This window comes from Streptomyces sp. NPDC085944, assembly GCF_040686295.1.
Lineage (GTDB): Bacteria > Actinomycetota > Actinomycetes > Streptomycetales > Streptomycetaceae > Streptomyces > Streptomyces salinarius.
The window spans coordinates 151482-207159 of the sequence record NZ_JBFBJX010000005.1 but is presented as its reverse complement, the minus strand read 5'-3'; the positions used below and the strand labels follow the sequence as shown (position 1 = coordinate 207159).

Here is a 55678-nt window from a genome sequence, read left to right as displayed (position 1 = left end):
CCGGCAGGCGTGCGATGCGGGTCGCGCCTGCCGGGGGCACAACCCGCATGACCCGCCAGACCAGGAGCAGCACGTGAGCAGCAACGGCAAGGCCAAGAACGCAGGACGCGAGGTCATCTCTCTCGACGCTCAGGTGAAGCAGAAGCGCGACGCTTTGCCGGAGCCGACGACCTACGAGCTGTTCGGCGTCGAGTTCACCCTCCCGCCGATGAAGGCCCTCCCTTGGGAGCTGCAGGAGCAGGTCGGCGACCTCAACGACACCATCGGCGTCCTCCAGGAGATCCTCGGCAAGGACAAGGTCCGCGAGCTGTACGGGGTGGGTATCCAGCTCGGTGACCTTGAGGTCATCGCCCTCGACTGGCAGAAGCGGTCCGGCCTCGAAGCGGGGGAATCGCAGGCCTCCGCCGGTTCCTGAAGGAGCACGGGGAGGCCGTTGAATGGGACGTGGCCCGGTACTGGCCGGGCCGGTCCCTGCTCGAGCTGTACCGCGGCGAGATGTCCTGGCGGGAGCTCCGCGTCTTCCTGGACCACCTGCCGTGGGACTCCGCGACCTCGAGGTCCGTGCGTAAGAGCACGGCGGAGGAGGACTACTGGAACCCGGACCGGCAGCTGGACGCCGGGATCCTCGACGCGATCCGTGAGCTCACCTACGTCACGGTGAAATTGCACGGCGACCCGAAGAAGACCCGCAGGCTGCGGCCGCCGGAGCCGATCCCCCGGCCCGGCGTCGAGAAACGCCGGCGCAACTCCCGTGTGATCCGGTTCGGCGGCAAGCACGGCAGCGGCGCCGACCAACTGGCACAGGTCTTCGGAGGCCGCGCCACAACCCCCTGATCGGAGGTGGGTGGTGGCGGGTCCCGGTGGTGTCCTCGTCGGACGCGGCTACGTCAGCATCCGGCCGGAGTTCCAGGGCGACTGGTCCCGGTCGGTCAACGCCCGCGCCTCGTCCGCCGGCAAGTCCGGCGCCGGAGCCTTCTCCAAGGCGTTCGGCGTCGGCCTCAAGGGCATCGGCGCCCTCGCCGGTGTCGCCGTCGCCGCGAACCTGAACGCCGCGGCGGCCGGCGCCGCGCTGCTGGCCCCGGCCCTCACCACGGCCGGGGCCGCGGCCGGCGCCCTCAAACTCGGCATGTCCGGCGTCGGCGACGCGATGAAGGCCGCGTTCGCCGACACCGCCGGGCAGGCCTCCTCTGCCGCCTCTTCCACCCGTGCGGTGGAGGCGGCACAGCGAGGCCTGGCCAACGCCCAGCGGGCGCTGGCCGATGCCCGGGTCCAGGCCGCCGAGCGGATCCAGGACGCGCTCCGGCAGGTGGAGGACGCCGAGCGGAACCTCACCCGCACGGTCGCCGACGCCGCGCGGCAGCAGGAGGACGCGAAGCGCAAGGTGCAGGACGCGGTCCGGGAGCTGGCGGAGTCGCAGCAGGACGCACGCGAGGTCCAGGAGAGCCTCACTGAGGCACGTCGGGACGCGGCCCGGGAGATCGAGGACCTCAACAACAAGCTCGCCAACAGCAGGTTGGAGGAGCGCGAGGCCGTCCAGGCGATGGCTGACGCGGAGAAGGGACTCCGTGCCGCGCAGGCCAAGCCGGGCAACCGGCCGGAGGACATCGCCCGCCTGCAGCTCGCCTACGACAAGGCCGCCCAGGCCGTCGAGAACCAGCGCCTCGAGACGAAGCAGCTCGGCGAGGACGCCGCGGCGGCGAACGCCAAGGGCGTCGAGGGCAGCGACAAGGTCCAGAAGGCGCAGGAGCGGATCGCGGATGCGCAGCGGGAGGTGGAGGACCGGACGCGGGCCCTGGCCCGGGCCAAGGAGGAGCAGCGCCGTACGGAGGTCGACGCGGCGCAGGACATCGCGGACGCACAGCGGGCCCTCGGTGACGCGCAGCGTGGGGTGGACGAGGCGCGGCGTGACGGGGCGCAGCAGATCGCGGATGCGCAGCGGGCGGTGGCGGACGCCGCGGCAGCGGTAGCGGACGCCCAGCAGGCGGCCGCCGGTCAGGCCAGCCAGTTCGACCAGGCCATGGCGAAGCTCGCCCCGAACGCGAGGTCGTTCGTGCAGGCGGTGCAGGGGCTGGCTCCTGCCTGGCGGGACATGAAGCTCGCCGTCCAGAACCGTTTGTTCGAGGGCCTGGACACCACCATCACCACCCTCGGCCAGGCCACGATCCCGGTGCTCAAGCGCGGGTTGACCGAGACCGCCGGCGTGTGGAACCAGATGGCGAAGAACGCCGCTGGCGCCATCACCGAGATGGCCAAGACCGGGCTGCTCGATCAGATCCTGGACGGCGCCACGGCCAACCTGAAGGCCTTCGAGAAGGCACCCGGTCAGATCATCACCATGCTGGGCCAGCTGTCCGTTGCGGCGCAGCCGGCGTTCAACGCGCTGTCGCAGCAGATGGCCGGCGCCCTCACCAGCTTCACGGACGGCATCGCCAAGTCGTTCGCGTCGGGCGGCCTTGAGGAGGCCATCAGCTCGGCGTTCGGGATCATCTCCCAGTTCGGGTCGCTGCTCGGCAACGTCCTCGGCACCCTGAACCAGGTCTTCAAGGCCGCCTCGGACGCCGGCGGCGAGATCCTCGGCGCACTGTCCGCTGTGTTCGGGGAGCTCCGCAAGGTCCTGGCGACCGACGAGATGCAGGCGTCCATGCGCGCCCTGTTCACGTCGGTCAGCCAGATCGTCTCCGCGATCGTCCCGATCATCGGGGCGGTCGTGCAGGCCGCCGTGCCCTTGCTCGAAGCGATCGCCGGGCCGGTCGCCATGATCGCGAACGTGGCGGGCCCCGTCCTGGTCCAGCTCGTCACCACTCTCGGCTCCGCCCTGCAGCCGATCATCGCAGCGCTCGGCCCGGTCCTGGTCACGGTCGGTGCGGCAATCGTGCAGCTGGTCCAGGCGGTGACGCCGCTCCTGCAGCCCATCGCCGACCTGATCGCCGGCGTCATCACCGCTCTGGCTCCGGCGCTCACGCCGATCGTCACGGTGATCACTGACCTGGTCAACGTGCTGATCGGACCGCTGACCCAGATCGTGACGGCTCTGACCCCGGTCCTGCAGGTGATCGGGCAGGCGATCACTCAGATCTTCCAGGCGCTGCAGCCGATGCTGGCGCCGCTGGTCCAGCTGATCGGGCAGGTCGCCGAGCTCCTCGCCGGTGTCCTCACCACGGCGGTCTCGCAGCTGATGCCGGTCCTGCAGCCGCTCATCGACACCGGCATGCAGCTCGTGGAGGCGGTGTTCGCTGCGCTGCAGCCGCTGCTGCCTGTGATCCGGGACGCCCTGCAGACGCTCGGCGGGGCCCTGCTGCAGATGTTGCCGGCGTTCGTCGGCATCGCCGAGGCTGCCGGTCAGCTGGTGGAGGGGCTGATGCCGCTGATCCCGGTCGGCGTGCAGCTCGTCACCGAGGTCCTCAACGCGCTGATCCCCGTACTGCCGACGCTGGCGGACGCGTTCGTCGGGATCACGGAGGCGGTCCTCGCCCTGGTCCAGCCGATCGCCGAGCTCGTCGGGTCACTGGCCGCGCAGCTCGCACCGATCATCGCCGACCTGGCGCCGATCCTCGGCGAGCTCCTCGGCATGTTCGTCGGGCTGCTCGCCGAGGCGCTGCCGCCGCTCACGGATGCGCTGGTCATCCTCGTCGAGGCCGTTGTCCCGATCATCCCGCTGTTCGGTCAGCTGGTCGGGATGGTCCTGCAGATGGGCGCCGGGATGCTCATGGACCTGCTGCCCGCGATCCTGCAGCTGGTGCAGGCCGGCATCGATCTGACGATCGCTCTGCTGCCGCTGGTGCCGCCGCTGGTGCAGCTCGTCGGCCTGGTCGTCGAGCTCGCCGTGAAGGTCCTCAGCTGGTTGCTGCCGCCGCTGCTGCAGTTCGCCGGGTTCCTGGTCGGCGTGCTGGTCGGTGCGCTGTCCACGGTGATCGGCTGGGTGTCCGGCCTCGTCTCCGGAATCGCCAGCCTCGTCTCCTGGGTGACCACGAAGCTGGGCCCGGTCTTCTCCTGGCTGAAGGACAAGGTCATCATCCCGGTCTGGAACGGGATCAAGAAGGCCCTGAACACAGCCTGGTCCGCGATCAAGACGTACGTGCTGTATCCGCTGCGCGACTTCTTCACCAAGACCATCCCCGGTTGGGCGGGGACGCTGAAGAGCAAGGTCACCGGTGCCTGGAACCAGATGAAGGCCGGGTTCTCCAACACCTGGTCCCAGATCAAGTCGTACATCTTGTACCCCATCCGGGACTTCTTCACGAAGACCGTGCCCGGCTGGTCGAACACGTTGAAGAACAAGGTGGTCGACGCGTTCGACTCGGCCCGCGGCGGCATCAAGAAGGCCTGGGACAAGATCCGGGACATCGCGAAGAAGCCCGTCCAGTTCATCGTGGACACTGTCTACAACAAGGGCATCCGCAAGGTTTGGAACTTGGTGACCGATGCGTTCGGTGGCAAGCACCTGGCGGAGATGAAGTTCGCCACCGGCGGTGTGCTGCCGGGCTACACCCCGGGCCGGGACCCGCATAAGTTCGTGTCCCCCACCGGCGGCGTCCTCGAGATGTCCGGCGGCGAGTCCATCTTCCGGCCCGAGTTCACCCGGGCCGTCGGCGCAGGTTTCGTCTCCTACTGGAACGGCCTCGCCCGCAGCCGCGGCGTGTCCGGTGTCCGGCAGGCCATGGCCACCACCATGGGCGGCGGTGGCCACCAGGCCTTCAAGGACGGCGGCATCTTCTCCGGGATCGGCGACGCCCTTGGCAACGCCTGGGACAAGGTGAAGAAGGGCGCCGACTGGCTCACGGACGGCTTCGGCTCGGCCATCAAGGCCGGCGTGAAGAAGGTCGTCAACCCGCTCATCGACAAGATCCCCGGCGGGAACATCGGCTTTGTCGGGCTGATGCGGGACTTCGCCAAGGGCGCGGTCAAGCGGCTCCTGGACGGCGGGAAGGAGGGCGACAAGAAGGCCACCCCCAACGTCAACTACAGCCCGTCTGCCGGGGTGGAGCAGTGGCGGCCGGTCGTCCTGCAGGCGCTGCGGGAGGTCGGCCAGTCCTCCGGCCACGCCAACCGGACGCTGCGCCGCATGCAGCAGGAGTCCGGTGGCAACCCGACCATCGTCAACAAGTGGGACAGCAACTGGATCGCCGGCCATCCGTCGGTGGGTCTGATGCAGGTGATCGGGCCGACGTTCCGGTCGTATGCCGGGAAGTACCGCAACCGAGGCCGCAAGCTGTACGGCGTCTCGGTGGACCCGCTGGCCAACGTGTACTCCTCGATGCGGTACGCGCTGGCCGCGTACGGGTCGCTGCCCAGGGCGTACGACCGGGCCGGCGGCTACGACGACGGTGGCTGGCTGCCCCCGGGAGGCCTCGGCTTCAACGGCCTCGCCACCCCCGAGGCTGTGTTCACGCCCAGCCAGTTCCGGGCGTTCGAGGGTGCGGCCAACGTCGGCCTGGCGGTGGCCGCGGCGGGGACCGGCGCCGCGCCGATCACCATCAACGCGCGCACCGCGGACTTCAAGGTGGCCGACCTCGAGCGCGTGCAGCGTGTCCAGGAGGCCAAGGCCAGGGTGGGGAGGCCACGCTAGATGCCGATCATCACCACGCCTGTCGTCACGCCGCCGGACACCGGGCCTCCGGGCGGGACTCCGGTCCCGCTCCCGGAGATCGGTCAAGCGACCGCCCAGTACACCGACCCCACCGGGAAGGTGTGGCCGCTCACCGACTGGGACGCCGGCTGGTTCACCCTCGCCGAGGGCGTGTCCGGGCTCGGCGCCGTGAAGTACGAGCTGACCACCGACGCGCAGCCGCGCGGCGGAGTCCGGCTACGGCACGCCCAGCCGCAGGCCCGGACCATCGTGTGGCCGCTGTTCGTGCAGGGCGGTGACCACCTCGAGATGGTGGAGCGGTGGCGCCAGCTGGTGACGGCGTTCACGCGGACGCTGCGGGAGGACGAGGGGCCGGGCGTCCTGGAGATTGCCCGGCCGGACGGCACCCGCCGGCAGATCGAGGTCGTCTACGTCGACGGGTTCGAGGGGCAGGACAAGCAGGGCTGGGGGCGGGACGCCGATGCTGCGGTGCTGCAGCTGCTGTGCGAGGACCCGTACTGGATCGACCCCGTCCCCGTCACCGTCCACCGTGAGACCGGCGAGCCCGCCGACTTCCAGAACCCCTATCCCACGGTGTCCTCGTCGCAGGTCCTCGGCGAGACCACCATCACCAACCCGTCCGACACGACGGTGTGGCCGACCTGGGTGGTCACCGGCCCCGCCAGCGAGATCACCTTCACCGTCACCCGCCAGCTGCGCACCGGGCAGACCGTCACCGAGGCCTTCACCCTGGACCCGAACGCCACGGCGGTCGGCCACGGGAATCTGTTGGCCGGTGAGCAGGTCGTCATCCGGACCCAGCCGCCGCAGGTCAGGTTCCAGGACGGCTCCCTCGAGGGAGCCCAGTGGATCGGCGCGCTCGACTGGCCGACAGCCTCGCTGTGGGGCCTGGCCCCGGGCGACAACGACGTGTCGTTCGTGCTCACCGGCAGCGGCCCGGACAGCGCCGTCGACCTGACGTACAACCCCCGCTACGAGACCGCATAGGGGGTGGGCATTGGCCATCACCCTGCTCATCACCGACAGGGACCTCGTGGTCCAGGGCGACCCGCTCGCCGACTGGTCGAACCTGGACGTCACGAAGAAGTTCTGCGAGCCAGCCGCCGGCACCGTCGACTTGCCCGCCTACCCCGAGGTCATGGCGCAGCTGCAGCCCGGCAACCGCATGGTCGTGATCCGGGACGGGGCCATCTGGACGGCCGGACCGATGGAGCAGCCGGCCGACTACGTGTGGTCCGTCGACAGCGAACTCGGCGTCGGTAAGGTCACCGTGGCCTTCTCCGACGACCTGGCCACGATCGCCGGACACATCGTCTGGCCCGAGCCTGCGAAGACCTGGGACCTGCAGCTCGGCGACACCTGGCGGTCCTTCGACACGATCAACTCGGAGACGATCATCAGGACGTTGGTCAACGAGAACGCCGGGCCGGGCGCCCTCGCCGACCGCCGTATCCCGCACCTGGTCCTCGCCGCGGCCGCCGGGGTCGGCACGACGACGTCGGTCCGCAGCCGATTCGAACCGGTCCTGGACCCGTGCCGCCTCGCCGCCAGCGCAGGCGGCGGCATCGGGTTCCGGACCCAGCAGATCGGCCAGCAGATCGTGTTCGGCTGCTACGCCCCGGCCGACCTCACCGCCACCGCGCGGTTCTCCACCGGCCTCGGAAACCTCCGCAGCATCTCCTACTCCGGGTCCGCCCCGGAGGTCACTCACGCCCTGGTTGCCGGACGCGAGACCGAGGGCAGCAGCATCCGCACCTACGTCCAGGTCGCCGACACCGCGGCGGCCGCCGCCTGGTGGCGGGTGGAGAAGTACGTCGACGGCGGCGCCGACGACGACAGCAAGGGCGAGCTCACAGCGTCCGGCACCAGCGAGATCGCGGACGGTGCGGCCCCGGTCTCCCTGGCCACCGTCACCGTCGATACCCCCGACCTTCGCGCCGGTGTCGACTACGACCTCGGCGACCGCGTCGCCGTCGCCCTGCCCCACAACCTGCAGGTGACGGACGTCGTCCGGGCCATCACCCTCCACGCCAGCGCGAACGAGGGCGAAGAGGTGGCCTCGGTCATCGGCTCGCAGGACGCCACCACCGACCCGCAAGTGGTGCGGCTGATACGCACGCTCGGCCGCCGGCTGGGCCGACTGGAAACGAGGTAGAGCCTGTGGCCCAGAACTCTTGGCCCAGCCCTGACTACAACACCCGGGCCGTCACGGATTCCGAGTACGAGCAGATGGCCGCCCGGTTCTCCGACGACGGTATCGACGGCCGGCCCTCCGACCCGGCCGTCGTCACCGCTGGGGCAGGCCTGTCCGTCAACGTCCGCGCCGGCGTCTACGGCAACGTGAGAGGGAGGGCCTGGTACTCCGGGTCCACCACGGTCAACCTCGCGATCGGGGCGAACGCCTCCGGCGCCACCCGCATCGACCGGGTCGTGCTGCGCCTGGACCGCGCCACCTGGACCGTCCGCGCCGCCGTCAAGGCGGGCACCCCGGGCGCGGGCGCTCCGGCTCTGTCGCAGACGCTCGGCGAGACCGGCGTGTACGAGGTGCCGGTCGCGCGGGTCACCGTGCTGGCCGGGGCTGCGGCCGTCAGCGTGACGCGAGAGGAGCTGTTCATCGGCACGCGGATCCGGCCGTGCACCGCCTCCACCCGCAACCCCAACCCTGTGGTCGGGGAGTTCGGCGTGGAGACGGACACAGGCCGGGTCATCATGTGGGACGGCGCCGCCTGGCGGGTCATCTACTACGACAGCGGTGAGATCGTCCTGCAGGTTCTGGCCACCCCGACCTGGTCGGTGTCGGGCGAGTCCGTGATCGAGGTACGCAACGGCATCGCCGTCGCCAGGTTCGGTGCGTTCAAGCGGGTCAAGTCCACGCTCCCCTCGGGGGAGGAGAGCCGGCTGCCGGTGGTCATCCCGGCGAGCTGCCAGCCGCACAGCCGGTGGCAGTACCCCACCGTCTACATCTCCGGTGCGGACGCGGGCCGCCTCACGATCTACAACCGAGGCGACGCCAAGGCCGGGCAGATCGCGCTGACCGAACACCCGACGATGGAAGTCGGCGAGTTCATCGTCTCCACCACGACCTCCTGGACGGTGTGACATGGCGCGCTCTCTCTTCGGTGCGGGCATGGCCGACTACGTGGTGCAGCCGGTCGACGGCCTGTGGGGTGTCGCACCCGGGGCGGTGATCACGTTCTGGGATGCGGCCGACGGCGGCACCCAGTACACCGATCTCCTGGACGCGGCCGGCGCCCCGGTCACCGAGATCGTCGCCGACTCCAACGGTTTCATCCCCGAGTTCTCCGGCCCCGACTCGGTTACAGGGATGTGGGCGCAGGTCGGGGAGTCGGCCCGGGTGTGGATCGAGGCCCGCGGTACGGGGTCCGGCGGCGGTGGTGGGGGCGGCGGGTACACGTCGATCTCCCGGATCGTCGCGTCGGCGACTGCGCCGGCCGACGTGCGGGCTGCTGCCACGTACGTGTGTGACGGCATCGCCGACCAGGTCCAGATCCAGCAGGCCCTCGACGACGCACGCGACGCCGGCGGCGGCGAGATCCAGCTGACCGTCGGCGACTACAACCTCACCGCCCCGCTGTCCGTGGAGGGCACCGACGACGTCGACGTGGAGATCGGCATCATCGTCCGCGGCCAGGGCGCCCGGGCCACACAGCTGGTGGCCGGTGCCGGGATCACCGCGGCGATCCACCTGACCAAGGTCGTCCGTGTGATCTTCGAGAACTTCGGGATCACCGTGGGCGGAGCCACGGACGGGATCACCTCGTCCACCACCAACGGGCCGGCATCCGGCCACCGGTCGTTCTGGAACTCGAGCTTCAAGAACCTGCAGATCACGGGCCCGTGGGACGGAAGCCACACCGGCTGGGCGATCAACATGGGCAGTCCGTTCCGCAGCGTGTTCGAGAACATCGAGATCGGCGGGGTCGGCAACGGCATCCGCTTCTACAGCGAGCACGCTGACTTCAACCCTGGTGACTCGACGATCGAGCGCGTCTTCGTCGAGCTGGTCGGCAACAACGGCATCGCCTACAAGATCGAGTCCACCACCGCCGACGGCGTGATGAACCAGATCAAGTTCGACATGGTGGAGGCCATCGCCAACGGCACCGGCTGCACCGGCATCGAACTGGGCGGCGGCGTCGGCCCCGTCCACCACACGCACTGGGAAGACATCAACCTCGAGCAGTTCGACAAGCTCGTCAACATCCAGCGCGGCGGCGGCAACTCGTTCAACCTCAGCTACGTCGAGCTGCGCACCGGCATCGCCGGGCTGACCGCGTTCACCTTCGGTGCGAACGCGTACAACAACGCGATCCTCAGCTGCGGGCTGCTGTTCGCCAGCGTCAACACCGTCCTCTTCGCCGACGGCAACACCTCGCTGCCGTCCCAGCCCAACTCCGTGGAGCGGACCCGGGTCTACGCAGACGGCACCGCAGCCGTCAGCGGCACGGCCAACCCGGCAGGGACGACGATCCGCCGGGGGATCGTCGGCGGCGGCTCCGGCACCATCTCCGTGCTGCACCCGCCGGGCATCGACGCCCCGTCCCAGGTGATCACCCTCACCGACGGGGCGACCATCGCCACCGACGCCAGCCGCGGCTCCCACTTCAAGGTCACCATCGCCGGGAACCGCACCCTGTCCGCGCCGACGAATCCAGTCGACGGGCAGAAGGTGATGTGGGAGGTCGTCGCCTCCGGCGGCGCCCGCACCCTGTCGCTCGCAGCCGGTGCCGGCGGGTTCGTGTTCGGGTCGGACATCACCGCGCTGTCCGCCACCGTGTCCGGGAAGACGGACTACATCGGCGCGATCTACAGCGCGGCCGCCAACGTGTGGCGGGTCATCGCCTACGCCAAGGGGTACTGATGCCGGCCCTCGCGACGCTGGTCGACGACTTCGACGACAACACGGTGGACGGCACCCGCTGGCCCGGCAACTACGGCGTCTACTCAGAGGTCGGCGGGCGGGCCCGGGTGCAGTGCGACCCGAACTACGGGGCCTACGTGAGCGGCGCCGCGTACACGCTGGCCGGGTCCTCAGCCTTCGTGAGGATCTACCCGCCAGCCCTCGGCGGTGCCACCACCACGGCGTACGCACAGATCTCACTGCTGCACTCCGTGGAGGGCACGGAGATCGGCGCGAAGATCGACCGCTTCACCGGCAAGCTGAGGCTCCAGTCGAACGTGGACTACTTCGACGGGGCGGCGGTGGAGGTCACCTACGATCCGGTCGCTCACGCCTACGTGCGGATCAGCGAGGCGGGCGGCACCCTCACCTGGTCGACGAGCCCGGACGGGTCGACGTGGACGACCAGACGGACGCTGGCCACCCCGGCCTGGGCGGCCGCGTCGACCACCGTCGAGCTGCGGCTGGAGACCCGCCGCAACAACGGCACCGTCGACTACGCGGAGTTCGACAACCTCAACACCGTGCCCGTCACCCCGCCCGCCGGTGGCACCAAGAAGGCCGCCTTCTTCGCACTCTTCTGACCGCACCCACCGCATCAACCCCACGCCCCGCGCCACCAGGCCGGGGCGTTCTCCATCCCCAGGAGGTACCCGTGCAACCCGCTGACATCGAGCACCGGTTCGCATTCCACGCGGCCACCACGCAGGAGAAACGCGACGAGCACACCAGCGTCCGGCAGCACTGCCGGCGTCTGGCCGACGAGCTGAACGAACGGCTCCCCGAAGGACGCGAGAAGAGCCTCGCCATCACCAAGCTCGAAGAGGTCATGTTCTGGGCGAACGCCGCGATCGCCCGCGCCGGATCGGCCACCAGCTGATGGCCTCCCCGATGAGCGCCGACAGCTTCCTGCAGGCGCTGCGTGACGAGGGCCTCGACGTCGTCGAGGTCGGTGACTGGCGGGACCACAACCGCAACCACAAGGGGCCGTGGGGTCCGGTCAACGGGGTGATGATCCACCACACCGTGACCCGGGGCAGCGCCCACACGGTGGAGCTCTGCCGCAGGGGCCACGCCAATCTGCCCGGGCCCCTGTGTCACGGCGTCATCACCAAGGACGGCAAGGTTCACCTGGTTGGCTACGGCCGGGCCAACCACGCCGGCCTGGGCGACGACGACGTCCTGCGTGCCGTCGTCGCGGAGAAGCCGCTGCCCCGGGACAACGAGGCCAACACCGACGGCAACCGCCACTTCTACGGCTTCGAGTGCGAGAACCTCGGCGACGGCAAGGACCCCTGGCCGGAGGTCCAGCTCGAGGCGATCGAGCGTGCGGCCGCCGCGGTGTGCCGGCACCACGGCTGGGACGAGCGGTCGGTGATTGGCCACCTCGAGTGGCAGCCCGGCAAGGTCGACCCGCGTGGCTTCACCATGGCGTCGATGCGCTCCCGGGTCGCCGACCGCCTCCACGGCAAGACCCCCAACAGCACAGAGCAGGAGGACCCGATGGCGGGATACAGCAAACGGCAGATCGCCGAGGCCGCGTGGGACGAGGACATGCTGCCGGCTCCGAAGTTCGCCCCGGACGTGAAGAAGAACCCGCGCTGGACGGCGTCCAGCTACATCCGCTCGATCTACAACGCGGTGGCTGGCCTGCCTGGAGCACTCGCAGATCTCCGCAAGGACGTCGCCGCACTGCGTGCCGAGGTCGTCGCACTCAAGAAGGAGTCCTGACCATGGCTGCACCCGTAGAGAAGAAGGTCACCGCCGCGACCGCCGGCACGTACGTCGGCAGCACCGCGCTGCTCGCCGGGCTCGAGGCGGTGCAGGACCATGCCGAGCTGGTGAGCTGGATGCCCCCGGCTCTGGCTCCGTTCGTCCTCGCCCTGGTCCCGGCGGCCATCACGTTCGTGTCCGGCTGGGTGACCAAGCACAGCCCGCGTACCAGCGTCTGACCCCTGGGGGATCAATGGCCGACGAGCCGTCCAACGGCGAACTAGGGCGGCAGATCGGCGCGCTGCAGGCGTTGCTCGAGGCCCGCCTCGGGGAGCTGCATTCGCGACTCGACAAGGTCGTGTCCTTGGACGTGTACACGATCCAGAACACGTACTTCGAGCAGCGCCTGGCACAGCTGCAGGCGGACGTGCAGCAGGTGCGATCGGATCGGGACTCCCTCGAGGACGCGTTCGAGCAGTACCAGCTGGCGGAGCGGGACCGGCGCGAGGCCGAGCGGCAGCGGCGCCTTTACCAGGCGGTCATCCCGGTGCTGATGGCTCTGCTGTCGGCGGCGATCGCGGTGTGGGCGGTGGTGGCAGGGTGAGCACCAGGACGAAGAGACGCCGGCGGTGGCCGGTGCCGCGGGCCGAGTGGCTGATCGCCGTCACCGGCCTGCTGTCCGCCGCCTTCCTGGCGTGGCTGGCGGTGCAGGTCGTGGCCCTCACGCACGATCTGCGGTCGGCACAAGGCGAGCGGGATGCGCTGGCCCAGCAGGTGGAGGACCTCGGCGGTACGCCGGTGGCCGGGCCGCGCGGTGAGCAGGGGGAGCCGGGAGCGTCGGTGACCGGGCCGCCCGGAAAGGCGGGCCCGTCCGGTCCGCCCGGCCGACCAGGCACCCCGGGCAAGGCCGGCGCCGACGGAGACGACGGGCAGGACGGTGCAACCGGTGAGGCAGGGGCGGCCGGTCTGGACGGCGAGCCTGGCGCCGAGGGATCGCCGGGCCCGGCGGGGGTGGCCGGTCCTGCCGGGCCGGCCGGACCGGCGGGGCCGCAGGGCGAGCCCGGCCCGGCCGGACCGGAGGGCCCCGCCGGAGAGCGCGGTCCGGCCGGGCCGTCGTGCCCGACGGGGTACAGCGCGCAGGCACCCGAGTGGGACGAGAACGCCCTCGTCTGTATGCGCGACACCGCCCCCGGCGACAGCGACGAGGAGGACCAGGAGCCGGACGCACCACCAGCGAGCCCGCTCCCCCTGGCGCTGGATCCGAACCGCCGCCAGTACCCGTGACCCTCACGGCCCCCTCCCCGTACGGGGAGGGGGCCGCGTCGTCGTGTCAGTGCAGGGCTTCGATGGCGCGGAGGACCAGGGCGCGGGCGTCGGCGCCGTACACGGCCATGCCGCGCAGCTCCTCGAACGCGCGGGCGTAGAGGCTGATCTCGGTGGGCTGGGTGATCCGCACGCGGGCGGAGACCAGCTCGACGGAGACGAGCCGGTCGTCGTACATGTGGAAGGTCTCGCGCGGCCACTGCCGTCGCTCGGTGGTGGCCATGGGGATGACGCCGAGGGAGACCTGCGGCAGGGCGCCGGCGGTCAGGAGGTGGCCGAGCTGTGCGGCCATCGCGTCCGCGTCGCACACCTGGTAGCGGAGGGCTGCCTCCTCGACGGCGAAGACGAAGGTTCGCCCCGGCTGGTGGATGATCTGCGAGCGGTCGACTCTGGCCCGGGCGGCTGCGGCGCTGTCGTCGACGGGGACGTCCCGGAAGCGGGCGCTGATGCCGAGGATGCCGGCGGCGTAGCCCTCGGTCTGCAGGAGTCCAGGGACGAGTGATCCGGAGTAGACCCGGAAGTGCCGGGTGTCCTGGAACAGGCGGGGCTCGCGTCCCTGCAGGGCGGCGAGGCCTTCGCGTACCTGGGTGCGCCACTCGGTGTACATGGACTCGGCGTGCAGGGACTGGGAGATCAGGTCGTCGACCTGGTCCAGGGCGTCGCACGCGCGGCACCACAGGCGGATGTCCGTGGCGGTGGGGGCGGTGCGGGCGTTCTCGATCCTCGAGGTCTTGGCGTGGTGCCAGCCGCACAGGTCGGCCAGCCCAGTGATCGTCAGCCCTGCGGTCCGGCGCATGTCCCGCAGCCGCGCGGCCACGACTTCGCGGGCGGCCTGCGCCGAGGACGAGGGGGAGATGGGCATGGGCTGGCCTGTCCGGTGCGTGCTGTCAGGTGATCGTGTACTGGTCGTGTGGTGTGGCCCGGGCCCAGGCCTCCTCGAACGCGGTGGCGCACAGCTTGGCGGCGGCCGGGTCGTCCGTGACTTCCGGGCCGAGGCTGCGCCCGTTGCCGTCGAAGTGGTTCCACCGCACGAGCTGGTCGTCGAACAGCCAGAAGTCGTTGCCGGGCAGGGCTAGGGTCGAGGCCTGGCGGCGGGGCAGCCAGCGCACCAGCTCACCCGCGGCGACGTTCGTGAAGGTCGTGTCGTACAGGTACCGGGTGTACTCGGTGACCGGCTCCGAGACGATGCGCGCCCGGCGGATGGTGACGCCGCGGGCCACCGTCTCCTGGACCAGGTCGAGCCAGGGCCGCCACCAGGAGGCCCGGTCGTCCTGGTCGTGGCGGAACCCGCGGCGCCAGTCCGCGAAGGGCCCGGCCTCGTAGTCGACCGCGTAGCTGTCGCGCATCTCCAGGTGGACGGCGGTGCGGGCGGTGCCGGCCAGGAGGTCAGCGAACGCGGGCGGCACGTTCGAGCGCATCGCACGCCTCCCTGATCATCGTCACCATCCTGGCCGGGATACGGACGACACCCTCGTTGTCCGGGATGCCGACGGCGTGACCGGGCACCGTGAACGCGGCGCACTCGGCCATGGTCTCCTCATCGGGCAGCCACCCCTGCAGCACGAGCTCCTGCCGCCTCTCGTCGACCCAGACTGTGGGACTCTCCTCGTCCCCGGTGTTCGGGTCGATGCCGATGAACGTTAACGACATGGTCGCCTCCAGCGCTCGCGGTGTGCAGGACTGTGCGCCACGGTCACCTGCCTGGGCGCGGCGGTCAAGGGCGCCTTCGCGCCATCAGCCCCGGATGCGTGAATGCGTGCACAGATCTGCACATCGCTGGCAGTGCTGCACATCACATCCCTAGCGTCGGCTGAGACGACAGAGCCCCGGCGAGGTGGTGGCCTCCCGGGGTGTGGCCGACGCTAACGGGAGCATCGACATGGCCGAGACTACGCGGACCGCGAGCACTCCGCCCACCTCCACGACTGACGGCTACTGCTCGTGGCACCAGCGCATCGCCGAGAACGTGCAGCGAATCCAGCTCAGCGAGGCAGGCAGCGGCGGCAAGATCCACTACGCCTGCATCCACTGCATCCGCATCTACAGCCTGACCCCGTACCCGAACCAGTGAGCGGCACCCTGCCCGATGCCGCGAGCCTCAGCCGTGCCGTGTACTCCGGCTGGGCCTGCGTGCACTGCGGCGCCTCCCTCGCACTGCGGGGCGGCGTATCCGCCGGCCGCGCCGAGGGACACTCCGGCGCCCACGATCTCAGCGTCGACGTGTACGCCTGCCCACCCACATCAGGCTGCGGTCCCTCCCGCCGCGCCACCCCGTCCGCCACCGCCCGGGCGGTCGTCCCCCACCCACAGAGCAGGAAGGCAAACGAGATGACGGCACCCTTACGCTTCGCGTGGCTCGAGGTCACCGGGCGCTGCAACCTCGAATGCACCCACTGCTACGCGGACTCCTCGCCGCGCGGCACGCACGGCACCATGACCGTCTCCGACTGGGCGGGCACGATCACCCAGCTCGCGGCCATGGGCGCCCGCGACGTGCAGTTCATCGGCGGCGAGCCGCTGCTGTACCCGCGCATCGTGCACCTGATCATCCACGCTCGGGAGGTCGGCCTCACGGTGGAGGTGTTCTCCAACCTCACGGCGGTGAGCGAGACCCAGTGGCAGGTGTTCAAGGAGTACGACGTCCGGCTGGCCACGTCGTACTACTCCGACACCGCCGCCGACCACGACGCCGTGACCGACCGCAAGGGATCCCACGCCCGCACCCGCGCCAACATCATGCGCGCGCAGGAGCTGGGCCTCACCCTCCGCGGCGGCGTCATCCAGGTACGCCCGCAGCAGCGCGCCGTCCAGGCGCAGCAGGACCTCAAGGAGCTGGGCCTCACCGTCGTCGGGGCCGACCGGACACGGGCGTTCGGGCGGGCCAGCCGGGGAGCGGCGCCGACGATGGCTGATCTGTGCGGGCACTGCGCCGACGGGAAGGTCGCGGTCGGTCCGGACGGCGACGTCTGGCCGTGCGTACTGGGCCGGTTCATCAGCTTGGGCAACGTCAAGGCGACGCCACTCGCGGACATCTGGGCCGGGCCGGCCACGCGCCGAGCTCGCTCGGAGATCGAGGCCGCCCACGGGAACATGCCGGCGCAGTCGTGTACGCCGCCGCAGTTCCTCCCCATGTGCGGACCGTGCAGTCCGTGCGTGCCATCCGTGGGGCACTGCGACCCGCGAATAGCCGACGCCCCGGCCGCTACGATCGGCAGCCCGTCCGGAGACTGACCGAAAGGGGCGACGATCATGGAGCGCACCGAGGAAGAGTGGGCACGCATCGCGGGGTACGTACGCCACGCGGTGAACAAGCTCGCTCCGCAGCCGCTGCCGCTGTGTCTGCCGGGTGAGCCGCAGGCCTGCGGGAAGGACGCACGCGAGCACGTGCTGCTCTGGTCGGCCGAGCTGAAGGCCGTCGCGCACAGCCTGATCGAGACGTCCGCCGCCACCCATGAGGACGCGGCGCACTACTCCGGTCCCCTGTACCGGCAGACCCTCGAGGCGCTGCGCGGACAGCGAGTCGCGTAGCGCCGAGGAGACCGCGGCCCGCTTCTGCCACCCCGTCGGAGGCGGGCCGCTCTCGGCTCCGGCCCGTCAGTAGACGAGCTCGCCGAGCGGGACTCCGATGGCGTCCGCGATGAGGATGAGGTCGGTGAGAGTGGGATCGGTGATCGCCGTCTCCCAGCGGTGGATGGTCTTGTGGTCGCGGCCGATGCGTTCGCCGAGCTGGATCTGAGAGAGGCCGGCGGCTCGGCGGTAGTTGCGGAGTTGGTCCCCGAGCTCCGCGCGTCGGGGGCGTACCCAGGCGGGCATGGGGTCGAGTGGCACGCTGCCACGTTCGGATGATCTTGATTGGAAGTCTTTACCATCTGTGGTAAATCTTGCGCCGCCTGGGTACTTCAGCAGGTAGCGCCTGGACTGGCCGAGCCGTTGCTCGAGAGATGTAGCGGACAGCTATCAGTTCGTGCTCGAATGGCCGGATGCAATTCGTACGCACGTTCGAGATCGTGTTAGCCGGCGCCTGAGCGCGCCCCTCCGGCCCCGGTGCGGCCGACCGCTCCGGTGAGGCGGCCGCCCGCCGTGAGTACCCCCTCGTCGGCGGGCGGCCAGTCCACTCCCGAGGCCGTCGACGCGAGGCGCAGCGTGAGTTCACCAACGCCCCGTGACATGTGCACGATTCGCGCGTTGGACATAGCGGCCAGGGTGGGGACTTTCCGCCTCCCCGGGTGGTCGCCCCACCCTGGTCTTACAGAAGCGGCCCCTGGCGTATCGCCGGGGGCCGCTGACGCTTCTCCCATGGGAGAAGGATGGGAGAAAGATCTTACGAGCTAGAGCCGAGTAGACCTAACTCAGGCTAACTCAAGCTAATTACGTCGGGAAGAAACCGCAGGTCAGCTCACTGACCTGCGCGCTTGGGTTCTTGCTGCGTGATGCAGTGGATGCCTCCGCCACCCGCGAAGATCGTACGCGCGTCCACCAGGGTCACCGTCCGCTCGGGGAACAGCCGGCGGAAGACGCCCGCCGCGAGTTCGTCGTTCGGGTCGCCGAAGGAGCACAGGACGACGCCGCCGTTGCACAGGTAGTGGTTGATGTACGAGTAGTCGACCCAGTCGCCGTTCTCGTCCTTCAGGACGGTCGGGGCGGGCACCTCGACGACCTCGAGGCGCCGTCCCCTGGCGTCGGTCTGGCCGCGCAGGATCTCCAGGTACGTCCGCGAGCGGGCGTGGTCGGGGTGGCGCGGGTCGCGCTGGCTGTGCACGACGACGGTGCCGGGCCGGGCGAAGGCCGCGACGATGTCGACGTGGCCCTGGGTGCCGTACCTGCCGTAGTCGCCGGTCAGGCCGTGCGGAAGCCAGATCGCCTTGGTGGTGCCGAGCCTGGCGTGGATCTCCGCCTCGACCTGCTCGCGGGTCCAGCCGGGGTTGCGGCCGGGGCCGAGCTGGACGGTGTCGGTCAGCAGGACCGTGCCCTGGCCGTCGACGTGGATCGCGCCGCCCTCGTTGACGAGCGGGCTGCTGAACGCGGGCGTGCCAGCCAGGTCCGCGACATGGCGGGCGATCTTGGAGTCGTGCTCCCAGCGGGCCCACTCCTGGGCGCCCCAGCCGTTGAACACCCAGTCCACGGCGGCCAGCCCGCCCTGCCCGTCCGTCACGAAGGTCGGGCCGATGTCCCGCATCCAGGCGTCGTCCAGCTCGCGCTCCACCAGGTCGACGTCCGGGCCCAGCAGCTCGCGCGCGGTGGCGCCCTGGCCGGGTCCATGCACCATCGTCACCGGCTCGAAGCGGCGCACCGCACGGGCCACGGCCGCCCAGGCCGCCCGGGCCTCGGCCAGTTCCTCGTCGTTCGTGAACGTCGGGTTGGGGCCGGGCCAGGCCATCCAGGTGCGTTCGTGCGGGGCCCACTCGGGCGGCATGCGGAAGGTCATGGAGGTGTCCCAGGGGGTCGGAGGAACGTCAGGGGGAGGAGCCTCAGAGGAAGTAGAGGCGGTTGAGGGAGACCGAGTCGGCGGGTTCGCAGTGCAGCGGGTCGCCGTCGAGGGTGACCAGGCCGGTGCGCCGGTCGACGTCGACCGCGCCGGTACGGGAGTTCAGCCGCAGGTCGGCCGGGCCGATGCCGCGGGTGCCGCGCACGGCGACCCGACGGCGGCGGGTCGGCATGGTGTCGTGTCCCCGGTCGAGGGCGGCCTGCGCGACGAAGGCCACCGATATCTCGGCGGGCGTGGCGCCGTGCGCGCCGAACTGGGGCCCGAGGACGAGGGGTTCGCAGGTGTCGGTGGCCGCGTTGGGGTCGCCGACCACGCCGTACGCCGGGAAGCCCGACTTGAGGACGAGCTGCGGCTTGGCGCCGAAGTGGTCCGGGCGCCACAGCACGATGTCGGCGAGCTTGCCGGCCTCGAGGGAGCCGATCTCGTGGGCGAGGCCGTGGGCGATGGCGGGGTTGATGGTCAGCTTGGCCATGTAGCGCAGGACGCGTTCGTTGTCGTGGTCCGCGTCCGGGGCGCCGAACTGGGCCTTCATCTTCCCGGCCATGGCGAAGGTGCGGCGCACGGTCTCGCCGGCCCGGCCCATGCCCTGCGCGTCGGAGGAGGTGATGCCGATGGCGCCCAGGTCGTGCAGCACGTCCTCGGCGCCCATGGTCCCGGCGCGGATGCGGTCACGGGCCATGGCGGCGTCGCCCGGCAGGTCGGTCTTGAGGTCGTGGACGGAGACGATCATGCCGTAGTGCTCGGCGACCGCGTCCCGGCCGAAGGGCAGGGTGGGGTTGGTGGAGGAGCCGATGACGTTCGGGACGCCGGCCATCTTCAGCACGTTGGGGACGTGTCCCCCGCCGCAGCCCTCGATGTGGAAGGCGTGAATGGTGCGGCCCTCCAGGACCCGGAGGGTGTCCTCGACGGACAGGCACTCGTTCAACCCGTCGCTGTGCAGGGCGACCTGGACGTCGTACTCCTCGGCGACGCGCAGCGCGGTGTCGAGGGCGCGGGTGTGGGCGCCCATGTCCTCGTGCACCTTGAAGCCGGACGCCCCGCCCTCGGCCAGCGCCTCGATCAGCGGCGCCTCGTGGGACGAGGAACCCCGGCCCAGGAAGCCGATGTTGACCGGCCAGGCGTCGAAGGCACCGAAGGCGTGTTTCAGTGCCCAGGGCGAGTTGACGCCGACGCCCCAGACGGGGCCGAACTCCTGCCCGATGATCGTGGTCACGCCGGAGGCGAGCGAGGCCTCCATGATGCGCGGGGAGAGCAGGTGGACGTGGGTGTCCACGGCCCCGGCGGTGGCGATGAGCCCCTCGCCGGACACGATCGAGGTGCCCGTGCCGACGACCACGTCGACACCGTCGAGGGTGTCGGGGTTGCCCGCCCGGCCGATGGCGTGGATGCGCCCTTCGCGGATCCCGATGGACACCTTCCGGATGCCCAGCACGGCGTCGATCACGACCACGTTGCTGATCACGACGTCGCAGGTCTCGCGGACGGCGGCGGCCTTCAGGTGCAGTCCGTCGCGGGCGGTCTTGCCGAAGCCGGCGAGGAACTCGTCGCCGTGGCGCTGCCCGTCGGACTCGACGCGGATCACCAGCCCCGAGTCGCCGAGACGGAGCCGGTCGCCGGCCCGGGGGCCGTGGGTGGCGGCGTACTCGTCCGCGGTGAGGCGGGGGGCCTCGGCGGGGTGTCCTCCGGGGCGGCTCATCGCCGTCCCTCCTCTCCGGTCGCTCCCGGGTATCCCTCTGCGGCGGCTCCCAGGTAGCCGCAGACGGCGGCCCGGCGCAGCGCCTCCTGCTTGGCGCCCGGCGCGTCCAGCGGGCCGTCCACCAGCCCCGCGAACCCGATGGCGACGCGGGCGCCGCCGATCGGCACGAGTCCCACCTCGGCGCTTTCGCCGGGGCCGAAGCGGACGGAGGACCCGGCGGGGACGGCGAGGCGCATGCCGTAGGCCCGTTCGCGGTCGAAGTCGAGCCGCGGGTTGGCCTCGAAGAAGTGGAAGTGGGAGGTCACGGAGACGGGCACGGTCGCGGTGTTGGTGACCGGGAGACGCACCGCCGCCTCGGGTTCGGCGTGTTCGGGTCCCGGCAGCAGGGCACCGGGGGCGTCGGCCCCGAGTCTGCCGCCCCCGACGGGGTCGGTGACGACCGCGAGGCGGGAGCCGTCGTCGAAGACGGCCTCCACGTGCACCTCGGTGACCACGTCGGCGACGCCGGGCAGGACGTCGTCCGGGCCGAGTACGGACCGGGCGCGCTCGATGGCCTCGGCGAGCCGTGCTCCGTCGCGGGCGGCCTCGCACACGGTGTCCGCGATCAGCGCGGTGGCCTCCGGCACGTTCAGCCTGAGCCCGCGGGCCCGGCGGGCACGGGCCAGCCCGGCCGCCCCGAAGAGCAGCAGCCGGTCACGTTCCGTGGGGGTCAGTCTCACGACGCGGCACCTCCTTGCCTTCCCAATTTTAGAGCAACACTCTAAATGTAAACATCACTCTAAACACGGGATTCACGCAACGGAACCGTTGACGAGCACCCGGGGCACACGTCACATTGAACGTCGCTCTAACCCTCAGGAACACCTCGGACGGCCGTCGAAGGAGACCAGCCATGCCGATAGAACAGCGCGGAGTCGACACCATCCCGGAAGCCGAACGCACCAGCGGTCCCCGGGACCTGGTCTCGATCCTGCTGGGGTCCAACCTCTGCCTGGGCGTGATCGTCTTCGGCTGGCTGCCGCCGTCCTTCGGCCTCGGCTGGTGGGCGTCGGTGAGTTCGGTGGTCGCGGGGACGGCCGTCGGCACGGTCTTCACGGCCCCACTGGCCCTGATCTCCCTGCGCACCGGCACCAACCTGTCCACGTCCTCCGGCGCCCAGTTCGGTGTGCGCGGGCGCCTGGTCGGCTCGGTGGTCGGGCTGCTCCTGGCCCTCGGCTACACCGCGCTGACCGTGTGGATCGGCGGAGACGTGATGGCGGGCGTGCTCGGCCGGCTGTTCGGCCTGCCCCAGGGCGGCGCGATGTACGCCGTCGTCTACGGCCTGCTCGCCGCCGCGACCGTCGCGGGCGCGGTCTACGGCTACCGGGTGCTGCTCGCCATGTCCCGGGTGCTGGCCTACGGCATGACGGCCCTGCTGGTGCTCGGCGTGATCGCCTACGCCCCCGACTTCACCACCGCCGCGCTGCCGGAGGCGGGCGGGTATCTGCTGGGCGGGTTCTGGCCGACGTGGCTGCTGGCCGCCGTGGCCGCCGGGCTGTCCGGGCCGATCGCCTTCATCACGCTGCTCGGCGACTACACCCGCTACATCTCCCCGGTACGCTTCTCCTCCCGCCGGGTGCTGCACGCGACCTGGCTGGGGCTGATGCTGGGTCTGCTGGTCCCCCAGCTCTTCGGCACCTTCACCGCGTACGCCGCCCACGCCGCCCTGGACTACGCGGGCCCGCTGGTCGACGCCGCGCCCACCTGGTACCTGGTGCCGCTGCTGCTGGCCGCCTCGGCCGGCTCGGTCGGCAACGCGGGGCTGATGCTGTACTCGATGGGCCTGGACCTGGACGCGATCCTGCCGCGCGCCTCCCGGGCCCGCGCCACCTGCGCCGTCGCCGTCGTCGCCACGGCCTGCGTCTTCGCGGGGCACTACGCCTGGGAGGCGCAGTCGGCGATGACGTCCTTCGTGCTGCTGCTGACGGCGATCGGCACCCCGTGGGCGGTCATCACGATGATCGGTTCGGTCCGCTGCCGCGGGGTCTACGACGCGGACGCCCTCCAGGTCTTCAACCGCCGGGCGCGGGGCGGGATCTACTGGTACCGGTCCGGCTGGAACGTCCCCGCGACGGCCGCCTGGGCGGTGGGCGCGGTGGTCGGCGTACTGGCGGTCTCCCTGCCGTCGTACGAGGGCCCGCTGCTGTCCCTCACCGGCGGGGTGGACTGCAGCTTCCTGCTGTCGGGGCTGGTGGGCGGGGTGGTGTACGTGCTGTGCACACCGGGGGGCGCGGTGGCGCCGGCGCCCGAGGAGGGGTTGCTCGCTTCTTGTCCGACCGAGTCGGGTGGTGGGCGGGCCTAGGCCGGGCCCGGGGGCGGAGTCCCCGGCACGGCGTCCCGCCCCCACCCGGGGCGGATCACGCCAGCGTGTGCATCCACCCGTGCGTGTCCTCCGCGGTGCCCCGCTGGATGTCCAGCAGCGCGTCCCGCAGTCGCTGCGTCACCTCACCCGTCTCGCCCCCGCTCTGCTGCCACTGAGCGCCGGTCCGCTTGACCGTGCCGACGGGCGTGATCACGGCCGCGGTGCCGCAGGCGAAGACCTCGGTGAGGGTGCCGTTCTCCGAGTCGCGCTGCCACTGGTCGACCGAGACGCGGCCCTCCTGAGCCTCGTAGCCGAGGTCACGGGCGACGGTGAGGAGGGAGTCGCGGGTGACGCCCTCCAGGATGGAGCCGGTGAGCGACGGCGTGATGATCTTGTTGCCGTACACGAAGTACAGGTTCATGCCGCCCAGTTCCTCGACCCACTTGCGCTCGATGGCGTCGAGGTAGCAGACCTGGTCGCAGCCCTTGGCCGCCGCTTCGGCCTGCGCGAGCAGCGACGCCGCGTAGTTGCCGCCGGTCTTGGCGTCGCCCATGCCGCCGGGGACGGCGCGGACCCGGTCCTCGGAGACCCAGATGGAGACCGGCTTGACGCCGCCCGGGAAGTAGGCGCCGGCCGGGGAGGCGATGACGAGGAAGAGGTACTCGTTGGCCGGCTTGACGCCCAGGCCGACCTCCGTGGCGATCATGAAGGGGCGCAGGTAGAGGGACTCCTCGCCGCCGTGCGCCGGGACCCACTTCTCGTCCTGCTTGACCAGCGCGTCGCAGGCCTCGATGAAGGTGTCGACCGGAAGCTCGGGCATGCCAAGGCGGCGCGAGGAGGCCTGGAAGCGGGCGCCGTTCTTCTCCGGACGGAAGGTGGCGACGGAACCGTCGGGGCGCCGGTAAGCCTTCAGGCCCTCGAAGATCTCCTGCGCGTAGTGCAGGACCATGGTGGCCGGGTCGAGGGAGAGCGGGGCGTACGGCACGAGCTGGCCGTCGTGCCAGCCGCGGCCCTCGGTCCACTTGATCGTCACCATGTGGTCGGTGAAGTGGCGGCCGAACCCGGGGTTGGCCAGAATCGCCGAGCGCTCGGAGTCCGAGAGCGGGTTGGCGGAGGGCTTGAGCTCGATCGTGGGCGTCGTCATGGGTGGCTGTCCTTCACCGGTATGGGTTGTGACGGGCCGCGGTCACGCCCGTACGGCCGGTGGCCGGTGCTAGGACGTCCGAGCATTCCCTCAAGTCGCGGCTTCGCGTTCGATTATCGCGCGCGGCCCACGGTGGGTGAAACGGGGTGAATGCGGCCCAGGATTCGATGGTCGCACCTGGCGGACGCAGGAGAAAGCCGCCGGGTGCCTTGTTTTTGGACCCGGCGGCTTCGAAACGGATTCGATCGAGTGGCGCGGCGGGTGTCAGCCGGCTACTCGTGCGGCGAGCGCGTCGCCGATCTCCGAGGTGGAGCGGGCGGGCCGGCCGCCGCGTTCGCCGAGGTCGGCCGAGACCGCCTCCTCGATGCGGTCCGCCTCGGCCTCGTACCCGAGGTGGCGCAGCAGCAGGGCGACGGACAGGACCGTGGCGGTGGGGTCGGCCTTGCCCTGGCCGGCGATGTCGGGCGCGGAGCCGTGCACCGGCTCGAACATCGAGGGGAAGGCGCCGGACGGGTTGATGTTCCCGCTGGCGGCGACGCCGATGCCGCCGGAGACGGCGGCGGCGAGGTCGGTGATGATGTCGCCGAAGAGGTTGTCGGTGACGATCACGTCGAAGCGGGCCGGGTCGGTGACCAGGTAGATGGTCGCGGCGTCGACGTGGATGTAGTCGGTGGTGACCTCGGGGTACTCCGCCGCGACCTTGTTGAAGACGTTGGTCCACAGGTGGCCCGCGAACGTCAGCACGTTGTTCTTGTGGACCAGCGTGAGCTTCTTGCGGGGGCGGGCCTGGGCGCGGGCGAAGGCGTCGCGGACGACGCGCTCGACGCCGTAGGCCGTGTTGACGGAGACCTCGGTGGCGACCTCGTGCTCGGTGCCCTTGCGGATGGTGCCGCCGTTGCCCGTGTAGGGGCCCTCGGTGCCCTCGCGGACGACGACGAAGTCGATCTCGGGCTGGCCGGCGAGCGGGGTGGCGACGCCGGGCAGGAGCTTGCTCGGACGCAGGTTGACGTGGTGGTCGAAGGCGAAGCGGAGCTTGAGCAGGAAGCCACGCTCCAGCACGCCGGACGGCACCGACGGGTCGCCGATCGCGCCGAGCAGGATGGCGTCGTGGCCCTTGAGGGCGTCGAGGTCGGCGTCGGTGAGGGTCTCACCGGTGGCGTGGTACCGCCGGGCGCCGAAGTCGAACTCCTTGGTCTCCAGCTTCACATCCTGCGGAAGGACGGCGGAGAGGACCTTCAGGCCTTCGGCCACGACCTCCTGGCCGATGCCGTCACCGGGAATCACTGCGAGATTGAGGCTGCGAGACATGACGGAACCCTATCGCTCGTCCCACGGGATGACATGCGGCGTCCGCCATGCGGACGCCACTGGTGTCCCGGGCCGCTCAGTGGCCGGTGGCGCCGCCGTTGTCCCGGCGGTCGAGGGCGCGCTGGAGGGCGGCCGCGGCGTTCTTGCGGTCGGAGTCGCTGGTACGGGAGAGGTGGCGGACTCGGCGGCGGGCGGTGGTCTCGGCCATGGGAATCGACTCCTTCGGCACAGCACACGGGGTGCGGAGAAAGGGGATTGCATGAGGCCGGAAGGGGCGGGGAGCGCGGTGCCGCAGGGGTTGCCTGCACGGGCACGGTCTCGCGGCCGCCCTTCGCTCGATCGAGCGGGACGTTCGGCTCCTACAAAGTTAAGGGAGCCCGCCACGTCTGTCTGCACAATTACTCGGACTTCCTACTATCTGAGACGACTCACTCGGGTCGTACGACGCCGGCCTGCGAACTCACCGGTCGGCCGTCCGCGGTCGACCACACGGCTGATGCTTGGTCCCGGCAGGTGGCACCGGAGCGCCGAAGCGGGAACGGTGCGGGCATGACCGACATGGCGAAGGCACTGCTCGAAGGCGGCCCCCGGGACCTGCCGGAGCGGATCGTCCCGCTCCCGCCTCCCGGCGAGGACATCAAGATCGAACTGCGCAACGGCTACGAGCACTTCCGGCGCGCCGGACGCGAGGCGGACACCCCCGGGGGCCGGCTGCCGGTGTACGAGTGGTGGGAGCGGACGGAGATGCCCGGATAGGCGGGCACGCGAGGAACCCCGGACACGCCGACGGGCCAGGTCGCGAGACCTGGCCCGTCGGGACGTCCGCGCGGGTGTCAGCCCATGTGCGGGTAGGTGTAGTCGGTCGGCGCGACCAGCGTCTCCTTGATGGCGCGGGTCAGCGTCCAGCGCATCAAGTTCTGCGGGGCGCCGGCCTTGTCGTTGGTGCCCGAGGCCCGGCCGCCGCCGAAGGGCTGCTGGCCGACGACGGCGCCGGTCGACTTGTCGTTGATGTAGAAGTTGCCGGCCGCGTAGCGCAGCTTCTCCATCGTGTACGCGGCCGCCGCACGGTCGTTGGAGATGACCGAGCCGGTGAGCGCGTAGTCCGACACCGACTCCATCTGGGTCAGCATCTCGTCGTACGCGTCGGCCTTGCTGTCGTCGTAGACGTACACCGCGAGGAAGGGACCGAAGTACTCGGTGCGGAAGACCTCGTTCTCCGGGTCGGTGCACTCGACGACGGTCGGGCGGACGAAGTAGCCGACCGAGTCGTCGTAGGAGCCGCCCGCGACGATCGTGCAGGTCTCGTCCTCCTTGGCGCGGTCGATGGCGGCCTTGTTCTTGGCGAAGGACCGCTCGTCGATGACCGCGCCGATGAAGTTCGACAGGTCGGTGACGTCACCCATGGTGAGGTAGTCGACCTCGGCGGCGAACTCCTCCTTGAACCCGTCGTTCCAGATGGACGCCGGGATGTAGGCGCGGGAGGTGGCGCTGCACTTCTGGCCCTGGTACTCGAAGGCACCGCGGGTCAGTGCGGTCTTGAGCACGGCGCGGTCGGCGCTCGGGTGGGCGACGAGGAAGTCCTTGCCGCCGGTCTCGCCGACCAGGCGCGGGTAGGTGCGGTACTTCTCGATGTTGTTGCCGACCGTCTTCCACAGGTGCTGGAAGGTCTTGGTCGAGCCGGTGAAGTGGATGCCCGCAAGGTCCCGGTGCTCCAGGGCGACCTCGGAGACCGCGATGCCGTCGCCGGTGACCAGGTTGATGACCCCCTTGGGCAGCCCGGCCTCCTCCAGGAGCTGCATGAGCAGCACGGCGGCGTGGGTCTGCGTCGGGGACGGCTTCCAGACCACCACGTTGCCCATCAGGGCCGGGGCGGTGGGGAGGTTGGCCGCGATCGCGCTGAAGTTGAACGGCGTGATCGCGTAGACGAAGCCCTCCAGCGGGCGGTGGTCCATGCGGTTCCACACGCCCTGGGAGTTGGCCGGGGGCTGCTCGGCCAGGATGTTCCGGGCGTAGTGGACGTTGAAGCGCCAGAAGTCGATCAGCTCGCAGGGGCTGTCGATCTCGGCCTGCTGGGCGGTCTTGGACTGGCCGAGCATCGTGGAGGCGGCGATGGTCTCGCGCCACGGGCCGGACAGCAGCTCGGCGGCGCGCAGGATGATCGCCGCGCGGTCGTCGAAGGACATCGCGCGCCACGCGGGGGCGGCGGCCAGGGCGGCGTCGATCGCGTCCTGGGCGTCCTGCTGGGTGGCGTTGGCGTAGGTGCCCAGGCGCGCCTTGTGGTTGTGCGGCTGCACGACGTCGAAGCGCTCGCCGCCGCCCATCCGCTTCTCGCCACCGATGGTGCAAGGCAGGTCGACGGGGTTGTCGGCCAGCTCCTTGAGCTTGGCCTCCAGACGGGCACGCTCGGGCGAACCGGGCGCGTAGCCGTGCACCGGCTCGTTGACGGGGGTGGGGACCTGGGTCACAGCGTCCATGGGTTCCGTAACTCCTTGACTTCAGCGGGTTGTGCGAGCGGGTGCGGGCTCAGCCCTTGGTGACCATCGAGCGGGCGAAGAACCGGAGGTTGGCCGGCTTCTCCGCCAGACGGCGCATGAAGTAGCCGTACCAGTCGGTGCCGTAGGCCGTGTAGACGCGCATGCGGTGGCCCTCGGCGGCCAGTCGCAGGTGCTCGTCGCTCCGGATGCCGTACAGCATCTGGAACTCGTACTCGTCGAGCTTGCGTCCGGCCGTGCGGGCCAGCTCCTGGCCGATGGAGATCAGGCGCGGGTCATGCGACCCGATCATCGGGTAACCCTTGCCCTCCATCAGGGTGCGCAGGATGCGCACGTACGCCTTGTCGATCTCGTGGCGCTGTTGGTACGCGACCTCTGCGGGCTCCTTGTAGGCGCCCTTCACCAACCGTACGCGAGAGCCGCTGTCGGCGAGGCGGCGCGCGTCGGCCTCGGTGCGGAAGAGGTAGGCCTGGATGACGCAGCCGGTCTGCGGGAAGTCCTTCCGCAGCTCCTCGTGGATGGCGAACATCGAGTCGAGGGTCGTGTGGTCCTCGGCGTCGAGGGTGACGGTGGTGCCGATCTCGGCGGCGGCCTCGACGACCGGACGGACGTTGGCGAGGGCCAGCTCGTGGCCGCCGTGGAAGGCGGCTGCGGGTCCGGAGGACCCTCCGTCGAGGGCGGTGCTGGGCGACGGGAGGGCCTGGCCGAACATGGAGAGCTTGACGGACATCTCGGCGCGGGTGCCGAGCTCCAGCGGCTTGAGCCGGTCGATCAGCTCCAGGTAGGCGTCGCGGGCGGCCTCGGCCTGCGCGGGGGTGGTGATGTCCTCGCCGACGACGTCCATCGTCAGTTCCAGGCCCTGATCGGTCAGCTCCCGGATGATCGGCACGATCTGGTCGACCGTCTCGCCGGGGATGAACCGGTCGACGACCGGCTTGGTCACGGGCGCGGCCGAGACGAGACGACGCATCCGGTCGCTGCGCGACGCGGCGAGAATCACGGGACCCAGCACGGGGCACCTCCACTTACCAACCAACACAGGGGCCGCTGCCCGACGTAAGGGGAACGGCACGGAGAACCACCGTGAAATCTAAGGATGACCCCGATCGTCGGCCATCGACAGCTGTCACGCATCCGTGCCGCGGATCTCAGACAGATGTATGAAGGGAGCGCACAAATACGGCAGAATGCCCGGGTGACGTCCGATTCCAGAGGTGCCACAGGAGCCGGCTCCGGCGGGGCCCGCGGCGACTACCAGGAGCTGATCGACGAGCTGTCGGAGCTGCTGGGCGCGCCCGCGACCCTGGAGAACCGCGACTTCGAGCTGATCGCGTTCGGCGCCTACGACAGCGAGGGGGACCTGGATCCCTCCGCCCTGGACCCGGTGCGCACCCGCTCGATCCTCACCCGGCGCTCCACGGCGGCGGTCCGGGCGTGGTTCGAGAGCTTCGGCATCACCCGCGCGACCGGCCCGGTCCGCATCCCGCCGACCCCCGAGGCGGGCGTGTACCGGGGACGCACCTGCCTGCCGGTACGCCATCGGGGTGTGGTCCTCGGCTACGTGTGGCTCCTGGACACCGACCCGGGCCCGACCGAGCCGCAGCTGGCGGCGGCCATGGCGGTGACGGCGCGGATCGGGGCGCTGCTCGCCGACGAGGCACAGCACGGCTCGGACCTGAGCCGGGAGCTGCGGGCGGTGCTCACGGCCGAGCGGGACTGGCAGCGGGACATGGCGGTGGCGGAGCTGCGCAGCGCGCTCGGCGCCCGGGCCGAGACGCCGCACGCGGTGGTCTGCGTGGCGCCCTGGCCCTCGGCCGACCCCGACGACGCACCCTCGGTCCGTACGGTGCCGGGCGCCACGGCCCTGTGCACGGTGCCGTGGGGGAGCTCGGACGTGTCGCTGGCGCTGCTGGTCCGGCTGCGCTCGGCGGACGTGCAGACCCCGGCGACGTCGGCGGCGGGGCGGCTGCTGGAGCGGGCGGGGGCGGCACGGGGTGGCACGGGCGGGCCCGGGGGTGCGCAGGACGGCGTCGCGGCCGGTGTCTCCGCGCCGCGCACGGGCCTGGCCGACCTGGGGAGGGCCTGGGCGGAGGCGTCGGCGGCGGCCCGGGCGGCGCGTGCGGAGTCGCGGTTCGGGCCGGTCGCGCAGTGGACCTCGATCGGGGCGTTCCGCCTGCTGACCTCGCTGCCCCCGCGCTCCGCCGACGATCCCGCCGTACGCGCCCTGCTCTCCCCCGCCCACCGCGAACTCGCCCGCACGGCGGAGGTGTATCTCGACTGCGCGGGCCAGGCCGGCCGCACCGCCGCCGAGCTGGGCGTCCACCGCCAGACGCTGTACTACCGCCTCTCGCGCGTCGAGCAGCTCACCGGCCTGGACCTGGACGACGGCGAGGACCGGCTGCTGCTGCACATGGCGCTCAAGGCGCACCGGCTCCGGTAGCGGCCTCGATCACCCGGCGGAGGCCTGCGGTGATCTGGTCCGCGCCGGGCGCGGTCTTGGGGTCGAAGGTCCACTGCGCGATGAGCCCGGTCATCAGCGTCACGTAGAACATGCCAAGGGTGCCCAGCTCCTCCTCGGAGACGTCCTCCTCCCGCCCGCCCATGAGCAGGGGGATGAAGCCGCGCCCGGCCTCCTGCTGGGCCTTGGCGAGGTGGTCGCGCAGTTCGGGCAGCTGGTCGCCGATGACAATGATCTCCATGCTGAGCCGCCACAGGGAGCCGGGCTCCTTCATGGTGGCGATGACGTTCGTCCAGACCTCCTGGAACCGCTCGACGGAGCCGGGTTCGGTGGCCGGCCCCGCCTTCTCGCCGCCCTCGAACGCGTCGGCCATGCCCTCGACCAGTGCCACGTAGGCCTGCGCCAGCAGGGCGTCCTTCGAACCGTAGTGGTAGCCGATCGACGCCAGGTTGGTCCCCGACTCCTTGACGATGTCGCGCGCCGTGGTGCGCATGAATCCCTTGCGCAGCAGGCAGCGTTTGGCGCCTTCGAGCAGATCCTCGCGGTGTCCCATGACGCCAGCCTATCCATCCGTCCAGACGCACGTATTATACAGGTGTTCTAGACAGTCGTATAATACGTGCGTACAGTCTCCGGCATGACAACGAACCCGTCCCGGGCCGGCCGTCGCGAGTGGACCGCGCTGGGCGTACTGATGCTTCCGCTGCTGCTGGTCTCGATGGACGTCTCCGTCCTCTACTTCGCGATCCCGCAGATCAGCGCCGACCTGGACCCGAGCGGCACCCAACAGCTGTGGATCTTCGACATCTACGGCTTCGTCCTGGCCGGTCTGCTGATGACGATGGGGGCGCTGGGTGACCGCATCGGCCGGCGCAGGCTCCTGCTGCTGGGCGCGGTGGCCTTCGGCGCCGCATCCGTGCTCGCTGCCTACGCGCACACCGCCGAGACCCTGATCGCCGCCCGTGCGGTCCTCGGCATCGGCGGCGCCACCCTGATGCCGTCGACGATGGCGCTGGTCCGCACGATGTTCACCGACCCCGCCCAGCGGGCGAAGGCGATCGGGCTGTGGTCCGGGGTGATGACAGGCGGGATCGCGCTGGGCTCGGTGATGAGCGGCGTCCTCGTGGAGCACTTCTGGTGGGGCTCGGTCTTCCTGGTCAACCTGCCCGCGATGGCCCTGCTGCTGATCCTCGGCCCGGTACTGCTCCCCGAGTCGAAGAGCCCGTCCCCCGGCCGCTTCGACTGGCTGAGCGTTCCGCTGTCGATGGCGGCGGTCCTCCCCGTGGTCTACGGACTCAAGGAGCTGCCCTCCGAGGGCTGGAACGTCCGCTACGTCGTCTCGATCACCGTCGGTCTGCTCTTCGCGGCGCTGTTCGTGCACCGCCAGCGCACCTCGACCTCACCGATGATCTCGCCCGCCCTCTTCCGCGGGCACGGGTTCACCCCGGCGCTGGTCCTCAACACCCTGTCGGCCTTCGGGATGCTGGGCTCGGCGTACTTCACCACCCAGTACCTGCAGTCGGTCCTGGGCAAGAGCGCGCTGGAGGCCGCACTGTGGAGCCTGCTGCCGTCGGTGCTCATCGGCGCCGCCACACCGGTCGCCGCCCAGCTGGCCCAGCGCGGTGTCGAGCGCGCGTACCTCGTGACGGCCGGATTCCTCGTCGCGGCGGGCGGCTACGGACTCCTCGCCCTGGCCGGTACGGACACCCTGTGGCTGGTGCTGGCCGCGTGCGGCGTCCTCGCCGCCGGCATCGTCGTGGTGATGTCCCAGCTGACCGACCTGGCCCTCGGCTCGGCCCCGGTCGAGAAGGCGGGCGCGGCCTCCTCGCTGCTGGAGACCGGCACCGAGTTCGGCGGCGCCCTGGGCATGGCCACCCTCGGTTCCATCGGTACGGCCCTCTACCGCCACGGCGTCCCCTCGGACGTGCCCGGCCCGGCCCGGGAAACCCTGGGCGGCGCGCTGTCCGTCGCCGCCGAACTTCCCGGGCGCGCGGGAGACACCCTGGCCACGGCGGCACGCGAGGCGTTCACCGACGGCATGCGGGGCGCGGCGATCGCGGGGGCGCTGCTGCTCCTCGGGGCGGCGGTGCCGGCGGCACTGGGGCTGCGGCACATCCGGGTGCGTCCGGAGGCGGAGACGGCAAACGCCGGAGAGGCTGATCGACTCAGCCCGTCCGGCGTTTGAGGACGAGGCCCGTTCAGGGCCGTGAGCGGGGGTCCCGGGGGCGGCAGCCCCCGGGTACGGTCACCTCAGACGAGGTTGACGGACCGGGCGGACGTAGCGCCGATCTCCGCCGAAACCTCCGCCAGAACCCCTGCGGGCACCGTGTCGTCCACGGTCAGGACCGCCAGCGCCTCGCCGCCCACCGTCGCACGGGCGACCTGCATGCCGGCGATGTTGATGCCGGCCTCGCCGATGACGCGGCCGACGGTGCCGACGACGCCGGGACGGTCCTCGTACCGCAGGACGACCATGTGGTCGGCGAGGGTGAGGTCCACGTCGTACTCGCCGACGGCGACGAGCTTCTGGAGGTGCTTGGGTCCGGCCAGCGTGCCGGAGACCGACACCTCCTCGCCGTCCGCGAGGGTGCCGCGCACGGTGACGACGTTGCGGTGCTCCGGTGACTCCGAGCTGGTGGTCAGCCGGACCTCGACGCCGCGCTCCTGGGCGAACAGCGGGGCGTTGACGTACGACACCGTCTCGTCGACGACGTCCTCGAAGACGCCCTTGAGGGCGGACAGCTCCAGCACCTTCACGTCGTGCTGGGTGATCTCGCCGTAGACCTCGACGTCGAGGCGGACGGCGACCTCGCCGGCGAGCGCGGTGAAGATGCGGCCGAGGCGCTCGGCGAGCGGCAGGCCCGGCTTGACGTCCTCGGCGATGACACCGCCCTGGACGTTGACCGCGTCGGGGACCAGCTCACCGGCGAGGGCCAGGCGCACCGACTTGGCGACGGCGATGCCGGCCTTCTCCTGGGCCTCGTCGGTGGAGGCGCCGAGGTGCGGGGTGGCGACGACCTGGTCGAACTCGAACAGCGGCGAGTCGGTGCAGGGCTCCTTGGCGTACACGTCGAGGCCGGCGCCGGCGACGCGGCCCTCCTTGAGCGCCGAGTACAGCGCCTCCTCGTCGACGATGCCGCCGCGCGCGGCGTTGACGATGCGGACGCTCGGCTTGACCTTGCGCAGCGCCTCGTCGCCGATCAGGCCGAGGGTCTCGGGGGTCTTGGGCAGGTGGACGGTGATGAAGTCGGAGACCTCGAGCAGCTCGTCCAGCGACAGCACCTTGACGCCCATCTGCGCGGCCCGCGCGGGCTGCACGTAGGGGTCGTAGGCGACGACCTTCATGCCGAAGGCCGACATGCGCTGCGCGACCAGCGCGCCGATGCGGCCGAGGCCGACGACGCCGAGGGTCTTCTCGGCCAGCTCGACGCCGGTGTACTTGCTGCGCTTCCACTCGCCGTTCTTCAGCGCGGTGTTGGCCTGCGGGATGTTGCGGGCGGTGGCGATCAGGAGACCGCAGGCCAGCTCGGCGGCGGTGACGATGTTGGAGGTCGGGGCGTTGACCACCATGACGCCGGCCTTGGTGGCGGCGGAGACGTCGACGTTGTCCAGGCCGACCCCGGCGCGGGCGACGACCTTCAGCTTCTTGGCGGCGGCGATGGCCTCGGCGTCGACCTTGGTGGCGGAGCGGACCAGGATCGCGTCCACGTCGGCGATGGCGGGGAGCAGTTCGGCCCGGTCCGCGCCGTTGCACTGGCGGATCTCGAAGTCGGGGCCGAGCGCGTCCACGGTCGCGGGCGACAGCTCTTCGGCGATGAGTACGACGGGTTTCGAGCTCACGTGAGTCCTCACAAGTCCAATGCGGACGGCCGTCCCGACGGCCGCATTCGGTGTCGCTGAGCCGCGTGGAAGACGCACGACGCTGTGGGCCTGACGCGTATGTTGTGCAGCAGTCTAGTGGCGTGACGCGGGTCGTCCTGCGCCTCTGCGGAAGGATCACCCGTCCGTGGCCGGACGGGATGGACAACACCGTGACGCCGGCGCCGTCCCGGGTTCGCCGAAGGGGCCGGAGCGGCGTCGCCCCGGCCCCCGGCAGTGAGGCTTACGCCTCCTCGTCGACCCAGCTCATGAGCTTGCGCAGCTCCTTGCCGGTGGTCTCCAGCAGGTGCTCGGAGTCCTGCTTCTTGTACTCGTTGTACTTCTTCAGGCCGCCGTGGTACTCGTCCATCCAGTTCTTGGCGAACGTGCCGTCCTGGATCTCGGCGAGGACCTTCTTCATCTCGGCCTTGGTGGCGTCGGTGATGATCCGCGGGCCGGTGACGTAGTCGCCCCACTCGGCGGTCTCGGAGATCGACCAGCGCATCTTCTCCAGGCCGCCCTCGTACATGAGGTCCACGATCAGCTTCAGCTCGTGCAGGCACTCGAAGTAGGCGATCTCCGGCTGGTAGCCGGCCTCGGTCAGGGTCTCGAAGCCCGCCTTGACCAGCGCGGCCGTGCCACCGCACAGGACGGCCTGCTCGCCGAAGAGGTCGGTCTCGGTCTCCTCGGTGAAGGTCGTCTTGATGACGCCGGCGCGGGTGCCGCCGATGCCCTTGGCGTAGGACAGGGCGAGCGCGAAGGCGTTGCCGGAGGCGTCCTGCTCGACGGCGGCGATGCAGGGAACGCCGCGGCCCTCCTCGTACTGACGGCGCACCAGGTGGCCCGGGCCCTTGGGGGCGACCATGCAGACGTCCACGCCGGCCGGGGGCTTGATGAAGCCGTAGCGGATGTTCAGGCCGTGACCGAAGAACAGCGCGTCGCCGTCCTTCAGGTTGTCCTTGATGTCCTTCTCGTAGACCTCGGCCTGGATCGGGTCCGGGACCAGGATCATGATGACGTCGGCCTCGGCGGCGGCCTCGGACGGGCTCACCACGCGCAGGCCCTGCTCCTCGGCCTTGGCCTTGGACTTGGAGCCCTCGTGCAGGCCGACGCGCACGTCGACACCGGAGTCGCGCAGCGACAGGGCGTGGGCGTGGCCCTGGCTGCCGTACCCGATGACCGCGACCTTGCGGCCCTGGATGATGGACAGGTCGGCGTCGGCGTCGTAGAACAGCTCGGCCACTGGGTTATCTCCTTGTGTGCAGGTGTTGCGTCCCACCGTATGCCGGTGAGGGGAAGGGAAGTCTCGGGGTCTCGGAATGCGGGCGGCCGGGGTGACCGCGGCCGCCCGCTTCCGTCGTGGTGCGGACCGTTTGCGTCGCGGTACGGACCGTTTGCGTTGCTACGCGGACCGGTCGAGTGCGCGCAGCGAGCGGTCCGTGATCGAGCGGGCGCCGCGGCCGATGGCGATCGTGCCGGACTGGACCAGTTCCTTGATGCCGTACGGTTCCAGCATCCGGAGCATGGCGGTCAGCTTGTCGCTGCTCCCGGTGGCCTCGATGGTGACGGCCTCCGGGGAGACGTCGACGGTCTTGGCGCGGAACAGCTGGACGATCTCGACGATCTGGGAGCGCGTCTCGTTGTCGGAGCGCACCTTCACCAGAACGAGTTCGCGCTGGACGGCCTGGGCGGGCTCCAGCTCGACGATCTTGAGCACGTTGACGAGCTTGTTGAGCTGCTTGGTCACCTGCTCGAGCGGGAAGTCCTCGACGCTCACCACGATGGTGATGCGGGAGATGTCGGGGTGCTCGGTGACGCCGACGGCGAGCGAGTCGATGTTGAAGCCGCGGCGCGAGAAGAGGGCGGTGATCCGCGCCAGGACGCCGGGGGTGTTCTCCACCAGGACGGAGAGCGTGTGCTTGGACATGGTCTCTTCGGTCTCTCTCGCTCAGTCGTCTTCGTTGTCGCCGAAGTCGGGGCGGACGTCCCGGGCGGCCATGATCTCGTCGTTGGAGGTGCCGGCGGCGACCATCGGCCACACCATCGCGTCCTCGTGGACGATGAAGTCGACGACGACGGGACGGTCGTTGATGGAGTTGGCCTCCTCGATCACCTTGTCGAGGTCGGCGGGGTCCTCGCAGCGGATGGCGTAGCAGCCCATGGCCTCCGACAGCTTCACGAAGTCGGGGACGCGGGTGCCGCGCGCCTCCGGGTTGACGTCGTCGGGGCCGGAGTGCAGCACCGTGTTGGAGTACCGCTGGTTGTAGAACAGGGTCTGCCACTGGCGGACCATCCCGAGGGCGCCGTTGTTGATGACGGCGACCTTGATCGGGATGTTGTTCAGGGCGCAGGTGGTCAGTTCCTGGTTGGTCATCTGGAAGCAGCCGTCGCCGTCGATCGCCCAGACGGTGCGGTCGGGCATGCCGGCCTGGGCGCCCATGGCGGCCGGAACGGCGTAGCCCATGGTTCCGGCACCGCCGGAGTTCAGCCAGGTGGCGGGCTTGTCGTACTGGACGAAGTGCGCGGCCCACATCTGGTGCTGGCCGACGCCGGCCGCGAAGATCGTGCCCTCGGGTGCCAGCCGGCCGATGCGCTCGATGACCTGCTGCGGGGAGAGCGAGCCGTCCTCGGGCTGGTCGTAGCCGAGGGGGTAGGTCTCGCGCCAGCGGCTCAGGTCCTTCCACCAGGCGCTGTAGTCGCCCTTGTTGCCCTCGTCGTGCTCCTTCTGGACGGCCTGCACGAGGTCGGCGACGACCTCGCGGGCGTCGCCCACGATCGGGACGTCGGCGGCGCGGTTCTTGCCGATCTCGGCCGGGTCGATGTCGGCGTGGACGATCTTGGCGTGCGGGGCGAAGCTGTCCAGCTTGCCGGTGACGCGGTCGTCGAAGCGGGCGCCGAGGGCGACGATCAGGTCGGCCTTCTGCAGCGCGGTGACGGCGGTGACCGCACCGTGCATGCCCGGCATTCCCACGTGCAGCGGGTGGCTGTCGGGGAATGCGCCGAGCGCCATCAGGGTGGTGGTGACGGGCGCTTCGGTGAGTTCGGCGAGGACCTTCAGCTCCGCGGTGGCCTTGGCCTTGAGGACGCCACCGCCGACGTAGAGCACGGGGCGCTTGGCGGCGGTGATCAGCTTGGCCGCCTCGCGGATCTGCTTGGCGTGCGGCTTGGTGACCGGACGGTAGCCGGGCAGGTCCATGACCGGCGGCCAGGAGAAGGTGGTCTTCTTCTGGAGGATGTCCTTGGGGATGTCGACCAGGACGGGCCCGGGGCGGCCGGTGGAGGCGATGTGGAACGCCTGCGCGATCACCCGGGGGATGTCCTCGGCCTTGGTGACCAGGAAGCTGTGCTTGGTGATCGGCATGGTGATGCCGACGATGTCCGCCTCCTGGAAGGCGTCCGTGCCGATCGCGGAGGAGACCACCTGTCCGGTGATCGCGACCAGCGGCACGGAGTCCAGGTTGGCGTCGGCGATCGGGGTGACCAGGTTGGTGGCACCCGGGCCCGAGGTCGCCATGCAGACGCCGACCTTGCCGGTGGCCTGCGCGTATCCGGTGGCCGCGTGGCCGGCGCCCTGCTCGTGACGGACCAGGACGTGGCGCACCCGGGTGGAGTCCATCAGCGGGTCGTAGGCCGGAAGGATCGTGCCACCGGGAATGCCGAATACGGTGTCGGCGCCGACCTCCTCGAGAGAGCGAATGAGGGACTGCGCACCCGTGACGTGCTCGGGGGCGGACTGTCCTCCGGATCGGGGCCGGGGCTGCGGGTGAGCCCCGGTGGCCTGCTCGGTCATCGGCGTTCTCTTCTCGATGCTGAGGGTTTTTGCGAGGTTTGGGCGATCTGTGATGCTGCTCGGCAGGTGCCTGTGCAACAAAAAACCCCTCGTGCCATAAGGCAAGCGAGGGGAGCGCGTCGGCGGGGGTCGCGAGGAGTCCGGGTCGGTCCGGACGTCACCAGCTTCAGCCGACGCGCTTTCCAAGTACGAGAATTCGGGTGCGCATGGCACTGACCTTCCCTCCGGCGCACACTCACTGTCAAGTGGGTGGGACGGGAGTCTCATTATGTGAGCGCAGCGCCGTGCCACCACTCAGGACGGTCGGCAGTCCGGAGGCGACGCCGCCGGCCACCTGCCCGGCGGCACAACCGCCGACACTCTTGGTGTACACCCCGGCGCCACCGCCCGCGAAGGCCGGTTCGGCCGGGCCGTGCGGCACCGGGTAGTGGCCGGTTCCGAGCGCTCTGCGCAGCCGGTACTCGTCCAGCGCGCCGGAGAACGCCATGCCCTGTCCGTGTGTGCAGCCCATCGCGCGCAGGGCGACGATCTGCTCCGGCAGGTCGACGCCGTCGGCCACGGACTTCAGCCCGAGGTCGGTGGCGATGCGCAGCAGCCCGCTGGTGATCTTGTGCAGGCGCGCGGACTCCACCACGCCCTCGACCAGGCTCCGGTCGAGCTTCAGGACGTCCACGGGCAGGCGCCGCAGTGCGGTGATCGCCGCGTAGCCGCTGCCGAAGCCGTCCAGCGCGATCCGGACGCCGACCCTGCGCAGGGCGTTCAGCCGGCGGTCCAGCTCGTCGAGGCCGACCCGTGGGTCGATGTCCGACAGCTCGATCACAAGGGAGCCCGGGGGCAGTCCATGGCGGGTCAGCAGGGCCTCCACGGAGCCCAGCGGCATGGAGCGGTCCAGCAGGCGGCGGGCGCCGATGCGTATGGCCACGGTCGCGGAGAGCCCGGCCGCCGCGCGCTCGGCGGCCTGTTCGACGGCCTCGCGGAGCACCCAACGGTCCAGTTCGGCGGTTCTGTCGCCGTCCTCGGACACCCGCAGGAACTCGGCCGGGGTGAACAGCACGCCCTGCGAGGAGCGCCACCGCGCCTGGGCGCAGACCGACGTGATCCGGCCGTCCGTCAGGGAGACCACCGGCTGGTGCAGCAGCGCGAACTCCCCGTCGTGCAGTGCGGCCCGCAGACGCGTGGCCAGCTCGGCCTTGCGTACGACATCCTGCTGCATCTGGGGCCGGTACAGCTCGACGCGTCCCTTGCCTCCCGCCTTGGCCCGGTACATGGCGAGGTCGGCGTTGCGCAGCAACTCGCCCGCGCCGAGGCCCGGTTCGGCGAAGGCGACGCCGATGGAGGCGTTGACCCGCACCTCGTTGCCGTCGATGAGGTAGGGCTGGGAGAGGGTCAGTCTGAGGCGGTCGGCCAGCTCCCGGATGTGGCCCTCGCGGGCGGTCCGGTCCCGGGTGCCGTCCCCGACGATCAGGGCCGCGAACTCGTCGCCGCCGAGTCTGGAGGCGGTGTCGCCCTTGCGGACGGCCTCGTGGAGCCGACGGGCGGCCTGGACGAGCAGTTCGTCCCCGGCCTGGTGTCCGATGGTGTCGTTGACGCCCTTGAAGCCGTCGAGGTCGATGAAGAGCACCGCCGTGCCGCGCAGGGCGGCGCCCCGGTCGGAGGCGCGGCGGCCGGAGAGCGCCTGCTGGACGCGCCGGGTGAACAGGGCGCGGTTGGGCAGGTCGGTGAGCGGGTCGTGCTCGGCGTTGTGCTGGAGCTGTGCCTGCAGGCGCACTCTTTCGGTGACGTCCCGGCTGTTGAAGATGAGGCCGCCGTGGTGCCGGTTGACGGTCGACTCGACGTTGAGCCAGCCGCCCTCTCCGGAGCGGAAGCGGCACTCGATGCGCGTGGTGGGTTCCTCGACCGGGCTGGCGGCCAGGAACCGGCGTACCTCGTGCACCACGCAGCCGAGGTCCTCGGGGTGGATGAGACCGGCCAGTTCGCTGCCCACCAGTTCCTCCGCCGGGCGTCCGTAGACCCCGGCGGCGGCCGGGGAGACGTAGCGCAGGATGCCGCTGGGCGCGGCGATCATGATGACGTCGCTCGAGCCCTGGACCAGGGAGCGGAAGTGGTTCTCCTTCTGGGCCAGTTCCTGGGTGAGGACGATGTTGTCGAGCAGCATGATGCCCTGCCGGACGACGAGCGCGAGCACGACGGTGCCGCCGGTCAGCAGCACCACGCGGTCGACGCTGCGGCCGTTGAGCACGTTGTAGAGGATCCCCAGGGTGCAGACGGCGGCCGCGAGGTACGGCGTGAGCGCGGCCAACGACCCGGCGATGGGCCGGGCGGCCGGGTAGCGGCCCCGCTCGCCGCCCTGTCCGGGTCCCGGTCCGGGCAGGGCGGGGGGCGTGGCGGTCGGTACGGCCGGGGGCGCGGGCTGGTGACCGGCGCCGCGCTGGCCGGGCACGTGTTCGCGCACCACACGGGTGTGTCCGCCGGAGCCCTGCTCGTCCGGCGCCCGCCGCCCGCGCCGGGAGGCGGCCCAGGGGGCGTAGGCGAGCAGCAGGGAGCCGGCGAACCAGCCCGCGTCGAGCAGCTGCCCGGATCGGTAGTTGTTGTGCAGCAGCGGTGAGGTGAACAGGGCGTCGCACATCACCGTCAGGGCGAGCGCGCCGATGGCCGTGTTGACGGCGGACCTGCAGACGGGCGACCGCCGGAAGTGCAGCGCGAGCACCATGCTGACCAGGGCGATGTCGAGCAGCGGATACGCCACCGAGAGCGCGGAGTGGGCCACGCTGGACCCGCCCTCGGCCTTCGCGGCCTGGGCGAGCGCCAGGCTCCAGGCCAGGGTGAGCAGCGAGCCGCCGATCAGCCAGGCGTCCAGGCCCAGGCAGATCCAGCCGGCCTTGGTCACCGGCCGCTTGGCCAGCACGAGGAGTCCCACGATGGCCGGCGGGGCGAAGCACAGGAAGAACAGGTCCGCGTAGCTGGGGCTGGGCACCGGCACCCGCAGGACGACCTCGTACCACCCCCAGACCGCGTTGCCGAGGGAGGCCATCGCCGAGGAGAGGGCGAAGAGCAGCCAGGCCGGTCGAAAGCGGACACCGCGCCCTCGGGCGTAGAGGAAGCAGGAGACGGCGGCGGCAGCGGCGGCGGCGCTCAGCCCGAAGTCGCCCATGATCTTGGCGACGTACTCGGAGCCCCAGCCGAGCGCCGCTCCGACGGCGTAGCCCGCGCAGACCAGGGCCAGCACGAGCTGGCGGACCAGAGGCGTCGTACCGGCGGCGGCCGAGGACCGGGGCGGCAGGGGCCTGGGCGAGGCCTGGTCTCGAAGTGCTCCGTCCAGCGTGGGAACGGGGGCCGGACTCACCGCGGCCTCCCGGCCCGCGCCGCTCCCGCGTCCCGCGCGCTCCGGCGCCGGTGGGCCGGCCGCTCCTGTCTCCGGCGCTCGCCGGGCCGGTGCGGGTGGTGGCAGCGCCGGCCCGGTCGGCCGGAGTGGTCGTCCCGCCTCCGTTCGCGCGCCGTCGCGGCCCTCGTGCGGCAGGGTCGCCCGCGGTGACTCCGCCGCGTCGGATCGTTGGTCCATAGCCCGTGCATCGCCCGTCGCCCCCCTCACAGTCTGAGATGTCCCGTCCCCGGCGCCGTACCGTGCGCGGCGCATCCCCTGTCGGACGATACACCAGTCTCGTCACTCAGGGACATAGGTTCTCTACGCTCCGTGACGACCAGCGGAAATGCGCGCACCCACCGCGTCCGGGGAGTTGCGCAGGGTGCCCGAATCGGATTACGCGCCCGTCGTCAGGATCACGTTGCGCAACGGCTCCCGGTTCACGAAACGGTTCAACTGGTCCACCAGCAGCCGCTTGGCGCGCGGCAGGAAGGCCGAGGTCGGCCCGCCCGCGTGCGGGCTGACGACTGTGCCGGGAGCATTCCACAGGGGGTGGCCCGGCGGCAGCGGTTCGGGGTCGGTCACGTCGAGGGCCGCGGTGAGGCGTCCGCTCTCCAGTTCGGCGAGCAACGCCTTCGTGTCCACGACCGGTCCGCGCGCCACGTTGACGAGCAGGGCGCCGTCCTTCATGCGGGCCAGGAAAGTGGCGTCGACCAGGCCCCGGGTGGCCTCGGTGAGCGGTGTGGCCAGGACGACGACGTCGGCCCGCGGGAGCAGGGCGGGGAGTTCGGTGAGCGGGTGCACGGGGCCGCGCTCCGTGGCACGGGCGGAGCGCGCGACGCGCACGACCGGCGCGACCTCGAACGGCACGAGCCGGTCCTCTATCGCGGCGCCGATCGATCCGTATCCGACGATCAGGACCGTCCGGTCCGCGAGCGCGGGCCGCACCCCTCCGCCGAGCCACTCGCCCCGGTCCTGCGCCCGCACGAAGTCCGGGATGCCGCGCAGCGAGGCCAGGATCAGGGCGAGGGTCAGCTCCGCCGTGCTGGCCTCGTGCACACCGCGCGCGTTGCACAGCCGTACGCCCGCGGACAGGTGCTTCAGGCCGGGCTCGACGTGGTCGATGCCGGCGGAGAGGGTCTGGACGACCTGGACGGAGCGCATCTCGGGCAGCGGACGTACGCCGACCCCGGAGGGCTTCATGTAGGGGACGACGTAGAACGCACAGTCGGCCGGGTCTGCGGGATAGGTCTCCTCGCCGTCCCAGTGGCGGTATGCGGGGCCCTCGGGAAGGCCCTCGATCTCGTCCGGGGGGATGGGCAGCCACACGTCAGCAGTCATGGTCAGGAGGCTATGTCAGGGGGCGAAGAGGCAGAGGTTAGGTTGGGTGGCCTGACGAGGGAGGGTCACGACCGGTGGAGCGCAGGACGATCGGCGCGACGGCACTCGCGGTGGGGGCCGTCGGACTCGGGTGCATGCCGATGAACTGGGCGTACAGCGCCTCGCGGCAGCGGGGCGACGAGTCGCTCAGGGCCGTGCACCGGGCCCTCGACCTCGGCGTCTCCCTGCTGGACACGGCGGACATGTACGGCCCGTTCACCAACGAGCTGCTGCTGGGGCGGGTGTTGAAGGAGCGGCGGTCCGAGGCCTTCGTGTCGACCAAGGTCGGTCTGCTGGTGGGTGAGCAGCACATCGTGGCCAACGGCCGCCCCGGCTATGTGAAACGGGCCTGCGACGCGTCCCTGCGCCGGCTCCAGACGGACGTCATCGACCTTTACCAACTGCACCGCGCGGACCCGGAGATACCCGTCGAGGAGACCTGGGGCGCGATGGCGGAGCTGGTGCGGGCCGGGAAGGTGCGGGCACTCGGCCTCTGTGCGGTCGGCGCGCGGTCGGCCCGGCGTCCGGGTGCGCGGCTGCACGACGCGACGATCCGTCAGCTGGAGCGGGTGCAGCAGGTGTTCCCGGTGAGCGCGGTCGAGGCCGAGCTGTCGGTGTGGTCGCCGGAGGCGCTGCGGACGCTGCTGCCGTGGTGCGTCTCGCGCGGCGTCGGCTTCCTGGCCGCGATGCCGCTGGGCAACGGCTACCTGACCGGCACGCTGACGCCGGGCGAGGGTTTCGAACCGGAGGACCTGCGGGCCCGCCACCCCCGCTTCACCCCCGAGATGATGGCCGCCAACCAGCCGATCGTGGCCACGCTGCGCCGGATCGCCGCCCGGCACGGCGACGGGGTGACCGCGGCGCAGGTGGCGCTGGCCTGGGTGCTGGCCCAGGGACGGCACGTGGTACCGGTGCCGGGCACCAAGCAGGAGCGCTGGGTGACGCAGAACGCGGGTGCGGCGGGACTGCGGCTGACCGAGCGGGACCTGGCGGAACTGCGGGTGCTGCCGCCGGCGCAGGGGTCGTGGGAGTGAGGCGTGCGGCGCCTCGTGCGGGCCGCCGCCGGATTCGGGATTCGGCGATCGGGAACCTGGGGAGCTCCTGCGGTGTATGACAGGGAGAACCCGCCGCGTCGAAGGGACCAAGATCGTGCGACGTCGAGCCGTGCCGGCCGTGCTGGCCGCCGCTCTCCTGCTGACGGCCGGCTGCTCCTCGGACGGCGGGGACCCGTCCGGAGCGGACGGCGGCACCACCCCGTCCGGTACGGCGGCGCGGTCCTCGCCCGCCGGTGCGCCCAGCGGATCGCCCACCGAGGAGGCACCGCCCGCGAAGGGCTCGGTGAAGGTGCTCCGCACGCTCGCCACGGGGCTGGACAGCCCCTGGGGGCTGGCTCCGCTGCCGGGCGGTGACCTGCTGGTCTCCTCGCGCGACGAGGCCACGATCACCCGCGTCGACGCGAAGACGGGCAAGAAGACGGAGCTGGGCGAGGTGCCCGGGGTCTCCCCGTCCGGCGAGGGCGGCCTCCTCGGCCTCGCACTCTCCCCGGACTACGCCTCGGACCACATGGTCTACGCGTATTTCACCTCCGCCTCCGACAACCGCATCGTGCGCATGCTGTACGACGAGAAGAAGCCGGCGGGCGAGCAGCTGGGGGCGCCGGACACGGTCTTCCGGGGCATCCCCAAGGGTGTGATCCACAACGGCGGGCGGATCGCGTTCGGCCCCGACAAGATGCTCTACGCGGGCACGGGCGAGAGCGGTGACACGGGCCTGTCGCAGGACAAGGAATCCCTCGGCGGCAAGATCCTGCGGATGACCCCGGACGGGGAGCCGGCGCCGGGCAACCCCTTCCCCGACTCCCCCGTGTACTCGTACGGCCACCGGAACGTGCAGGGCCTGGCCTGGGACGACAGGCAGCGGCTGTTCGCCTCGGAGTTCGGCCAGGACACCTGGGACGAGCTGAACGCGATCAAGCCGGGTGACAACTACGGCTGGCCCGAGGCGGAGGGCAAGGGCGGCGGCTCCGGTTTTCACGACCCCCTCGCCCAGTGGCACACCGACGAGGCCTCCCCCAGCGGCATCGCCTACGCCGAGGGTTCGGTGTGGATGGCGGGGCTGCGCGGTGAGCGGCTGTGGCGGATCCCGCTGAAGGGCACGGAGGCCTCGGCCGAGCCGCAGGCCTTCCTGGAGGGCGAGTACGGCCGGCTGCGCACGGTGGCGCCGGCGGGCGGCGACAAGCTGTGGCTGGTGACCAGCAACACGGACGGGCGCGGCGACGCGAAGGGCGACGACGACCGGATCCTGGAGCTGGAGGTGACGTAGGCGACCGGCTACTCGTCCTCCGGCGCCGTGCGCTCCGTGCGGTCGGCGCGCGGCCGGTGGACGACGACCTTGCCCGAGCCGAGGTCTATCGGGCCGTGGCCCGGGTCGCCGTCGCCGACGTCCTCGCGGGTCAGTTCCAGGCGGTTCTGCTCGTCGCGGGTGCGTCTCCGGCCGGGGTTGAACAGTTCCTCGAACGCGTTGAACACGGTGCCTCCGTCGCTCGGCGTCCCTTACAGCGTAAGCCTCACTCCGGCGAACCGGACGTGAGCCGTTCGGCGGGGAACAGCGCCAGCCGGTGGGCCACGGCCGCCGCCCCGCCGCGGCCGGAGAGGCCGAGCTTGGCCAGGATGTTCGAGACGTGGACGCCGGCCGTCTTGGGCGAGATGAAGAGTTCCCCGGCTATCTGGCGGTTGGTGCGGCCCTCGGAGACCAACCGCAGCACGTCGCGCTCCCGTCCGGTGAGGCCGAGGGCCTGGGCCGGGTCCGTGGGCTCGGGTGGGGCGCCCGGGTCGCCGGTGTGGCCCAGGGTGAGGCGGGCGCGGCGGCCGAGCAGGGCGACGGCGTCGGACAGCGGGCGGGCGCCGAGGTGGTCGGCGACGGTAGTGGCCAGCCGCAAGGTAGTTCGTCTCCGTCCCGTACGACGGCCCCCACACCTCCTGCAGCAGCTGCTTCTGCGGCCTCCCTCCCCGGCTCTCCGGTTCACGCGACCCGGGCGAACCGGGGCCGGCGCTGTCGCGGCGTATGGCTCTCGGCCTCGGCGGCGCCCTGTCGTTCCCGGCGGCGGGCGGCGCGGCGGGCCCGGGCCACCTCTCGGGCCAGCCGGGCCTCGTCGGCGCGGCGGATCAGCTCGGCGGAGCGGTACTGGTGGATCTCGTACTCGTGCACGGTGTGTCCCCTCGGTGAGAGCCGGTTTCGGCTTCGCTCGTTCGCGATGCCTCAACCTTCGTTTCCCAGGGGGTGTCGCCGCATCGGGCAAGTTCCGCATCTTCGGCGCCGCGCGGGGCCTTAGACGTGCGTGAGGGGTCTTAGGGCGCGCGCACTGGGTGTGCGCTTGCCCTAAGACCCCTCGGAAGTGCCTGGTCAGCCGGTGGAGGGCAGCCCCAGCAGGACGTCCGTGTACTTCAGGACGGCCAGGAGCAGGCCGATGACGCCGAGCGCGACGCCCGCCCAGGCGACCGACTTGATCCACGGGGCCTGCGGGCGGCCCGGCGCGCCGAACGCGGGGCGGGCCAGCACGACGACGCCGACGATCAGCGCGACCAGGGCGAAGGCACCGCCCCACATCGCGGTGGCCTGCCAGGCGTTGCCGTAGCCCTTCTCGATCAGCGTGCCGACGTTCGAGGACGAGGAGGTCTGCAGCTGGCCCATCAGCGACTCGCGCGCGGAGGCCACGGTGCCGACCCAGCTGCCGGTCAGGGAGACGATGCCGAGACCTGCGGAGACGACGGCGCCCGCGCCCTGGCCCACGCCGGTGGGTCCGGCCCCGGTCGCGTCGGTGTGGTCGGTCTTGTCGGTGACGTCGGCGTCCGCTTCCGGGCCGGCACCGTCGGGGGTGTCGGTCCCGGCCGCTTCGCCGGCTTCAGTGGCCTCGGCGGACTCGGCGGCGTTCGTCACCTCGTCGGCCTTGTGCTCGTCGGTCTTCACGCCGGTCTCGTCCACTGTCTTCGTTCCCATGCCTCGCACCGTACGGACGCCGTCTGAGAGGTCCCTTAATGATTCTTTTGAGCGGCACGCGCGCGTGCCTCGCGTGCGGCCCGCCACTCGGGTGCGAGCACCGCCCACACCTCCATGTCCTGGCGCACGCCCCGGTAGGGGAAGCTCTCGCGCAGCACGCCCTCACGCATCATGCCGAGTCGCCGCGCGGCGTTGACACTCGGGGTGTTCGCCGAGGAGGCGTGCCACTCCACACGGTGCATGCCGCGCTCGTCGAAGGCCCAGTCGATGAGCACGCGCGCGCCGCGGGTGACCAGGCCGCGGCCGGTTCCGGCGGGCTCGAGCCAGCAGCCGATCTCGCAGACGCCGGTGGCGGCGTCGAAGACGCGGTAGAGCAGGCCGCCGACGAGTTTGCCGTCCAGCCACAGCCCGTGCAGGAAGCCGCTGTCGGCGGCGTGCCGGTCGGCGTAGGCCTGGAGCACCTCGCGGGCGGAGTCGACGTCGGTCGCCTTCGCGCCGAAGGGGATGTGCTGGGTGATGAACTCCCGGCCCCGGTCCAGGTGGGCCAGGAACTCCTCGGCGTGCCAGGTCTCCAGGGGCCGCAGTTCGGCTCCGTCGTCACCCAGTGATATCGCGTACATCGCGGTGCCGCCCCTCCTCGGCGAGGACGTCCGCCACTTCGGCGTCCGTCGCCGCGGCCAGCCTCTCATGGGCGGCCCGGCACTCGGGCGGCTCGATGCTGATGCGCGGCAGGAGGGCGTCCAGGCGGCGCGGCAGCCACCAGTTGGCGCGGCCGAGCAGGTGCATCAGGGCGGGCACCAGGAGGGTGCGCAGCACGAAGGCGTCCAGGGCGACGGCTGCGGCGAGCGCGATGCCGAACATGGCGATCACCCGGTCGCCGCTGAGGACGAAGGCGAGGAAGACCGAGATCATGATGACGGCCGCGGAGTTGATCACACGGCCGGTCTCGGCGAGCCCGACCCGGACGGCGCGGCGGTTGTCGCCGGTCTCCAGCCACTCCTCGTACATCCGGCTGACCAGGAAGACCTGGTAGTCCATGGAGAGCCCGAAGAGCACCGAGACCATGATCACGGGCAGGAAGGGCTCGATCGGCCCCGCGCTGCCGAGGCCGAGCAGTTCGCTCCCCCAGCCCCACTGGAAGATCGCCACGACCACGCCGAAGGCGGCGGCCACGGCGGCCACGTTCATGGCGGCGGCCTTGAGCGGGATGCCGACGGACCGGAAGGCCAGCAGGAGCAGGAGACACCCGAGGCCGATGACGACGCCGACGAAGAGGGGCAGCTTGCCGACGATGACGTCGGCGAAGTCGTCGTAACCGGCCGTCACCCCGCCCACGTGCACGTCGAGCGCGGTCCCGGCCTCGGCCCGCGGCAGCACCTCGGAGCGCAGCCGCTCGACCAGGTCGCTGGTCTGCTGCGACTGGGGCGCCGACTCGGGTACGACGGTGAGGTGGGCGGCGTCGCCGCCGGAGTTGTACATCACCGGGGTCACCGAGGAGACGCCCTCGGTGGTGCGCAGGGTGGCGTCGAGGTTGTCCAGGACGAGGCGGTCCTCGGCGCCGCGGACCTCGGTGACCAGGGTGAGCGGCCCGTTGACGCCGGGACCGAAGCCGTCGGCGAGGAGGTCGTAGGCCTGGCGGGTGGTGGTGCCCCTGGGGTCGTTGCCCTGGTCGGAGGTGCCCAGGCGCAGGCCGAGGGTGGGCAGGGCGAGGACGGTGATGACGACGAGGGCGAGGGCGCCGAGCAGCTTGGGCCGGCGCTCGACGAAGGCGGACCAGCGGGCGGCGAACCCGGTCGGCACCTCCGGCTCGGGTCCGTGCTCGGCGAGCCGGCGCCGCTCTCGCCGGCTCAGGGCACGCGGGCCGATGTACGACAGCAGGGCGGGCAGCAGCGTCACGGAGGCCGCGACGGTGAGGATCACGGTCAGCGAGGCGGCGATCGCGACGCCGTTGAGGAAGCTCAGCCGGAGGATCAGCATGCCGAGCAGGGCGATGCAAACGGTGGCACCCGCGAAGACGACGGCTCGTCCGGTGGTCGCCACGGCCTCGGCGGCGGCGTCCGTCACGGACAGGCCGCGTTTCAGTCCACGCCGGTGTCTGGTGACGATGAACAGGGCGTAGTCGATGCCGACGCCGAGTCCGATGAGGGTGCCCAGCATGGGCGCGAAGTCGGCGACGGTCATGGCGTGACCGAGCAGGGTGATGCCGGCGTAGGCGGTGCCGACGGAGACCAGCGCGGTGGCGATGGGCAGCAGGGCCGCGGCGACGGTGCCGAAGGCGAGGAACAGGACGACCGCGGCCACCGCCACGCCGACGGCCTCGGCGAGGTGGCTGCCGCCGGACTCGGTGAGCGCTATGGCGCTGCCGCCCAGTTCGACCTGGAGTCCGTCGGTCTCGGCCGCCTCGGCGGTGTCGACCACGGCCCGCGCCTGGGCCGGGTCGATGTCCTGGGAAGCGGCGTCGAAGGTGACGGTGGCGTAGGCGGTGTCGGCGTTCTCGCTGACGAGGGGCGAGTCGGGGTCGTGGTACGGGTTGGTGACCGCGGCCACCCCGGGCAGGTCCGCGACGCGGTCCAGGGTGCGGGTCATGGCCTGTTCGACGTCGGGGGCCCGGACGGTGCCGGTCGTGGTGTGCCAGACGATGGTGTCGCTGTCGCCGCCGAGGTCGGGGAAGCGGGATTCCAGCAGCCGGTAGGCGCGGTCGGAGCCGGTGTCCGGGATGCCGTAGTCGTTGGAGTACGCGGAGCCGGCGACCGTGGCGGCCGTTGCCACACCGCCGAAGGCGAGCAGCCAGAGCAGAACGGCTGCGAGGCGATGCTGTACACACCAGCGTGCGAGGGCTGCCACGGACGTGCTCCCAGGGGTGTCTGATTGTCGATCTTTGACCGGGAACACCCGGAAAGCCGGGAACACCGGGAAGGGACGTCCATGGTGTGAACAGTCCGCAAAGAACGCATGAGCAATGCGGAATCACTCTTGCAGGCAGAAGAGATCCTTTGCGGACTTAGTGTCGTTCTTCACAACAACGGCCCTGGGGGAACTCGCCGTGCTCGGCGCGTTCCCCCAGGGCTCGGTGTGGGCCGGGTGGACCGGGTGTCAGCCTTCGGTGACGCCCAGCTTCTCCAGGATCAGCTCCTTGACGCGGGCCGCGTCCGCCTGTCCTCGGGTGGCCTTCATGACGGCGCCGACCAGGGCGCCGGCCGCCGCCACCTTGCCGCCGCGGATCTTGTCCGCGACGCCCGGGTTGCCGGCGATGGCCTCGTCGACGGCGGCGGTCAGCGCGCCCTCGTCGGAGACGACCTTCAGGCCGCGCTTGTCGACGACCTCGTCCGGGGTGCCCTCACCGGCGAGGACGCCGAGGATCACCTGGCGGGCCAGCTTGTCGTTCAGCTCGCCCTTGGTCACCAGCTCGGCGACGCGGGCCACCTGGACCGGCGTGATCGCCAGCTCGTCGAGCGCCTTGCCCGACTCGTTGGCGCTGCGGGCCAGCTCGCCCATCCACCACTTGCGGGCGGAGGCCGCGTCGGCACCGGCGTCGATGGTGGCGACGATCGGGTCCAGGGCTCCGGCGTTGAGGATGGACTGCATGTCGTTGCCGGAGATGCCCCACTCCTCACGGAGCCGGTTGCGGCGCACCAGCGGCAGCTCGGGCAGCGCGGAGCGGATCTCCTCGACCCACTCGCGGGACGGGGCGACCGGCACCAGGTCGGGCTCCGGGAAGTACCGGTAGTCCTCGGCCTCCTCCTTCACGCGGCCCGAGGTGGTGGACCCCGTGTCCTCGTGGAAGTGGCGGGTCTCCTGGATGATCGTGCCGCCGCCGCCCAGCACCGCGGCGTGGCGCTGGATCTCGAAGCGGGCGGCCCGCTCGACGGAGCGCAGCGAGTTGACGTTCTTGGTCTCGCTGCGGGTGCCGAACTTCTCGGTGCCGTGCGGGCGCAGCGACAGGTTCACGTCGCAGCGCATCTGGCCCATCTCCATGCGGGCCTCGGACACGCCGAGGGCACGGATGAGCTCGCGCAGCTCACGCACGTAGGCGCGGGCCACCTCGGGGGCACGCTCGCCCGCTCCCTCGATCGGCTTGGTGACGATCTCGATGAGCGGGATGCCGGCGCGGTTGTAGTCGAGCAGGGAGTGCGAGGCGCCGTGGATGCGGCCCGTCGCGCCACCGACGTGCAGCGACTTGCCGGTGTCCTCCTCCATGTGGGCGCGCTCGATCTGGACGCGGAAGGTCTCCCCGTCCTCCAGCTGCACGTCGAGGTAGCCGTCGAAGGCGATCGGCTCGTCGTACTGGGAGGTCTGGAAGTTCTTCGGCATGTCCGGATAGAAGTAGTTCTTCCGGGCGAAGCGGCACCACTCGGCGATCTCGCAGTTCAGCGCGAGACCGATCTTGATCGCCGACTCGACGCCGGTCGCGTTGACGACCGGGAGCGCGCCGGGCATGCCGAGGCAGACGGGGCAGGTCTGGGTGTTCGGGTCGGCACCGAGCGCGGTCGAACAGCCGCAGAACATCTTGGTCTTGGTGCCGAGTTCGACATGGACCTCGAGGCCCATGACGGGGTCGTACGACGCGAGTGCGTCCTCGTACGACACCAGGTCGGTCGTGGTGGTCACGGTGAAACTTCCCTCTCAGCCCAGCAGGACGTCGTCGTCGCCGAGGCGCTTCAGCTCGCGGTAGAGGATGGCGAGGTTGGTGACGACCGCGGCGCCGGTGACGACGGCGTCGAGCAGCCGCAGCGTGTCACTCTCGCCGCGCGCCTTCTTGATCTGCTTGTAGACCCCCACGGCGCCGAACGCCGAGGTGGCCATCGAGACGTACAGACCGGACTTGGACTTCTTGAAGCCCTTGGCCTTGGACAGTGCGCTCACAGCGACGGTGCCTCCTCGATCAGCGGGTGGCCCCACTTTTCCACGAAGGCGGCCTCGACGGCGGCGCCGACCTTGTAGAGCCGGTCGTCCTTCATGGCGGGGGCGATGATCTGCAGACCCACCGGCAGGTTGTCCTCGGGTGCGAGGCCGCAGGGCAGCGACATGGCCGCGTTGCCCGCCAGGTTGGTGGGGATGGTGCACAGGTCGGCCAGGTACATCGCCATCGGGTCGTCGGCGCGCTCGCCGATCGCGAAGGCGGTGGTCGGGGTCGTCGGGGAGACGATCACGTCGACCTGCTCGAAGGCCCGCTCGAACTCCTGCTTGATGAGGGTGCGGACCTTCTGGGCGCTGCCGTAGTACGCGTCGTAGTACCCGCTCGACAGGGCGTACGTGCCGAGCATGATGCGGCGCTTGACCTCGGGGCCGAAGCCGGCCTCGCGGGTCAGGGAGGTGACCTCCTCGGCCGAGTGCGTGCCGTCGTCGCCGACCCGTGCGCCGTAGCGCAGGCCGTCGAAGCGGGCGAGGTTGGAGGAGCACTCGGACGGGGCGATCAGGTAGTACGCGGAGAGCGCGAGGTCGAAGGAGGGGCAGTCCAGCTCGACGATCTCGGCGCCCAGCGACTTCAGCAGCTCGACGGACTCGTCGAAGCGCTGCACGACACCGGCCTGGTAGCCCTCGCCGCGGAACTGCTTGACGACGCCGACGCGCATGCCCTCGACGCTGCCGCCCAGGGCGGCCTCGACGACCGCGGGGACCGGGGCGTCGATGGAGGTGGAGTCCATCGGGTCGTGCCCGGCGATCACCTCGTGCAGCAGGGCCGCGTCCAGGACCGTGCGGGCGCAGGGCCCGCCCTGGTCGAGGGAGGAGGAGAAGGCCACCATGCCGTAGCGGGAGACGCCGCCGTAGGTCGGCTTGACGCCGACCGTCCCGGTGACGGCCGCGGGCTGGCGGATGGAGCCGCCGGTGTCGGTGCCGATGGCGAGCGGGGCCTGGAAGGCGGCGAGGGCCGCGGAGGAGCCGCCGCCGGAGCCGCCGGGAATCTTGGTGAGGTCCCACGGGTTGCCGGTCGGGCCGTAGGCACTGTTCTCGGTGGAGGACCCCATGGCGAACTCGTCCATGTTGGTCTTGCCGAGGATGACGACGTCGGCGGCCTTGAGGCGCGCGGTGACGGTCGCGTCGTACGGCGGGATCCAGCCCTCGAGGATCTTCGAGCCGACGGTGGTGGGGATGCCCTCGGTGGTGAAGATGTCCTTGAGGGCGAGGGGGACGCCGGCCAGCGGGCCGAGCTTCTCGCCGCGCTCGCGCTTCTCGTCGACGGCGCGGGCCTGGGCCAGCGCGCCCTCGCGGTCGACGTGCAGGAAGGCGTGCACCTTCTCGTCGACGGCCTCGATGCGGGCCAGGTGGGCCTCGGTGACCTGGACGGCGGTCAGCTCGCCGGAGGCGATCTTCGCGGCGATCTCGGCCGCGGTGAGCCTGATGATGTCGCTCATGGCTTACTCCTCCCCCAGGATCTGCGGCACCTTGAAACGCTGCTGCTCCTGGGCCGGGGCGCCGGAGAGCGCCTGCTCGGGCGTGAGCGACGGACGGACCTCGTCCGGCCGCATGACGTTCGTCAGCGGGAGCGGGTGCGAGGTCGGCGGTACGTCTTGGTCGGCGACCTCGCTGACGCGGGCGACCGCGCCGATGATGTCGTCCAGCTGTCCCGCGAAGTGCTCGAGCTCTTCGGGCTTCAGCTCCAGACGCGCCAGCCGGGCGAGGTGGGCGACCTCCTCGCGCGTGATGCCAGGCATGCAGCGTTCCTCTGGGTGAGTGTGTGGTCGGGGCGAATCGGCCGGGGCAAGTCGCTTGTCCGGGTCGGTATGGCCCAATGGGTTTGGCCCAATCCTATGGGGCCGGGCCCCCGGGCCGTTAAACGGTTTCCCCCGGAGCACCCGCGCGGCGTCGCGCGTCCCAGGCGGGGCTGCTCAAGAAGTGGTTGTCGTACAGCTCCTGGACCTCCAGCAGGCTCTCCCGGGTGGCCTCACCGAGGGCGATGCGCTGGAGGTGGCGGAAGTACTCGAAGCGCTCCACGCCCGGCGTGAGGACGATGAGCAGGTCGGCGTCGGCTCCGGGCACGGCGGCGAAGGCGTGCGGCTTGCCGGGCGGGACGACGACGAGGTCGCCGGGACCGGCGGTGAGGACCTCGTCGCCGGAGAGGATGTCGGCGGCGCCGTCGAGGAGGAAGAACATCTCGGCGGAGTTGTCGTGCCAGTGCGGCTTGGCACCGTCCGCACCCCCGGCGAGGGTGACGCGCTGGGTGGTCAGGGCGCCGCCGGTGGAGCTGCTGTCGGCCAGCAGGCGCACGGTGGCGGGCGCGCGGCCGACGACCTCGGCCTCGGCCTCGCGGACGACCACGGACTCGTCGAACTTCGGAACGAACAGCGACATTCTCGAACCTCCTGCGACGGAACTGCGGACGGACGGGCCGGGTGTACGGGCGCGCTCAGACCGCGAAGAGCAGTCCGGCACTGATCAGGACAACGACCGCGGTGGCGAAGTGGATCCCGAAAGCCACCGCTTTCGTACCCCCGTGACGCAGCACTATGAGCGTGTCGGCGAGCGGGATCAGGGCGACGCAGAGCATGAACCACGCCTCGGGCCGGGCGCCGGCGAAGGCGAGCAGTGCCAGCCCGACCACGCCGAGCGCACCGTCCCTGACGCCCTTGATCGTCAGGTAGGCGGAGGCGTCGCCGCCGGGGTCGGCCGGGACGCCGTAGCCGGTGGCGGCCGGGCCGGGCTGGAACAGGAAGCGGTACCCCAGGAACAGGCAGAACAGGTTGAGCACGACGGCCAGGGTGTACGCGGTGACGGTCACGACTTCTCCTTGCTAGCAGCGCTAGGGACAAGAACGACGCTAGCAGAGCGTCGGCAGCATGACTAGCGTTGCTAGAATCTCGGTCATGTCGATTCAGACGCGCCGGGAGCGCGAACGAGCGGAACGCGAGCGGTTGATCGTGACGGCCGCGCGGGACCTGGCCGAGGCGGAGGGCTGGGACGCGGTCACCACCCGCCGGCTGGCAGCCGAGATCGAGTACAGCCAGCCCGTCCTGTACAGCCACTTCAAGGGCAAGGGCGCGATCATGGCGGCGGTCGCGGTGCGGGGCTGCGAGGAGCTGACGGCCGATCTGCGGGCCTCGACCGCATCGGAGGCGGGCGCGTACGGGCGGATCGCGGCAGTCGGCCGGGCCTACACGGACTTCGGACGGCGGCGGCCCGCGCTCTACGACGCGATGTTCACGTACCTGGTCGACCTGCCGTTCGCCACGCCCGAGGCCCCGGCGCCGCTTCAGGAGGCCTTCGGCGAGCTGCTGCGGGCCGTCGAACCGTTCGCCCGCGAGGGCGAGGACCTGGCGCTGCTCACGGAGACGTTCTGGGCGGGACTGCACGGCCTGGTGACGCTGATGCGCAGCGGCCGCCTGCCCGAGCAGGCCCACGACCGCCGCCTCGCCCTGCTGACCGAGCGGTTCGCACCGCAGGACCGGACAGCCTGAACGGAACGCCGGGGCGGGCGGAGCGGCCCGAACCGGACGGCCGAGCGGGCGAGCCGGACTGGGGCGAGCGGGCGAGCCGGACTGGGGCGAGCGGTCCCGGGCCGGTCGACGGGCGGCCCGGGAGGTGCCGGGCCGCGCGGTGCGCCTGGGGGCGGAAGGCGGGTACGGGGCGGCAGCAGGCCGTCCGGCGATCTTCCTTGGCGGGTGGCGCGCAGGGCCGGACGAGGCGGTCCGGGCGACGCGGGAACGGCGGGGCACACCCGGCCCTGGCAAGCGCGCGGGCGACGGACCGCGCGGTGCGCCTGGGGCCGGAAGGCGGGTACGCGGCGGCAGCAGACCGTCCGGCGATCTTCCTTGGCGGGTGGCGCGCAGGGCCGGACGAGGCGGTCCGGGCGACGCGGGAACGGCGGGGCACACCCGGCCCTGGCAAGC

53 protein-coding genes and 2 pseudogenes are annotated in these 55678 nt (G+C 71.1%); 23 read left to right on the top strand and 32 right to left on the bottom strand.

From position 1 onward, the window contains the following. The first annotated feature begins 73 nt into the window (after window positions 1-73). The 13 genes and pseudogenes from AB0P07_RS11750 to AB0P07_RS11690 all read left to right on the top strand — a co-directional run bounded on the left by AB0P07_RS11750 (window position 74) and on the right by AB0P07_RS11690 (window position 13505). A complete protein-coding gene (locus AB0P07_RS11750; protein WP_365548637.1) occupies window positions 74-415 on the top strand; it encodes a hypothetical protein in 342 nt (113 codons plus the stop codon). A 29-nt stretch (window positions 416-444) separates the two neighbouring features. After that, a complete protein-coding gene (locus AB0P07_RS11745) occupies window positions 445-834 on the top strand; it encodes a hypothetical protein (protein ID WP_365548634.1) in 390 nt (129 codons plus the stop codon). A 13-nt stretch (window positions 835-847) separates the two neighbouring features. After that, on the top strand, window positions 848-5566 hold the full coding sequence (locus AB0P07_RS11740) for a hypothetical protein (RefSeq protein ID WP_365548632.1): 4719 nt from the start codon (window positions 848-850) through the stop codon (window positions 5564-5566). Continuing rightward, window positions 5567-6574 (top strand): phage tail protein, encoded by a 1008-nt coding sequence (locus tag AB0P07_RS11735; RefSeq protein ID WP_365548629.1) that lies wholly within the window; start codon window positions 5567-5569, stop codon window positions 6572-6574. 10 nt (window positions 6575-6584) lie between these two features. Next, a complete protein-coding gene (locus tag AB0P07_RS11730; RefSeq protein ID WP_365548626.1) occupies window positions 6585-7742 on the top strand; it encodes a siphovirus ReqiPepy6 Gp37-like family protein in 1158 nt (385 codons plus the stop codon). 5 nt (window positions 7743-7747) lie between these two features. Then, on the top strand, window positions 7748-8686 hold the full coding sequence (locus AB0P07_RS11725; RefSeq protein ID WP_365548623.1) for a hypothetical protein: 939 nt from the start codon (window positions 7748-7750) through the stop codon (window positions 8684-8686). Between the two features lies 1 nt (window position 8687). Further along, the gene (locus tag AB0P07_RS11720; protein WP_365548620.1) at window positions 8688-10469 is read left to right on the top strand and encodes a hypothetical protein; all 1782 of its coding nucleotides are present in this window, start codon (window positions 8688-8690) and stop codon (window positions 10467-10469) included. Further along, complete coding sequence (locus tag AB0P07_RS11715) at window positions 10469-11092, top strand: hypothetical protein (RefSeq protein ID WP_365548617.1); 624 nt, start codon at window positions 10469-10471, stop codon at window positions 11090-11092. Before AB0P07_RS11720 ends, AB0P07_RS11715 begins: the two co-directional genes overlap by 1 nt. A 71-nt stretch (window positions 11093-11163) precedes the next feature. Then, a complete protein-coding gene (locus tag AB0P07_RS11710) occupies window positions 11164-11388 on the top strand; it encodes a hypothetical protein (RefSeq protein WP_365548614.1) in 225 nt (74 codons plus the stop codon). After that, window positions 11388-11972: pseudogene (locus AB0P07_RS11705) on the top strand (N-acetylmuramoyl-L-alanine amidase); the annotation flags it as partial. The gene AB0P07_RS11710 and the pseudogene AB0P07_RS11705, both read left to right, overlap by 1 nt. Window positions 11973-12241: 269 nt before the next feature. Beyond that, the gene (locus AB0P07_RS11700; protein ID WP_365548611.1) at window positions 12242-12460 is read left to right on the top strand and encodes a holin; all 219 of its coding nucleotides are present in this window, start codon (window positions 12242-12244) and stop codon (window positions 12458-12460) included. Window positions 12461-12474: 14 nt separating this feature from the next. Next, a complete protein-coding gene (locus AB0P07_RS11695; protein WP_355161770.1) occupies window positions 12475-12825 on the top strand; it encodes a hypothetical protein in 351 nt (116 codons plus the stop codon). Beyond that, entirely contained in the window at window positions 12822-13505 is a 684-nt protein-coding gene (locus AB0P07_RS11690; RefSeq protein WP_365548609.1) for a collagen-like protein, read from the top strand. The genes AB0P07_RS11695 and AB0P07_RS11690 overlap by 4 nt, the downstream gene beginning before the upstream one ends. 46 nt (window positions 13506-13551) lie before the next feature. Here AB0P07_RS11690 and AB0P07_RS11685 read toward each other — a convergent pair whose 3' ends face one another. The 3 genes from AB0P07_RS11685 to AB0P07_RS11675 are packed head-to-tail and all read right to left on the bottom strand — an operon-like array spanning window position 13552 to window position 15194. After that, window positions 13552-14406 carry a Scr1 family TA system antitoxin-like transcriptional regulator gene (locus AB0P07_RS11685; RefSeq protein ID WP_365548606.1) on the bottom strand — a complete coding sequence of 285 codons (855 nt, stop codon included), beginning with the start codon at window positions 14404-14406 and terminating at the stop codon, window positions 13552-13554. Between the two features lie 25 nt (window positions 14407-14431). Further along, the gene (locus AB0P07_RS11680) at window positions 14432-14962 is read right to left on the bottom strand and encodes a DUF6879 family protein (protein WP_365548603.1); all 531 of its coding nucleotides are present in this window, start codon (window positions 14960-14962) and stop codon (window positions 14432-14434) included. Next, complete coding sequence (locus AB0P07_RS11675) at window positions 14931-15194, bottom strand: hypothetical protein (protein WP_365548600.1); 264 nt, start codon at window positions 15192-15194, stop codon at window positions 14931-14933. Before AB0P07_RS11675 ends, AB0P07_RS11680 begins: the two co-directional genes overlap by 32 nt. 229 nt (window positions 15195-15423) lie before the next feature. Between AB0P07_RS11675 and AB0P07_RS11670 the strand changes: the two genes are divergently transcribed. The 3 genes from AB0P07_RS11670 (at window position 15424) to AB0P07_RS11660 (ending at window position 17072) form a co-directional block, all read left to right on the top strand. Next, window positions 15424-15615 (top strand): hypothetical protein, encoded by a 192-nt coding sequence (locus AB0P07_RS11670; RefSeq protein ID WP_365548597.1) that lies wholly within the window; start codon window positions 15424-15426, stop codon window positions 15613-15615. 257 nt (window positions 15616-15872) lie between these two features. Continuing rightward, window positions 15873-16775: a radical SAM protein gene (locus AB0P07_RS11665; RefSeq protein ID WP_365548594.1), complete on the top strand. Its 903-nt coding sequence runs from the start codon at window positions 15873-15875 to the stop codon at window positions 16773-16775. Window positions 16776-16793: 18 nt separating this feature from the next. Next, window positions 16794-17072 (top strand): hypothetical protein, encoded by a 279-nt coding sequence (locus AB0P07_RS11660; RefSeq protein WP_361670334.1) that lies wholly within the window; start codon window positions 16794-16796, stop codon window positions 17070-17072. Window positions 17073-17138: 66 nt separating this feature from the next. Here AB0P07_RS11660 and AB0P07_RS11655 read toward each other — a convergent pair whose 3' ends face one another. The 5 genes from AB0P07_RS11655 to ureA form a co-directional block, all read right to left on the bottom strand. Continuing rightward, on the bottom strand, window positions 17139-17372 hold the full coding sequence (locus AB0P07_RS11655; RefSeq protein ID WP_365548591.1) for a helix-turn-helix transcriptional regulator: 234 nt from the start codon (window positions 17370-17372) through the stop codon (window positions 17139-17141). A 182-nt stretch (window positions 17373-17554) separates the two neighbouring features. Then, window positions 17555-17737: a hypothetical protein gene (locus AB0P07_RS11650; RefSeq protein WP_365548588.1), complete on the bottom strand. Its 183-nt coding sequence runs from the start codon at window positions 17735-17737 to the stop codon at window positions 17555-17557. Window positions 17738-17940: 203 nt separating this feature from the next. Further along, complete coding sequence (locus AB0P07_RS11645; RefSeq protein ID WP_365548585.1) at window positions 17941-18969, bottom strand: agmatine deiminase family protein; 1029 nt, start codon at window positions 18967-18969, stop codon at window positions 17941-17943. Between the two features lie 43 nt (window positions 18970-19012). Continuing rightward, window positions 19013-20725, bottom strand: coding sequence for an urease subunit alpha (locus AB0P07_RS11640; protein ID WP_365548582.1), 1713 nt, complete (start codon window positions 20723-20725; stop codon window positions 19013-19015). Then, entirely contained in the window at window positions 20722-21444 is a 723-nt protein-coding gene (ureA, locus tag AB0P07_RS11635) for an urease subunit gamma (protein WP_365548579.1), read from the bottom strand. The genes AB0P07_RS11640 and ureA overlap by 4 nt, the downstream gene beginning before the upstream one ends. A 173-nt stretch (window positions 21445-21617) precedes the next feature. On the opposite strand from ureA, the gene AB0P07_RS11630 reads away from it, so the two are divergent. Beyond that, a complete protein-coding gene (locus AB0P07_RS11630) occupies window positions 21618-23066 on the top strand; it encodes a cytosine permease (protein ID WP_365548576.1) in 1449 nt (482 codons plus the stop codon). A 55-nt stretch (window positions 23067-23121) separates the two neighbouring features. On the opposite strand, the gene AB0P07_RS11625 is transcribed toward AB0P07_RS11630, so the two are convergent. From AB0P07_RS11625 to AB0P07_RS11615, 3 genes are all read right to left on the bottom strand, one after another. Then, complete coding sequence (locus AB0P07_RS11625; RefSeq protein WP_365548573.1) at window positions 23122-24210, bottom strand: branched-chain amino acid aminotransferase; 1089 nt, start codon at window positions 24208-24210, stop codon at window positions 23122-23124. Between the two features lie 264 nt (window positions 24211-24474). Then, complete coding sequence (locus AB0P07_RS11620; RefSeq protein ID WP_365548570.1) at window positions 24475-25518, bottom strand: 3-isopropylmalate dehydrogenase; 1044 nt, start codon at window positions 25516-25518, stop codon at window positions 24475-24477. A 76-nt stretch (window positions 25519-25594) separates the two neighbouring features. Next, window positions 25595-25726, bottom strand: a complete 132-nt coding sequence (locus tag AB0P07_RS11615) for a hypothetical protein (RefSeq protein WP_365548567.1) — start codon at window positions 25724-25726, stop codon at window positions 25595-25597. Between the two features lie 341 nt (window positions 25727-26067). Here AB0P07_RS11615 and AB0P07_RS11610 point away from each other — a divergent pair, with 341 nt between their 5' ends. Beyond that, complete coding sequence (locus AB0P07_RS11610; protein ID WP_365548564.1) at window positions 26068-26274, top strand: DUF5988 family protein; 207 nt, start codon at window positions 26068-26070, stop codon at window positions 26272-26274. A 77-nt stretch (window positions 26275-26351) separates the two neighbouring features. Here AB0P07_RS11610 and pruA read toward each other — a convergent pair whose 3' ends face one another. Next, on the bottom strand, window positions 26352-27992 hold the full coding sequence (pruA, locus tag AB0P07_RS11605; RefSeq protein WP_365548561.1) for an L-glutamate gamma-semialdehyde dehydrogenase: 1641 nt from the start codon (window positions 27990-27992) through the stop codon (window positions 26352-26354). A gap of 49 nt (window positions 27993-28041) precedes the next feature. Continuing rightward, the gene (locus AB0P07_RS11600) at window positions 28042-29022 is read right to left on the bottom strand and encodes a proline dehydrogenase family protein (RefSeq protein WP_365548559.1); all 981 of its coding nucleotides are present in this window, start codon (window positions 29020-29022) and stop codon (window positions 28042-28044) included. 144 nt (window positions 29023-29166) lie between these two features. Between AB0P07_RS11600 and AB0P07_RS11595 the strand changes: the two genes are divergently transcribed. After that, entirely contained in the window at window positions 29167-30450 is a 1284-nt protein-coding gene (locus AB0P07_RS11595) for a helix-turn-helix domain-containing protein (protein ID WP_365549265.1), read from the top strand. Here AB0P07_RS11595 and AB0P07_RS11590 read toward each other — a convergent pair. After that, window positions 30428-31021, bottom strand: coding sequence for a TetR/AcrR family transcriptional regulator (locus AB0P07_RS11590; protein ID WP_365548556.1), 594 nt, complete (start codon window positions 31019-31021; stop codon window positions 30428-30430). The two genes, AB0P07_RS11595 and AB0P07_RS11590, sit on opposite strands and share 23 nt — an antisense overlap. Window positions 31022-31105: 84 nt before the next feature. Between AB0P07_RS11590 and AB0P07_RS11585 the strand changes: the two genes are divergently transcribed. Continuing rightward, a complete protein-coding gene (locus AB0P07_RS11585) occupies window positions 31106-32653 on the top strand; it encodes an MFS transporter (RefSeq protein WP_365548554.1) in 1548 nt (515 codons plus the stop codon). A gap of 65 nt (window positions 32654-32718) precedes the next feature. Here AB0P07_RS11585 and serA read toward each other — a convergent pair whose 3' ends face one another. From serA to AB0P07_RS11555, 6 genes are all read right to left on the bottom strand, one after another. After that, the gene (serA, locus tag AB0P07_RS11580) at window positions 32719-34308 is read right to left on the bottom strand and encodes a phosphoglycerate dehydrogenase (RefSeq protein WP_365548551.1); all 1590 of its coding nucleotides are present in this window, start codon (window positions 34306-34308) and stop codon (window positions 32719-32721) included. Window positions 34309-34570: 262 nt separating this feature from the next. Continuing rightward, complete coding sequence (gene ilvC / locus AB0P07_RS11575) at window positions 34571-35569, bottom strand: ketol-acid reductoisomerase (RefSeq protein WP_019329769.1); 999 nt, start codon at window positions 35567-35569, stop codon at window positions 34571-34573. Between the two features lie 159 nt (window positions 35570-35728). Next, on the bottom strand, window positions 35729-36253 hold the full coding sequence (gene ilvN / locus AB0P07_RS11570) for an acetolactate synthase small subunit (protein WP_133889532.1): 525 nt from the start codon (window positions 36251-36253) through the stop codon (window positions 35729-35731). Window positions 36254-36274: 21 nt separating this feature from the next. Further along, window positions 36275-38116, bottom strand: a complete 1842-nt coding sequence (locus tag AB0P07_RS11565) for an acetolactate synthase large subunit (RefSeq protein ID WP_365548548.1) — start codon at window positions 38114-38116, stop codon at window positions 36275-36277. A 241-nt stretch (window positions 38117-38357) separates the two neighbouring features. Further along, window positions 38358-41459: an EAL domain-containing protein gene (locus AB0P07_RS11560; protein ID WP_365548546.1), complete on the bottom strand. Its 3102-nt coding sequence runs from the start codon at window positions 41457-41459 to the stop codon at window positions 38358-38360. A 414-nt stretch (window positions 41460-41873) separates the two neighbouring features. Further along, entirely contained in the window at window positions 41874-42818 is a 945-nt protein-coding gene (locus AB0P07_RS11555; protein ID WP_365548543.1) for a 2-hydroxyacid dehydrogenase, read from the bottom strand. Between the two features lie 74 nt (window positions 42819-42892). Between AB0P07_RS11555 and AB0P07_RS11550 the strand changes: the two genes are divergently transcribed. Beyond that, window positions 42893-43891 (top strand): aldo/keto reductase, encoded by a 999-nt coding sequence (locus tag AB0P07_RS11550; protein WP_365548541.1) that lies wholly within the window; start codon window positions 42893-42895, stop codon window positions 43889-43891. A gap of 76 nt (window positions 43892-43967) precedes the next feature. Continuing rightward, window positions 43968-45179: a PQQ-dependent sugar dehydrogenase gene (locus AB0P07_RS11545; RefSeq protein WP_365548538.1), complete on the top strand. Its 1212-nt coding sequence runs from the start codon at window positions 43968-43970 to the stop codon at window positions 45177-45179. 8 nt (window positions 45180-45187) lie between these two features. Here the strand turns inward: AB0P07_RS11545 and AB0P07_RS11540 are convergent, their stop codons facing one another. From AB0P07_RS11540 to AB0P07_RS11485, 12 genes and pseudogenes are all read right to left on the bottom strand, one after another. Next, window positions 45188-45385: a DUF6191 domain-containing protein gene (locus AB0P07_RS11540; protein WP_365548535.1), complete on the bottom strand. Its 198-nt coding sequence runs from the start codon at window positions 45383-45385 to the stop codon at window positions 45188-45190. 38 nt (window positions 45386-45423) lie between these two features. After that, a pseudogene (locus AB0P07_RS11535) lies at window positions 45424-45795 on the bottom strand (helix-turn-helix transcriptional regulator); the annotation flags it as partial. A gap of 83 nt (window positions 45796-45878) precedes the next feature. Further along, on the bottom strand, window positions 45879-46064 hold the full coding sequence (locus tag AB0P07_RS11530) for a hypothetical protein (protein WP_365548532.1): 186 nt from the start codon (window positions 46062-46064) through the stop codon (window positions 45879-45881). Between the two features lie 195 nt (window positions 46065-46259). After that, entirely contained in the window at window positions 46260-46853 is a 594-nt protein-coding gene (locus tag AB0P07_RS11525; RefSeq protein ID WP_365548529.1) for a hypothetical protein, read from the bottom strand. Window positions 46854-46888: 35 nt separating this feature from the next. Further along, window positions 46889-47473 (bottom strand): GNAT family protein, encoded by a 585-nt coding sequence (locus AB0P07_RS11520; protein ID WP_365548526.1) that lies wholly within the window; start codon window positions 47471-47473, stop codon window positions 46889-46891. Beyond that, window positions 47451-49697, bottom strand: a complete 2247-nt coding sequence (locus AB0P07_RS11515) for an MMPL family transporter (protein ID WP_365548523.1) — start codon at window positions 49695-49697, stop codon at window positions 47451-47453. The genes AB0P07_RS11520 and AB0P07_RS11515 overlap by 23 nt, the downstream gene beginning before the upstream one ends. 249 nt (window positions 49698-49946) lie before the next feature. Beyond that, window positions 49947-51461 (bottom strand): Asp-tRNA(Asn)/Glu-tRNA(Gln) amidotransferase subunit GatB, encoded by a 1515-nt coding sequence (gene gatB, locus AB0P07_RS11510; protein ID WP_102932642.1) that lies wholly within the window; start codon window positions 51459-51461, stop codon window positions 49947-49949. Window positions 51462-51476: 15 nt separating this feature from the next. Next, the gene (locus AB0P07_RS11505) at window positions 51477-51716 is read right to left on the bottom strand and encodes a hypothetical protein (protein WP_030188427.1); all 240 of its coding nucleotides are present in this window, start codon (window positions 51714-51716) and stop codon (window positions 51477-51479) included. Continuing rightward, entirely contained in the window at window positions 51713-53206 is a 1494-nt protein-coding gene (gene gatA, locus AB0P07_RS11500) for an Asp-tRNA(Asn)/Glu-tRNA(Gln) amidotransferase subunit GatA (protein ID WP_365548518.1), read from the bottom strand. The genes AB0P07_RS11505 and gatA overlap by 4 nt, the downstream gene beginning before the upstream one ends. Before the next feature lie 3 nt (window positions 53207-53209). Further along, entirely contained in the window at window positions 53210-53506 is a 297-nt protein-coding gene (gatC, locus tag AB0P07_RS11495; protein ID WP_003973500.1) for an Asp-tRNA(Asn)/Glu-tRNA(Gln) amidotransferase subunit GatC, read from the bottom strand. A 118-nt stretch (window positions 53507-53624) separates the two neighbouring features. Continuing rightward, the gene (locus tag AB0P07_RS11490) at window positions 53625-54143 is read right to left on the bottom strand and encodes a cupin domain-containing protein (protein ID WP_365548514.1); all 519 of its coding nucleotides are present in this window, start codon (window positions 54141-54143) and stop codon (window positions 53625-53627) included. 55 nt (window positions 54144-54198) lie between these two features. Continuing rightward, complete coding sequence (locus tag AB0P07_RS11485) at window positions 54199-54570, bottom strand: DUF4267 domain-containing protein (protein WP_271058776.1); 372 nt, start codon at window positions 54568-54570, stop codon at window positions 54199-54201. Between the two features lie 85 nt (window positions 54571-54655). Here AB0P07_RS11485 and AB0P07_RS11480 point away from each other — a divergent pair, with 85 nt between their 5' ends. Continuing rightward, window positions 54656-55246 (top strand): TetR/AcrR family transcriptional regulator, encoded by a 591-nt coding sequence (locus tag AB0P07_RS11480; protein ID WP_365548510.1) that lies wholly within the window; start codon window positions 54656-54658, stop codon window positions 55244-55246. Window positions 55247-55678 lie beyond the last annotated feature (432 nt).

Bases quoted from the DNA above. Each gene is read 5' to 3' on its own strand.
- AB0P07_RS11735 (WP_365548629.1), top strand. From the start codon at position 5,567: ATGCCGATCATCACCACGCCTGTCGTCACGCCGCCGGACACCGGGCCT.
- AB0P07_RS11720 (WP_365548620.1), top strand. From the start codon at position 8,688: ATGGCGCGCTCTCTCTTCGGTGCGGGCATGGCCGACTACGTGGTGCAG.
- AB0P07_RS11715 (WP_365548617.1), top strand. From the start codon at position 10,469: ATGCCGGCCCTCGCGACGCTGGTCGACGACTTCGACGACAACACGGTG.
- AB0P07_RS11700 (WP_365548611.1), top strand. From the start codon at position 12,242: ATGGCTGCACCCGTAGAGAAGAAGGTCACCGCCGCGACCGCCGGCACG.
- AB0P07_RS11695 (WP_355161770.1), top strand. From the start codon at position 12,475: ATGGCCGACGAGCCGTCCAACGGCGAACTAGGGCGGCAGATCGGCGCG.
- AB0P07_RS11685 (WP_365548606.1), bottom strand. From the start codon at position 14,406: ATGCCCATCTCCCCCTCGTCCTCGGCGCAGGCCGCCCGCGAAGTCGTG.
- AB0P07_RS11680 (WP_365548603.1), bottom strand. From the start codon at position 14,962: ATGCGCTCGAACGTGCCGCCCGCGTTCGCTGACCTCCTGGCCGGCACC.
- AB0P07_RS11675 (WP_365548600.1), bottom strand. From the start codon at position 15,194: ATGTCGTTAACGTTCATCGGCATCGACCCGAACACCGGGGACGAGGAG.
- AB0P07_RS11670 (WP_365548597.1), top strand. From the start codon at position 15,424: ATGGCCGAGACTACGCGGACCGCGAGCACTCCGCCCACCTCCACGACT.
- AB0P07_RS11665 (WP_365548594.1), top strand. From the start codon at position 15,873: ATGACGGCACCCTTACGCTTCGCGTGGCTCGAGGTCACCGGGCGCTGC.
- AB0P07_RS11660 (WP_361670334.1), top strand. From the start codon at position 16,794: ATGGAGCGCACCGAGGAAGAGTGGGCACGCATCGCGGGGTACGTACGC.
- AB0P07_RS11650 (WP_365548588.1), bottom strand. From the start codon at position 17,737: ATGTCCAACGCGCGAATCGTGCACATGTCACGGGGCGTTGGTGAACTC.
- AB0P07_RS11645 (WP_365548585.1), bottom strand. From the start codon at position 18,969: ATGACCTTCCGCATGCCGCCCGAGTGGGCCCCGCACGAACGCACCTGG.
- AB0P07_RS11640 (WP_365548582.1), bottom strand. From the start codon at position 20,725: ATGAGCCGCCCCGGAGGACACCCCGCCGAGGCCCCCCGCCTCACCGCG.
- AB0P07_RS11630 (WP_365548576.1), top strand. From the start codon at position 21,618: ATGCCGATAGAACAGCGCGGAGTCGACACCATCCCGGAAGCCGAACGC.
- AB0P07_RS11625 (WP_365548573.1), bottom strand. From the start codon at position 24,210: ATGACGACGCCCACGATCGAGCTCAAGCCCTCCGCCAACCCGCTCTCG.
- AB0P07_RS11620 (WP_365548570.1), bottom strand. From the start codon at position 25,518: ATGTCTCGCAGCCTCAATCTCGCAGTGATTCCCGGTGACGGCATCGGC.
- AB0P07_RS11615 (WP_365548567.1), bottom strand. From the start codon at position 25,726: ATGGCCGAGACCACCGCCCGCCGCCGAGTCCGCCACCTCTCCCGTACC.
- AB0P07_RS11610 (WP_365548564.1), top strand. From the start codon at position 26,068: ATGACCGACATGGCGAAGGCACTGCTCGAAGGCGGCCCCCGGGACCTG.
- pruA (WP_365548561.1), bottom strand. From the start codon at position 27,992: ATGGACGCTGTGACCCAGGTCCCCACCCCCGTCAACGAGCCGGTGCAC.
- AB0P07_RS11595 (WP_365549265.1), top strand. From the start codon at position 29,167: ATGTATGAAGGGAGCGCACAAATACGGCAGAATGCCCGGGTGACGTCC.
- AB0P07_RS11590 (WP_365548556.1), bottom strand. From the start codon at position 31,021: ATGGGACACCGCGAGGATCTGCTCGAAGGCGCCAAACGCTGCCTGCTG.
- AB0P07_RS11585 (WP_365548554.1), top strand. From the start codon at position 31,106: ATGACAACGAACCCGTCCCGGGCCGGCCGTCGCGAGTGGACCGCGCTG.
- ilvN (WP_133889532.1), bottom strand. From the start codon at position 36,253: ATGTCCAAGCACACGCTCTCCGTCCTGGTGGAGAACACCCCCGGCGTC.
- AB0P07_RS11565 (WP_365548548.1), bottom strand. From the start codon at position 38,116: ATGACCGAGCAGGCCACCGGGGCTCACCCGCAGCCCCGGCCCCGATCC.
- AB0P07_RS11555 (WP_365548543.1), bottom strand. From the start codon at position 42,818: ATGACTGCTGACGTGTGGCTGCCCATCCCCCCGGACGAGATCGAGGGC.
- AB0P07_RS11545 (WP_365548538.1), top strand. From the start codon at position 43,968: ATGACAGGGAGAACCCGCCGCGTCGAAGGGACCAAGATCGTGCGACGT.
- AB0P07_RS11525 (WP_365548529.1), bottom strand. From the start codon at position 46,853: ATGGGAACGAAGACAGTGGACGAGACCGGCGTGAAGACCGACGAGCAC.
- AB0P07_RS11520 (WP_365548526.1), bottom strand. From the start codon at position 47,473: ATGTACGCGATATCACTGGGTGACGACGGAGCCGAACTGCGGCCCCTG.
- gatA (WP_365548518.1), bottom strand. From the start codon at position 53,206: ATGAGCGACATCATCAGGCTCACCGCGGCCGAGATCGCCGCGAAGATC.
- gatC (WP_003973500.1), bottom strand. From the start codon at position 53,506: ATGCCTGGCATCACGCGCGAGGAGGTCGCCCACCTCGCCCGGCTGGCG.
- AB0P07_RS11490 (WP_365548514.1), bottom strand. From the start codon at position 54,143: ATGTCGCTGTTCGTTCCGAAGTTCGACGAGTCCGTGGTCGTCCGCGAG.
- AB0P07_RS11480 (WP_365548510.1), top strand. From the start codon at position 54,656: ATGTCGATTCAGACGCGCCGGGAGCGCGAACGAGCGGAACGCGAGCGG.